At 38.3% G+C, this 57,671-nt stretch carries 55 protein-coding genes and 1 pseudogene (1 of these 56 running past the window's edge); 18 read left to right on the top strand and 38 right to left on the bottom strand.

Going from position 1 to position 57,671, the window contains the following annotated elements:
* The 8 genes from purF to AC5YD2_RS07260 all read right to left on the bottom strand — a co-directional run.
* Positions 1 to 702 carry the beginning of an amidophosphoribosyltransferase gene (gene purF / locus AC5YD2_RS07295; protein ID WP_496125697.1) on the bottom strand. 837 nt of this gene lie to the left of the window's left edge, so only the first 702 of its 1,539 coding nucleotides appear in the window; it begins with the start codon at positions 700 to 702; its stop codon lies beyond the left edge, outside the window.
* Between the two features lie 24 nt (positions 703 to 726).
* Complete coding sequence (locus tag AC5YD2_RS07290) at positions 727 to 1,311, bottom strand: CvpA family protein (protein ID WP_496125696.1); 585 nt, start codon at positions 1,309 to 1,311, stop codon at positions 727 to 729.
* A gap of 5 nt (positions 1,312 to 1,316) precedes the next feature.
* A complete protein-coding gene (locus AC5YD2_RS07285) occupies positions 1,317 to 2,321 on the bottom strand; it encodes a quinone-dependent dihydroorotate dehydrogenase (protein ID WP_496125724.1) in 1,005 nt (334 codons plus the stop codon).
* 89 nt (positions 2,322 to 2,410) lie between these two features.
* The gene (locus AC5YD2_RS07280) at positions 2,411 to 2,890 is read right to left on the bottom strand and encodes a type II secretion system protein M (RefSeq protein ID WP_496125695.1); all 480 of its coding nucleotides are present in this window, start codon (positions 2,888 to 2,890) and stop codon (positions 2,411 to 2,413) included.
* Positions 2,890 to 4,032: a type II secretion system protein GspL gene (gene gspL, locus AC5YD2_RS07275; RefSeq protein WP_496125694.1), complete on the bottom strand. Its 1,143-nt coding sequence runs from the start codon at positions 4,030 to 4,032 to the stop codon at positions 2,890 to 2,892. The genes AC5YD2_RS07280 and gspL overlap by 1 nt, the downstream gene beginning before the upstream one ends.
* A gap of 34 nt (positions 4,033 to 4,066) precedes the next feature.
* Positions 4,067 to 4,522, bottom strand: coding sequence for a SixA phosphatase family protein (locus tag AC5YD2_RS07270; protein ID WP_496125693.1), 456 nt, complete (start codon positions 4,520 to 4,522; stop codon positions 4,067 to 4,069).
* 219 nt (positions 4,523 to 4,741) lie between these two features.
* Positions 4,742 to 5,815, bottom strand: a complete 1,074-nt coding sequence (locus AC5YD2_RS07265; RefSeq protein ID WP_496125692.1) for an NAD(P)H-dependent glycerol-3-phosphate dehydrogenase — start codon at positions 5,813 to 5,815, stop codon at positions 4,742 to 4,744.
* 69 nt (positions 5,816 to 5,884) lie between these two features.
* A complete protein-coding gene (locus tag AC5YD2_RS07260; protein ID WP_496125691.1) occupies positions 5,885 to 6,460 on the bottom strand; it encodes a nitroreductase family protein in 576 nt (191 codons plus the stop codon).
* A gap of 206 nt (positions 6,461 to 6,666) precedes the next feature.
* On the opposite strand from AC5YD2_RS07260, the gene AC5YD2_RS07255 reads away from it, so the two are divergent.
* Positions 6,667 to 7,047: a hypothetical protein gene (locus AC5YD2_RS07255; protein WP_496125690.1), complete on the top strand. Its 381-nt coding sequence runs from the start codon at positions 6,667 to 6,669 to the stop codon at positions 7,045 to 7,047.
* Between the two features lie 95 nt (positions 7,048 to 7,142).
* Here the strand turns inward: AC5YD2_RS07255 and rhlB are convergent, their stop codons facing one another.
* Together rhlB and AC5YD2_RS07245 are read right to left on the bottom strand one after the other, a co-directional pair.
* Positions 7,143 to 8,294 (bottom strand): ATP-dependent RNA helicase RhlB, encoded by a 1,152-nt coding sequence (rhlB, locus tag AC5YD2_RS07250; protein WP_496125689.1) that lies wholly within the window; start codon positions 8,292 to 8,294, stop codon positions 7,143 to 7,145.
* Positions 8,295 to 8,398: 104 nt separating this feature from the next.
* On the bottom strand, positions 8,399 to 8,611 hold the full coding sequence (locus tag AC5YD2_RS07245) for a cold-shock protein (RefSeq protein ID WP_004822370.1): 213 nt from the start codon (positions 8,609 to 8,611) through the stop codon (positions 8,399 to 8,401).
* Positions 8,612 to 8,997: 386 nt separating this feature from the next.
* On the opposite strand from AC5YD2_RS07245, the gene AC5YD2_RS07240 reads away from it, so the two are divergent.
* From AC5YD2_RS07240 to AC5YD2_RS07210, 7 genes are all read left to right on the top strand, one after another.
* Positions 8,998 to 9,222 carry a sulfurtransferase TusA family protein gene (locus AC5YD2_RS07240; protein ID WP_496125688.1) on the top strand — a complete coding sequence of 75 codons (225 nt, stop codon included), beginning with the start codon at positions 8,998 to 9,000 and terminating at the stop codon, positions 9,220 to 9,222.
* A 141-nt stretch (positions 9,223 to 9,363) separates the two neighbouring features.
* Positions 9,364 to 10,233 carry an RNA polymerase sigma factor RpoH gene (gene rpoH / locus AC5YD2_RS07235; protein ID WP_496125687.1) on the top strand — a complete coding sequence of 290 codons (870 nt, stop codon included), beginning with the start codon at positions 9,364 to 9,366 and terminating at the stop codon, positions 10,231 to 10,233.
* A gap of 156 nt (positions 10,234 to 10,389) precedes the next feature.
* Positions 10,390 to 10,755 carry a DUF423 domain-containing protein gene (locus tag AC5YD2_RS07230; protein WP_496125686.1) on the top strand — a complete coding sequence of 122 codons (366 nt, stop codon included), beginning with the start codon at positions 10,390 to 10,392 and terminating at the stop codon, positions 10,753 to 10,755.
* A gap of 63 nt (positions 10,756 to 10,818) precedes the next feature.
* Positions 10,819 to 11,016: a sulfur carrier protein ThiS gene (gene thiS / locus AC5YD2_RS07225; RefSeq protein WP_496125685.1), complete on the top strand. Its 198-nt coding sequence runs from the start codon at positions 10,819 to 10,821 to the stop codon at positions 11,014 to 11,016.
* 12 nt (positions 11,017 to 11,028) lie between these two features.
* Positions 11,029 to 11,814 (top strand): thiazole synthase, encoded by a 786-nt coding sequence (locus tag AC5YD2_RS07220; RefSeq protein ID WP_496125684.1) that lies wholly within the window; start codon positions 11,029 to 11,031, stop codon positions 11,812 to 11,814.
* Positions 11,815 to 11,885: 71 nt separating this feature from the next.
* Entirely contained in the window at positions 11,886 to 12,548 is a 663-nt protein-coding gene (locus AC5YD2_RS07215) for a hypothetical protein (protein WP_496125683.1), read from the top strand.
* The gene (locus AC5YD2_RS07210; RefSeq protein WP_496125682.1) at positions 12,545 to 13,237 is read left to right on the top strand and encodes a hypothetical protein; all 693 of its coding nucleotides are present in this window, start codon (positions 12,545 to 12,547) and stop codon (positions 13,235 to 13,237) included. Before AC5YD2_RS07215 ends, AC5YD2_RS07210 begins: the two co-directional genes overlap by 4 nt.
* A gap of 112 nt (positions 13,238 to 13,349) precedes the next feature.
* Here AC5YD2_RS07210 and AC5YD2_RS07205 read toward each other — a convergent pair whose 3' ends face one another.
* Positions 13,350 to 13,961 (bottom strand): glutathione binding-like protein, encoded by a 612-nt coding sequence (locus tag AC5YD2_RS07205; RefSeq protein WP_496125681.1) that lies wholly within the window; start codon positions 13,959 to 13,961, stop codon positions 13,350 to 13,352.
* A 221-nt stretch (positions 13,962 to 14,182) separates the two neighbouring features.
* On the opposite strand from AC5YD2_RS07205, the gene AC5YD2_RS07200 reads away from it, so the two are divergent.
* Positions 14,183 to 15,625 (top strand): SulP family inorganic anion transporter, encoded by a 1,443-nt coding sequence (locus tag AC5YD2_RS07200; protein ID WP_496125680.1) that lies wholly within the window; start codon positions 14,183 to 14,185, stop codon positions 15,623 to 15,625.
* Between the two features lie 83 nt (positions 15,626 to 15,708).
* On the opposite strand, the gene AC5YD2_RS07195 is transcribed toward AC5YD2_RS07200, so the two are convergent.
* Complete coding sequence (locus AC5YD2_RS07195) at positions 15,709 to 18,210, bottom strand: ExeM/NucH family extracellular endonuclease (RefSeq protein ID WP_496125679.1); 2,502 nt, start codon at positions 18,208 to 18,210, stop codon at positions 15,709 to 15,711.
* Between the two features lie 255 nt (positions 18,211 to 18,465).
* On the opposite strand from AC5YD2_RS07195, the gene trmB reads away from it, so the two are divergent.
* Positions 18,466 to 19,182, top strand: coding sequence for a tRNA (guanosine(46)-N7)-methyltransferase TrmB (gene trmB, locus AC5YD2_RS07190; RefSeq protein ID WP_496125678.1), 717 nt, complete (start codon positions 18,466 to 18,468; stop codon positions 19,180 to 19,182).
* Between the two features lie 52 nt (positions 19,183 to 19,234).
* Here the strand turns inward: trmB and AC5YD2_RS07185 are convergent, their stop codons facing one another.
* The 9 genes from AC5YD2_RS07185 to AC5YD2_RS07145 all read right to left on the bottom strand — a co-directional run bounded on the left by AC5YD2_RS07185 (position 19,235) and on the right by AC5YD2_RS07145 (position 28,771).
* Complete coding sequence (locus AC5YD2_RS07185) at positions 19,235 to 20,011, bottom strand: Rossmann-like and DUF2520 domain-containing protein (RefSeq protein ID WP_496125677.1); 777 nt, start codon at positions 20,009 to 20,011, stop codon at positions 19,235 to 19,237.
* Between the two features lie 149 nt (positions 20,012 to 20,160).
* Positions 20,161 to 21,177 carry a DUF1311 domain-containing protein gene (locus tag AC5YD2_RS07180; RefSeq protein ID WP_496125723.1) on the bottom strand — a complete coding sequence of 339 codons (1,017 nt, stop codon included), beginning with the start codon at positions 21,175 to 21,177 and terminating at the stop codon, positions 20,161 to 20,163.
* A gap of 122 nt (positions 21,178 to 21,299) precedes the next feature.
* Positions 21,300 to 22,826, bottom strand: a complete 1,527-nt coding sequence (locus AC5YD2_RS07175) for an OmpA family protein (protein ID WP_496125676.1) — start codon at positions 22,824 to 22,826, stop codon at positions 21,300 to 21,302.
* Between the two features lie 295 nt (positions 22,827 to 23,121).
* Positions 23,122 to 24,024, bottom strand: a complete 903-nt coding sequence (locus tag AC5YD2_RS07170; RefSeq protein WP_496125675.1) for a lysozyme inhibitor LprI family protein — start codon at positions 24,022 to 24,024, stop codon at positions 23,122 to 23,124.
* A 15-nt stretch (positions 24,025 to 24,039) separates the two neighbouring features.
* On the bottom strand, positions 24,040 to 24,732 hold the full coding sequence (locus tag AC5YD2_RS07165) for a hypothetical protein (protein WP_496125674.1): 693 nt from the start codon (positions 24,730 to 24,732) through the stop codon (positions 24,040 to 24,042).
* Positions 24,733 to 24,880: 148 nt separating this feature from the next.
* Positions 24,881 to 26,116: a dihydroorotase gene (locus AC5YD2_RS07160; RefSeq protein ID WP_496125673.1), complete on the bottom strand. Its 1,236-nt coding sequence runs from the start codon at positions 26,114 to 26,116 to the stop codon at positions 24,881 to 24,883.
* Positions 26,117 to 26,126: 10 nt separating this feature from the next.
* Complete coding sequence (locus tag AC5YD2_RS07155; RefSeq protein WP_496125672.1) at positions 26,127 to 27,158, bottom strand: aspartate carbamoyltransferase catalytic subunit; 1,032 nt, start codon at positions 27,156 to 27,158, stop codon at positions 26,127 to 26,129.
* A 199-nt stretch (positions 27,159 to 27,357) separates the two neighbouring features.
* A complete protein-coding gene (locus AC5YD2_RS07150) occupies positions 27,358 to 27,789 on the bottom strand; it encodes a hypothetical protein (RefSeq protein ID WP_496125671.1) in 432 nt (143 codons plus the stop codon).
* A 721-nt stretch (positions 27,790 to 28,510) separates the two neighbouring features.
* Positions 28,511 to 28,771, bottom strand: coding sequence for a LysE family translocator (locus AC5YD2_RS07145; protein WP_496125670.1), 261 nt, complete (start codon positions 28,769 to 28,771; stop codon positions 28,511 to 28,513).
* 469 nt (positions 28,772 to 29,240) lie between these two features.
* Between AC5YD2_RS07145 and rlmKL the strand changes: the two genes are divergently transcribed.
* Positions 29,241 to 31,445 carry a bifunctional 23S rRNA (guanine(2069)-N(7))-methyltransferase RlmK/23S rRNA (guanine(2445)-N(2))-methyltransferase RlmL gene (gene rlmKL / locus AC5YD2_RS07140; protein ID WP_496125669.1) on the top strand — a complete coding sequence of 735 codons (2,205 nt, stop codon included), beginning with the start codon at positions 29,241 to 29,243 and terminating at the stop codon, positions 31,443 to 31,445.
* 115 nt (positions 31,446 to 31,560) lie between these two features.
* On the opposite strand, the gene AC5YD2_RS07135 is transcribed toward rlmKL, so the two are convergent.
* The 6 genes from AC5YD2_RS07135 to epsC form a co-directional block, all read right to left on the bottom strand.
* A complete protein-coding gene (locus tag AC5YD2_RS07135; RefSeq protein ID WP_496125668.1) occupies positions 31,561 to 32,013 on the bottom strand; it encodes a hypothetical protein in 453 nt (150 codons plus the stop codon).
* A gap of 127 nt (positions 32,014 to 32,140) precedes the next feature.
* Complete coding sequence (locus tag AC5YD2_RS07130) at positions 32,141 to 33,283, bottom strand: GNAT family N-acetyltransferase (RefSeq protein WP_496125667.1); 1,143 nt, start codon at positions 33,281 to 33,283, stop codon at positions 32,141 to 32,143.
* Positions 33,267 to 34,820 (bottom strand): GH3 family acyl-acid amido synthetase, encoded by a 1,554-nt coding sequence (locus AC5YD2_RS07125; protein WP_496125666.1) that lies wholly within the window; start codon positions 34,818 to 34,820, stop codon positions 33,267 to 33,269. The genes AC5YD2_RS07130 and AC5YD2_RS07125 overlap by 17 nt, the downstream gene beginning before the upstream one ends.
* A gap of 2 nt (positions 34,821 to 34,822) precedes the next feature.
* Positions 34,823 to 35,647, bottom strand: coding sequence for a hypothetical protein (locus AC5YD2_RS07120; protein WP_496125665.1), 825 nt, complete (start codon positions 35,645 to 35,647; stop codon positions 34,823 to 34,825).
* 253 nt (positions 35,648 to 35,900) lie between these two features.
* Entirely contained in the window at positions 35,901 to 38,480 is a 2,580-nt protein-coding gene (clpB, locus tag AC5YD2_RS07115; protein WP_496125664.1) for an ATP-dependent chaperone ClpB, read from the bottom strand.
* A gap of 376 nt (positions 38,481 to 38,856) precedes the next feature.
* Positions 38,857 to 39,765, bottom strand: coding sequence for a serine O-acetyltransferase EpsC (gene epsC / locus AC5YD2_RS07110; protein ID WP_496125663.1), 909 nt, complete (start codon positions 39,763 to 39,765; stop codon positions 38,857 to 38,859).
* Positions 39,766 to 40,335: 570 nt separating this feature from the next.
* Here epsC and AC5YD2_RS07105 point away from each other — a divergent pair.
* A complete protein-coding gene (locus AC5YD2_RS07105) occupies positions 40,336 to 40,818 on the top strand; it encodes a rhodanese-like domain-containing protein (RefSeq protein ID WP_496125662.1) in 483 nt (160 codons plus the stop codon).
* 279 nt (positions 40,819 to 41,097) lie between these two features.
* Here AC5YD2_RS07105 and AC5YD2_RS07100 read toward each other — a convergent pair whose 3' ends face one another.
* On the bottom strand, positions 41,098 to 41,520 hold the full coding sequence (locus AC5YD2_RS07100; protein ID WP_496125661.1) for an OsmC family protein: 423 nt from the start codon (positions 41,518 to 41,520) through the stop codon (positions 41,098 to 41,100).
* A gap of 147 nt (positions 41,521 to 41,667) precedes the next feature.
* Between AC5YD2_RS07100 and crp the strand changes: the two genes are divergently transcribed.
* Both crp and AC5YD2_RS07090 read left to right on the top strand, forming a co-directional pair.
* Entirely contained in the window at positions 41,668 to 42,381 is a 714-nt protein-coding gene (gene crp / locus AC5YD2_RS07095) for a cAMP-activated global transcriptional regulator CRP (protein WP_496125660.1), read from the top strand.
* Between the two features lie 210 nt (positions 42,382 to 42,591).
* Entirely contained in the window at positions 42,592 to 43,641 is a 1,050-nt protein-coding gene (locus tag AC5YD2_RS07090) for an NADP(H)-dependent aldo-keto reductase (RefSeq protein WP_496125659.1), read from the top strand.
* An 87-nt stretch (positions 43,642 to 43,728) separates the two neighbouring features.
* On the opposite strand, the gene AC5YD2_RS07085 is transcribed toward AC5YD2_RS07090, so the two are convergent.
* From AC5YD2_RS07085 to AC5YD2_RS07055, 7 genes are all read right to left on the bottom strand, one after another.
* Positions 43,729 to 44,505, bottom strand: coding sequence for a M48 family metallopeptidase (locus tag AC5YD2_RS07085; RefSeq protein ID WP_496125658.1), 777 nt, complete (start codon positions 44,503 to 44,505; stop codon positions 43,729 to 43,731).
* 105 nt (positions 44,506 to 44,610) lie between these two features.
* A complete protein-coding gene (locus AC5YD2_RS07080) occupies positions 44,611 to 44,916 on the bottom strand; it encodes a hypothetical protein (protein WP_496125657.1) in 306 nt (101 codons plus the stop codon).
* 102 nt (positions 44,917 to 45,018) lie between these two features.
* Positions 45,019 to 45,795, bottom strand: a complete 777-nt coding sequence (locus tag AC5YD2_RS07075; RefSeq protein WP_496125656.1) for a M48 family metallopeptidase — start codon at positions 45,793 to 45,795, stop codon at positions 45,019 to 45,021.
* A gap of 126 nt (positions 45,796 to 45,921) precedes the next feature.
* Positions 45,922 to 47,241, bottom strand: a complete 1,320-nt coding sequence (locus AC5YD2_RS07070) for an adenylosuccinate synthase (RefSeq protein WP_496125655.1) — start codon at positions 47,239 to 47,241, stop codon at positions 45,922 to 45,924.
* A gap of 78 nt (positions 47,242 to 47,319) precedes the next feature.
* Positions 47,320 to 48,486 carry an ATP phosphoribosyltransferase regulatory subunit gene (locus tag AC5YD2_RS07065; protein ID WP_496125654.1) on the bottom strand — a complete coding sequence of 389 codons (1,167 nt, stop codon included), beginning with the start codon at positions 48,484 to 48,486 and terminating at the stop codon, positions 47,320 to 47,322.
* Positions 48,487 to 48,905: 419 nt separating this feature from the next.
* The gene (locus AC5YD2_RS07060; RefSeq protein ID WP_496125653.1) at positions 48,906 to 49,208 is read right to left on the bottom strand and encodes a hypothetical protein; all 303 of its coding nucleotides are present in this window, start codon (positions 49,206 to 49,208) and stop codon (positions 48,906 to 48,908) included.
* A gap of 153 nt (positions 49,209 to 49,361) precedes the next feature.
* Complete coding sequence (locus AC5YD2_RS07055; RefSeq protein WP_496125652.1) at positions 49,362 to 50,387, bottom strand: type I glyceraldehyde-3-phosphate dehydrogenase; 1,026 nt, start codon at positions 50,385 to 50,387, stop codon at positions 49,362 to 49,364.
* Positions 50,388 to 50,836: 449 nt separating this feature from the next.
* Between AC5YD2_RS07055 and alaS the strand changes: the two genes are divergently transcribed.
* The 3 genes from alaS (at position 50,837) to csrA (ending at position 55,423) form a co-directional block, all read left to right on the top strand.
* Complete coding sequence (gene alaS, locus AC5YD2_RS07050) at positions 50,837 to 53,530, top strand: alanine--tRNA ligase (RefSeq protein WP_496125651.1); 2,694 nt, start codon at positions 50,837 to 50,839, stop codon at positions 53,528 to 53,530.
* Between the two features lie 65 nt (positions 53,531 to 53,595).
* Positions 53,596 to 54,876 carry an aspartate kinase gene (locus tag AC5YD2_RS07045; protein ID WP_496125650.1) on the top strand — a complete coding sequence of 427 codons (1,281 nt, stop codon included), beginning with the start codon at positions 53,596 to 53,598 and terminating at the stop codon, positions 54,874 to 54,876.
* Between the two features lie 259 nt (positions 54,877 to 55,135).
* Complete coding sequence (csrA, locus tag AC5YD2_RS07040; RefSeq protein ID WP_496125649.1) at positions 55,136 to 55,423, top strand: carbon storage regulator CsrA; 288 nt, start codon at positions 55,136 to 55,138, stop codon at positions 55,421 to 55,423.
* Between the two features lie 76 nt (positions 55,424 to 55,499).
* On the opposite strand, the gene rnhB is transcribed toward csrA, so the two are convergent.
* A complete protein-coding gene (gene rnhB, locus AC5YD2_RS07035; protein ID WP_496125648.1) occupies positions 55,500 to 56,072 on the bottom strand; it encodes a ribonuclease HII in 573 nt (190 codons plus the stop codon).
* A gap of 60 nt (positions 56,073 to 56,132) precedes the next feature.
* Entirely contained in the window at positions 56,133 to 56,513 is a 381-nt protein-coding gene (locus tag AC5YD2_RS07030) for a hypothetical protein (RefSeq protein ID WP_496125647.1), read from the bottom strand.
* 228 nt (positions 56,514 to 56,741) lie between these two features.
* On the opposite strand from AC5YD2_RS07030, the gene AC5YD2_RS07025 reads away from it, so the two are divergent.
* A complete protein-coding gene (locus tag AC5YD2_RS07025; RefSeq protein ID WP_496125646.1) occupies positions 56,742 to 57,299 on the top strand; it encodes a cytochrome b in 558 nt (185 codons plus the stop codon).
* Positions 57,300 to 57,439: 140 nt separating this feature from the next.
* Here AC5YD2_RS07025 and AC5YD2_RS07020 read toward each other — a convergent pair.
* Positions 57,440 to 57,610: pseudogene (locus tag AC5YD2_RS07020) on the bottom strand (integrase core domain-containing protein); the annotation flags it as partial.
* Positions 57,611 to 57,671 lie beyond the last annotated feature (61 nt).

The following is a 57,671-nucleotide window of genomic DNA, read 5'->3' as shown; positions in this document are numbered from 1 at the left end:
TTCAGCATCAATAAAAATGGCTTCTCCAGGAAGCACATCCCGTTCAACTTTAAAACCTAACGCAGTCAAAGCAACGGATTCAGAAGCAAGAATGTATTCCAGCCCCAATTCAGTTTCACGTGAGCCTAGAATTAATGGACGGATACCATTTGGATCACGGAAGCCGACTAAACCATGTCCAGTGATCATTGCAACGACTGCATAACCACCTTTACAGCGATCATGCACCTTAGCAACAACGTTGAAAACATCGTCAGCATTCGGATTGAGTTTAGCGAGCTTTTGAAATTCGTGTGCAAAAACGTTTAACAACACTTCTGAGTCAGAATCCGTGTTCATATGACGTAAGTCAGTTTTAAACAAGTCATCATGAATTTCTTCAGCATTGGTTAAGTTACCGTTATGCGCCAAAGTAATCCCATACGGAGAGTTTACATAAAACGGTTGCGCTTCAGCACTGCTTGAAGAACCTGCAGTTGGGTAACGTACATGACCAATACCATAATTTCCCAACAACGCGCGCATATGGCGAGTATGGAAAACATCACGAACCATCCCATTGTCTTTTCTTAAAAATAGACGACCATTATGGTAAGTCACTATCCCAGCAGCATCTTGTCCACGATGTTGTAACATCGTTAATGCATCAAACAACATTTGGTTAACCGGGGATTTACCCGCTATACCAACTACTCCACACATAGCAACCTCGCAGACAAGCTAGGATTAATAAAAAGGATTTTTCGTTGAATCTGAAGATGCATCTTTCTGATCAGAATCTTTGGACATTTTGTCACTATCCTGATCATTAGTTTCATCTGAATTAATCTGATTTAAGGCCTTATTGGCAGTATCTTTTGTAAATTGAGTTGCCATAGGTGCATAAGGCAATAATGCTTGGATAAATTTAGACTGTTTCCAATGAGGAGAGCTTTCTACAAAAGAGCCTATTCCTTGCATGGAAATGAGGACGATCAATAAACCTTTCAATGTTCCAAAAGCACCACCTGCTAGACGGTTGAGTGGGCCTAATTTCAGTGTTTTAAGCATTCGATTGAGAATCGCAGTCACAATCCATGTCAAAACAACGATGAGTAAAACAATGAAAGCAAAAGCTGCAATTTTTTGAACAACAGGATCTTGACTGAGCACTGTCATGGAAGGCGCGATTAAATTGGCATATTTAGCACCGATAATCAGTGCAAAAATCCATCCAACCAAGTTCGCAAAGGCATTAACGAATCCTTGACGCAAACCGTTAAGCCCTCCAATGAGCAGAATAATCAGTATGAATATATCTAAGTTGTTCATAAAAATCAGATCATAGCATTAACACAATCTTTGATTAAAGCCGGTCCTGTATAAATCAAACCACTGTAGATTTGTACGAGACTTGCGCCTGCTTGTTGTTTCGCTATAGCCTGTTCACCTGAAAGAATACCACCAACGCCAATCAATGGAATTTGATCTTTTAAGATCTTTGAAAAGGCTTGCAAGCAAGCAGTACTCTTTTCAAACACGGGTGCACCTGATAAACCACCAGCCTCATCGCCAGAAGGAAGGTTTTCTACCCCTTCACGAGAAAGCGTAGTATTGGTCACAATCAAACCATCAATTTTAAATTGGATTAACTGTGAAGCAATAAATTGAATATCTTCTGCTGTCAGATCAGGCGCGACTTTCAACACTAAAGGCACATAATGCTGATATTCTTCTGCAAGTTCCAATTGACGCTTTTTTAGTGTTTCAAGTAATTCAGTCAGCGCATGACCGCTTTGCAAACTACGCAAATTTTTAGTATTAGGCGAAGAAATATTTACCGTGATATATGATGCGTAATTATACACTTTTTCTAAACAAATCAGATAATCAGAAACAGCATCTTCTACAGCAGTATCCGCATTTTTACCAATATTAATGCCTAAAACACCTTTAAAATTGGATGCTTTTACATTTTCAATCAGTTGATCAACACCCTCATTATTAAAACCCATACGGTTAATAATGGCTTTAGCTTCTGGAATACGAAATAGACGAGGTTGCGGATTGCCCGCTTGTGGACGAGGGGTGATTGTACCGATTTCGATAAATCCAAAACCCAAACTTGCTAGTGCATCAATATAAGCACCATTTTTATCTAAGCCCGCAGCTAAACCCACTGGATTTGGAAATTGAATTCCCATACATGTTACAGGCTTAGCTTCAATCACCTGACGCATTACACCTAACTTATAGGTTTTTTTAAGTAATGATAATGTCAGATCATGTGCACGCTCTGGCGCCAACGAAAATAGAAATGGACGAGCAAGCGAATATAACATATTCAAAAAGTCTACTGCTTTTTAAGTTGGCATATTATAGGCACAGTCTGTATAAAAGGCTATGGCTGTCAGTTGTTTATTTTCACCAGTCACTTCACAGTCGCTGTTAATTTAATCTGCTCACCCACTTTATTTAATTCAAGTTTTTCAATGCTCAAACCTATCTGTGCCAGTTGAGTCAGAAAGTTTGCTAAAATTGAATAGTTTGCATGTTCAGCCACAATTTGCGTTGCATCCCCCATTTGTTGTGATGCTACAGAAATACCTTGCTGTTGTGAAACTCTTTGAATCTTATCTGTTATAGATAAATTTAAATCATCGGCTGGCTTCATGGTTGCAACATTGGTTTGCATCCAGACCAAATCATCCTTCAGTTGAGTTAAACGACTTTGTTGTAAGTCAGCAGCTTGATGCATTTTCCATAGCGATGTACCTATGATCGCAACGACAACAATAATCGTCGCACCAATCACCATAATTCGTTCACGCAAAGAAATACGTTCTAAGTTCTCGCTGATTCTATCTAACCATAGATCAAACCAGTCATGTGCTTTATTGAATGCTTTCATTATTGTATTTTCACCGCCCCAATCACACCATTTGCCTGCGTTTGAACATTTCCAAGTTCGGCTTTAAAGCCTTGTTGATTTAACTGACCGACCAAACTTTGAAGTGCATCAGAGCTGCGTGCGACTAGATTCATATTCAGGACATTGGCATCATAATTGACGTTATTCGCCACGATTTGATTTTGCATCAAAATGGGTCCTACTCGACTAATCAACTGCAATGCCTGTGTATTTGCTGTTTGACTTAAACGTAAATTACTCTCAAATAAGCTTTTGATGTTCTGCTCAGTGACACGGCTATTGGCACCAAACCATGTTTTATACTGTTCAATAGACAACACGGCCGTTTGATCTGCTAATTTTTTCAACTTTACCCAACGCGCAAGATCATAACTCAATTGTACAACCAACAATGCAAGCACTAGCATCGCACAGGCTTTCCAATAGCCCGAAGCACGACTTGCTTCACGTTTAGCTTTTGGCAAAACATTAAATGGATGGTTTTTAGCTTTTAAAATAGGCTTGAATTGATAATTAAAACTTTCTCGTTGTTCCGCAGTCGTCATTATAAGCAAAGCATGTTCTTGCTCATCCGTTAGTGCATCATATTTGAATATCTCTGGTTGAGCGCACATATCCAAATATAAAGACAGATCATCTAGCGATGATCCTTGCAACGCACTTTCACGCACCAGTAATTGTTGTTGCACATTGGCAATGATTGTTTCATTGTCTTGCGGAATCGGCAATACCAGAAAGTCTGGTAATAACGCTGTTACTTTGACAGGAATGAGTGTCAGCGAATGCTGCATGGTTAAAACTGCATTTTTCGCAATCGCAAGAATAGAAAGTTGATCGGGTGCTTCAAAACTCGAAATCACGTTCATTTGATCAATCGGGAATATCACATATTCTTCAATTAAATATTTAATTCCATCATGACCCAACTGTTTATATTGAGCTTTAGGGATTTTTTGCTGAATAATTTGCACATCACGACTGGGAAAGAAAACCACGGCTTCCTCCCCTTGATATGGTTTGATCTCTTGAATCAATTGCTCAAGACTAGATGCCTGCATCCAGTTATCACCACGTGACCATTGCCAAACCCCATTGGCCTCAGGCATCCATAGATACAACATTTATAATTTTCTACCGTTTAATTTTTAAATTGATTTATATGTTAGGAATAAAGGATTTTCGCTGTGTTGACAAGCCATTTGCGATAACACTTTGCTCATAAATACGTGCTTCTGCAAGCGCATAAGGATTAAATGATTCATGCGTTAGTTGTTCAGCAATATGAGCCACAACATTCATATGGCAAACCACCACAATATTTTCGAAAGGCAATTGGCTCAGCCAATCAATCGCTTCTTTGGCATGATCATCGGGCTTGATTTTGTCACAAATCAAAACTGTAACTTCTGGAAAAATAGTTTGCAGATGTGAAAGCGTTTCTTGTGCGCGTAGTAAAGGACTCACCACAAAAATATCTGGCGTCACCTGATCTTTTAAGAAAATTGCTGTTTGCTTCGCCTGCTCATGTCCGCGTCTCGTCAAAGGTCGTTTAATATCATTACCATCTGTAGCTGGCGATGCCTCTCCATGACGAACCAATGTTAATTGCATATATTTTCCCTAAAATTAAAATCCTATTTTAACGAAGCATGATGACATTTTTTTGATCATTTTGATCATTTGTGTTTAAACATCTAAAGCTCTAAACCTAAAAATGATCAGTCGATGTATTGCCATATTAAAGGTGTTGAAGCATCCATATAAATTGCTACGATTTTCTAAAAATATCATTCTGCTTCGTTTAAAGTCTTTTATTCAGCATTCAAACTATCATACTTTGTTATGCGGTAGCACAAACTCGACGTCACTACGATGACCATTTTTCATCAGTGATACTGCAATATGCATCGCTGGGGCACCTTCATATATCACTTCATAAAGTGCTGTGGTAATTGGCATATAGACATCGAGTTCTTTAGCACGGCTGTTGACCTGAACAATCGTATTAATACCTTCAGCAGTTTGACCCAACTCTTGAGTTGCTTGCTCCAAAGATTTTCCTGAACCAAGCGCGAAACCGACTTGATAGTTACGACTTAACGGACTACTACAGGTTGCGAATAAATCACCAACGCCGGATAAACCCAAGAATGTCAGTGGATTCGCACCTAACTTAACAGCAAAGCGACTCATTTCTGCCAAGGCACGCGTTAAGATCATGCTCTTGGTGTTTTCACCCACTTTATAAGCAGCAGCCATACCCATTGCTACTGCATAGATATTTTTTAGTGCGCCACCTAGCTCGACCCCATTCACATCATCACTACCAAAGACACGGAATAAAGCACTATGTAAAGCTTGTTGGACTGCATAGCGCACCAGCTCTGAATCACTGGCAATCACTGTACCTGCTGGCATTCCTGCCATGATTTCTTTGGCAAGATTCGGTCCTGACAAGACACCGTAAGGCACTTCAGGTAGCTCTTCACGAATAATATCACTCATAAAACTAAAGGTTTTAGCTTCTACCCCTTTGGTGAGTGAGACAACAGCTTGCGCACTTATAAATGGCTTAATTTGACGTAATACATCACGAAAAGAGTGACTTGGAATGGCAACTAAAATAATGTCTCGATCACGTACAGCCTTTTCTAAGTTAGACTCGGCAACCAATCCTTTCTCAAGTGTAAAATCGGGTAAATAACGTTGATTAATATGCGTGGCATTAATCTCAGCCGCAATTGCTGCATCACGAATCCAAATTTTGGTATCACAACCATTTCGTACAGCAGTATTCGCCATCGCTGTACCAAAGCTACCCCCACCTAATACAGTAACGCGCAACGCTGTTTTACTGTCCACTGCGACAGGTTCAACCAAATCCGTGAATTTTAATTCCGACATTATTTTTATCCCAAATTTTTAATTTAACTGTTCAATTTCAAAGCTAAGTCGATACCATCTAAATACTGGTTAAGGCTTCCAATAAGATACATTAGACTCAGACGGCATCTCTAAACGCGCAGGAATTGATTTAAAAGCAGTTCCTATATAAATAATCCCTGAAATCAGATCATCTGATTGCAAACCTAATTTTTGCTTAAACCAATTCGATTCAACCACTGCCCCACTACGCCACATAGTTGAAAACCCTTGAGCTTGAAGCGAAAGTAGAAAATTCTGTACAGCAGCGCCTGAACTTAAGGTTTGCTCAAAGTCAGGAACTTTAGGATGATCTTGAAAACGTGTCACCGCCAAAACAAGCAGTGGCGCTCTCATTGGATGATGTCGAACACGCTCGACTTGTTGCTCATCAATTTCACCCAAGTTGCGCATGGCTTCAACCAAAATCTCACCAAATGCTCCTCTTTGCTCAGCTGCCACCACTATAAAATGTGTGGGTTTCAATCGATGATGATCTGGTGCAGTTAATGCCGCCTGAAATGCAATCTCAAGTTGTGCGGCATTTGGTGCAGGTTCAACCAAGTGCCCAATTGACTGACGCTGATGAATATTCTGATGTACTGCATCTAGAAAAGAATCTGACATTGACTACAAATCTATGTATTACGTATTGAAGCTTAGCTTATCACAAACCTCAAAATTTACTCTATAGCTGCATTTGTCTATAGCAGAATCAAAATTCACAAAAAACCTGATTAAAATTCAAAATATATACAAACTATTCAAAATCAATCCTTAACTCACCGCTAATATAAACGTTGAAATTTATCTAAGCTTTAGGAAGAAAAATAATGAAAGCATTTTTAACAACATCAACAGTTCTCACTGCCGGACTATTGCTCACTGCCTGCGCATCAAACCCCACTGAAACATTGGCCATTCAAAAGGCAAATAATCAATATGAGGTTTCAGGTTTAGGTAAAAGCCAAATCATTGCAAAAAACAATGCCATTACGGCTGCCAATAAAACTTGTGGTAAAAATCATGCCCCTATGCTTGTGGATGAAAAAACAGAATATAACGGCGCCTTAAAAGGTGTATTTGATGAAAAAACAGGACAAATGGTCTCTGCAGCAGCGAGTGTTTTAGGCTCAGTGATTGGAAAAAATACAACCATTGAAAAAGACACCGACTACCAAACGGTATTAACCTTTACCTGTAAAGCCAATTAACGATTTAAGATCAATACTGATTCAATAAAAAAGCCCCGTTGAGGGGCTTTTTTATTGAATGACATTTAAATGTTCATCAATGACGTCTTTTAGGATTAGCAATAACCATCTAAACGTGTGAGTGGAATTTTTTGTCCAATCGCTTTTTCAATTTCAGGAAGATAAAATGCATCATCTTCCGACAAGAAGCTGATACTTACACCACTGCTTCCTGCACGTCCTGTGCGTCCAATGCGGTGCACATAGTCATCAGATTGCTCAGGTAAGGTAAAGTTAATCACATGTGATACGTTATCTACATGAATACCACGTCCCGCAACATCTGTCGCAATCATGATATTGTGTTGACCATTTTTAAACTGATCAAGCATCTTGATACGCTTATCTTGAGCAATCTCGCCTGACAACATCACGACTTTATAGCCATCACGTTTCAAGTGGTCATATAACTTACGAACCTGATCACGACGATTGGCAAAGATCATCACTTTTTCAATCGGTTCATCCCGTAGAATTTCTTCCAAAAGTTTATACTTATCTGACTTTCCAACCACATAAACACGTTGTTCAACATCCGCATTGGTTTTCTTATCCGGCTCAATTTCGACTGTGACAGGCTCAAACAACCATTGCTGTGCCAAATTAAGCACGTCATAGCTAAAAGTTGCAGAAAATAATAAGGTTTGACGTTGTTCTTTACGTGGAGAATAACGCACGATACGTTTAACTGATGGAATAAAGCCCATATCCAGTAGACGATCCGCTTCATCAATCACTAAAAATTCAATTTGGTCTAACCAGATTTCTTTTTGTTCAGTAAAATCAATTAAACGACCAGGTGTCGCGACAATAATATCGACAAAGCCTTGGTCCAACTGCTTCTTTTGTTTATCAAAATCAACACCACCCACCAAAGTGACTACATTTAAGCCAGAAAACTTAGTCAGATCTTTTGCATCATTTTCAATTTGAATCGCAAGTTCGCGGGTTGGTGCCAAGATCAAAGCCCGTGGCTCACCACGAAAACGTTGATGTTGAATTGGATTTTTAAGTAAATCATTAATAATACTGACAAGAAATGCAGCAGTTTTACCTGTACCCGTTTGTGCGCGACCAATTGCATCATGACCTGCTAAAGTATATTGCAATACTTTGGCTTGAATTGGGGTCATTTCTTTAAACCCTAAAGCATCAATGGCTTGCTTAAGTTGTGGCTCTAAGTTTAGGGTTTCGAAACCAGATGACATATATACGTGCTCGGCGGTCAGATTTAAAAATATTATATTCATTATAAACAAAAAACGCCCCAATTCCTAAAATTGGAGCGTTAACCTAATTTAAAAAACTAGGATTAGTCTAAAGGCTGAACTTCTTCAGCTTGAAAACCTTTTTGACCTTGTACAACACTAAATTCCACGCGTTGGCCGTCACGAAGTGAACGGTGACCGTCGCCTTGGATAGCACGGAAATGAACGAAAACATCATCACCGCCAGCGCGTTGAATGAAGCCAAAACCTTTAGTGTCGTTAAACCACTTAACTACGCCTTGTTCGCGAGCTGTCATAAGTTAATCCTCAGTTGGTAAGAAAAGGGACCACCCGGTGTTGCAAACAGCAGAGCAAACAAATTTTAAAACATTTTTGTATTTCAAAGCTTGTAATCATTCTATAAAACTATTAACAAAATCCCGGTTACATCCATTCATAAATAAGGCTTAGAGACGAAAAATCCCTATTCGATTCCTTAATTACGCAACGAGCTTATCATGTGTTTATTACAATTAATAGAGGTTTTTGCTCAAAATATTATACAAAAATTTGTTTATTTATCACCCAAATAGATTAACCGTAGAATCACTACCCTAATTTTTATTGAAATTTCACAAAATATCATTCGTAATGCTGCACACTTTGTTAAAATAGCAGAGTAAATATTATATTATTGAATGAAATGAATGCTTTAATTGAAATCGATGCTTTGGGTAAACCCTGCCCGCTTCCCTTATTACTTTTAAAAAAGCAATTAAAGCTCCATACACCACCGCAAAGTTATTTATTGAAATCATCTGACCCGAATAGTCAGTTAGATATTCGCCGTTATTGCGAAATACATAACTATAGATGCGATTTTTTGCAAATTTCTGAACAAGAATTTCATTACGTAATTGAATCTTAATTGTTTTCAATTAAACTGATTGTGTGGCAATGTTGAATATTAATTTACATTTCACTACCCAATTCCCTTTAACACCACATGCAAATCGAATTAAGATATTGTTATTGGTTTTATAACTATTATCCGATTTAAGGAGAACACATGACTGACAGCAGCAATCAATTGATGCCCCTGTCATTGTCTGCGCCTGGGGTAAATCTTGGTGCTTATATGAGCACTGTGAATCAAATCCCAATTTTGACAGCTGAACAAGAAAAAGAGTTAGCTGATCGCTATTTTTATGATCAAGATTTAGATGCAGCCAAAATGTTGGTGATGTCGCATCTGCGCTTCGTTGTGCATATTGCTCGTAGTTACGCAGGTTACGGTTTACCACAAGGCGATTTAATTCAAGAAGGCAATTTAGGCTTAATGAAAGCTGTCAAACGCTTCGACCCCAATATGGGTGTACGTTTGGTGTCATTTGCCGTGCATTGGATTAAAGCCGAAATTCACGAATATGTCATTCGTAACTGGCGTATTGTAAAAATTGCTACCACCAAAGCACAACGTAAACTGTTCTTTAATTTACGTAGTTTAAAGAAATCGAGCAAAAAACTCACTTTAGACGAAGCAAAATCAATCGCTTTAGACTTAAATGTGACACCTGAGCAAGTGTTAGAGATGGAAGGTCGTTTGACTGCCTATGATGCTGCATTTGATGCCCAAGGTGATGATGACGATGAAAATACAACTTACGTATCGCCTGCACTCTATCTAGAAGATAACCGCTATGATCCTGCACGATTAGTTGAAGAAGAAGACTACGAAAAGCAAAGTACGTCTGCTTTACATACTGCTATGGATCAACTAGATGATCGCTCACGCAACATCTTACAGCGTCGTTGGTTAGACGATGATAAATCGACGTTGCATGAACTTGCCGCTGAATACAATGTATCAGCCGAGCGTATCCGTCAGCTAGAAAAAAATGCGATGGATAAGATTAAAGTTGCAATGTCATCTAACTAAATTTATTTAGCACATCAGCTTTAGATGATGGAAATTCAGAATATTTAAAAAAGGGCTTTTGTGCCCTTTTTTATCGATAAAATGTTGTGATTTCCGTAATTGGTATTGGTTAATTTATGCTAATGTTAGTCGCAAAGTTATAGAGCTTAAATCGCTATGTGGATTAGTATCTCTGCCATAAATCTTGCGCTCGCTGTCATGTTGGGTGCCTTTGGTGCACATGGCTTAAAAGCACGTGCTTCTGATGCACAGCTCGCTTGGTGGTCTACTGCAACAGATTACTTTTTCTATCATGCTCTTGGATTGTTGCTACTGGGAATTCTAGCAAAAGTGATTCCTCAGCTTCCGATTAAGGCGAGTTTTATACTGATTCAAATCGGTATCCTATTTTTCTGTGGTTCACTATACATCATGGCATTAGGACTCCCACGTAGCTTAGGCATGATTACACCTATAGGTGGTGCTTTGATGATTGCAGGCTGGTTAGTTTTGGCATGGAATGCCTTCAAGTACGCAAGATAACGATTGAGTTTTAGCATTATTTTTTCAGTTCTTAAGATCACAATTTAAAAAAGGATTTAAGCTGTGAATATTTATATAAATGGCGAAGTTCAGCAGACCCACTGTCAAAACTTACTACAATTGATACAGCATCTATCACTTGATGGAAAACGATTTGCAGTTGAAGTTAATGAAATGATTATTTCTAAAAGCAAATTGGAGCAGACTCCGATTGCTGAATCAGATCGTATTGAAATTATTCACGCTGTCGGTGGCGGCTAAAACGGAGTAGTTATGCAGGATCATCCTCTCATTATCGGTTCTCGGTCTTTTCAATCACGCCTGTTGGTCGGTACAGGTAAGTATAAAGATCTTCAAGAGACTGATTTAGCAATTCAAGCCAGTGGTGCTGAGATCGTCACACTTGCAATCCGACGTGTCAATATTGGGCAAGACCCAAGTCAACCGAATTTATTATCAGTTATTCCCCCTGAAAAATACACTTTACTGCCAAATACGGCGGGTTGCTTTGATGCCGATACAGCAGTGCGTACCTGTATGTTAGCGCGTGAATTGCTTGATGGGCACAACTTAGTAAAACTTGAAGTTTTAGGCGATGAAAAGACGCTGTATCCAAATATTATGGATACCGTTAAAGCTGCTCGAACCTTAGTGGAAGATGGCTTTGAAGTCATGGTTTACACCTCAGATGATCCAATCGTGGCACAAGAACTGGAAAGTATCGGCTGTGTCGCAATTATGCCTTTAGGCAGTTTAATTGGTTCTGGCCTTGGAATTTTGAACCCACATACCATTTCGATTATTAAAGAAAATGCCAAAGTCCCTATTTTAGTCGATGCTGGTGTTGGAACTGCCAGTGATGCAGCAATTGCAATGGAACTCGGTTGTGATGGCGTATTGATGAACACAGCAATTGCCGCTGCACAAAACCCAGTATTAATGGCATCAGCCATGAAAAAAGCAGTAGAAGCTGGACGTGAAGCGTATCTTGCAGGTCGTATGCCAAGAAAACGTATGGCAAATGCCAGTTCACCTGAAACGGGATATTTCTTTAAATAAAATTATATGCCATATGTAAAAGGACTCGCGGGAGTCCTTTTACATATAAGAAATCAAAAAATAGAAAATCGATGAAAAAATTAAAATTATTTACGTTTTGTCTCGTTGCATCGACTAGCTATGCTGAAAATCTACCAGCGTCCGTTAGCCAACTCATCCCTAAAAATTGGGAAGTCATTTCTGTTGCAAAGGGTGATTTAAATCAAGATCAACATGAAGATGTGGTGATATTACTGCAACCTAAAAATCGTAAAATTTCAAATCCTAAACTTTTCATTTATTTCAAAGAAAACCAAACATATAAACTCAAATTATCTAAACCTTTTGGTTCATGGGTTTATGGCGATGAAGAAAAATGTATAGGAAATACCTTTGATGAATCTAGTCTAGAAATTAACAATCAAGTACTAAGTATTCATTTCAACGATGAGCCAGTTTGCCACAATACCTATAGTATAAATTACACTTATAAATTTAAATATGATCAGCATCTTTTCAAGTTGATTGGTTTGGACTCATTTTCAGGGGATAAACTCAGTGGGAATATCAAAGAAACTAGCGTAAATTATTTATCTAATAAAACCAAAATTCATCACTATAATTTTTTCCCTGATAAAAAACTCAAACCTACAATTGCATGGAAAAAATTAGAAAACAAAAAATCATATAATTTAGAAAATATGCTTTTTAATAGTGATGACTACCACCTAAAATTTGAAGAACAATATAAATGATTCAAAAATCAATCAAAATAGCAATGACATTGGTTTGTCTTTATACATTGCCATCACTTTCCAGTGCAAAGCCATCAGCTGCAGTGACTAAGCGTGTACCGAATGGGTGGAAAATTTTATCTTTAAGTGAAGGCGATTTGAATCAAGATCATCGTGCTGATGTCGCAATGATCATCGAAAAAATAAAAACTGATAAAATTATTAAAGATGATAATGGCAAAATCTTGCACAATAACCCACGTAAACTATTGATATTTATAAATCATCAGTCTGATTATCAGTTGACCACAGAAAATAAAACTATTCCAGTTGCGCAAACAGAAAACTCCTGTTTGGAAGATCCACTCGCTGAGTCTAATGGGATTGAAATTAACAAAGGCTTACTCACGATAGAATTTAGTTATTTTATGGCATGTGGAGGATGGGAATGGCCAAGGCATACTTATACCTTCAGATACCAAAAGCAAAAAATGCAACTGATAGGTTTTGATTACAATAGCTTTCATCGATCCTCTGGAGAAAAGAGTGCAAGTGGTTATAATTTTTCTACACTAAGGGTTAAGCGTAGCAATGGCGGCAATCAATTCGAGGATGGTCAAGCTAAAAACACATGGAACAGTTTTAAATTCAACAAACCATTATTGCTAGAGGACATTAATTTTGATGATTTCTATACGCAATTTGAATAAAAAAAAATCCAGCAGATTAAGTACAAATCACCCAAAAAATTGTTCAGCTTTCATCAATAAAAAACAGCTTCCTGATGAAGCTGTTTAATTTTAAAGAGCAACAATACTTAAATTAGGCAATCAAACCTTCGTCACGCATCGCAATTTGGACAGACTGACGCGCAGCAACTTTGTCACGAATGGCATTGATATTATTGTACGGCGTTAAATCATGTTTAATGCCCTTTGACCAGTTGGTGAGTACAAAGAGATATGCATCTGCTGGCCCAAAATTATCATCGACTAAATAATCATTATCTGACTCACCAATTGATTTATCGATAAACGTCAAAAGACGATCAATCTCTGCATAAGCTTTCTGTTTTGCCTCGTCAGAAAGTGGCGCACCAAAAAATACGGCATAGGCATCATGCAACTCAGAGTTCAAGTAGCCCAACCATTCAAGCACTTTAGCACGTCCCAACCCTGAAGGCGGGATCAAATCTTGCTTAGGATCATGCTGAGCTAAGAACGGTAAAATTGCGACGTTCTCAGTCAAAATTAGACCCGGATTGATTTCTAAAGCAGGCACATAACCTTTCGGGTTAATTTGATAGTAATCGTCCCCTTTTTCAGTTTGATGGTTTTTTATATCTACTTTTACTAAGTCAAAATCAACATTAATTTCATTTAAAATGATGTGAGCAGCAAGTGAACAAGCACCTGGCGAATAATACAACTTCATATATTTTCCTTGTCTTTTAACTTAGTTTTTTACTTCTATTAGTTTTAAATCGCTTCTGGTTTTTTTTCAAGCTGAAGTGCTTTTAAATTTGCAAGCAAGCGTAAAAAATCAATCTAAAACTTGAATATTCATTAAAACCTATACTCATCCAACTCATTTTTATGCTTTTCATTTACAAATAACTTACCATACCCCAAATTTTAAGCTCTTGGACAATTTGCGTGATCAGCCTGAAAAAAGATGAATGGTTTTCTAATATTCGCACTGATGTACTTGCTGGTCTGGTCGTTGGATTAGCATTGATCCCTGAGTCTATTGCCTTTTCTGCGATTGCAGGCGTTGATCCTCAAGTTGGTCTATATGCATCATTTTGTATTGCCGTCACCATCGCTTTTTTTGGTGGCCGTACAGCCATGATCTCGGCTGCAACGGGTGCGATGGCTTTACTCATGATCACTTTAGTTAAAGAACATGGTTTGCAATACCTTTTAGCTGCCACTGTGCTGACAGGTATTATCCAAATGATTGCAGGTTATTTCAAAGTGGCTAAGTTAATGCGCTTTGTTTCTCAATCCGTGGTCTATGGATTTTTAAATGCCTTAGCTATTTTAATTTTTGTCGCTCAACTCCCTGAGATTTCTAGAATGGATTTATCAGGCTATCTATTTTTAGCTTTAGGTCTTGCGGTCATTTACTTATTTCCTTATCTCCCCAAAATGGGTAAAGCGATTCCATCTCCTTTGGTCTGCATTATTGTATTGAGTTTACTGGCGCTTTTGTTTGGTTCAGATATGAGAACAGTAAGTGATCTTGGACAGTTCCCAGATACTTTACCGATTTTCTTGATTCCCAATATTCCATTTAATTTAGACACATTGCTGATTATTCTGCCCTATGCCATGACGCTGGCAACGGTCGGTCTGCTTGAAACCATGATGACGACGACGGTGATCAATGAAGTCACTCAAACTGAGGGCGATCGTCATCAAGAATGTCGTGGTCAAGGTGTTGCCAATATCGTCAGTGGATTCATGGGTGGTATGGCAGGCTGTGCCATGATCGGGCAATCAATTATCAATGTTTCATCGGGTGCGCGCACACGACTTTCAACATTAGTGGCTGGGGTTTTCTTACTCTGCCTTGTGGTGTTTTTTAAACATTGGTTGGCTTATATCCCCATGGCGGCTTTAGTTGCAATTATGGTGATGGTGGCTTTAACGACTTTCAATTGGGATTCAATCAAAAATTTCAGCAAACATCCAAAGCAAAGTAACATCGTGATGCTCAGCGTGGTTGCGATTGTACTTGCAACCCATAATTTGGCACTGGGTGTCTTGGTTGGTGTAATGCTTTCAGCGCTTTTTTTGGTGAATAAACTGGAAAGTGAGGTGAAAGTTCAATCTGAGCTAGAGGGAAATAAACGTATCTATGTGGTGAAGGGTCAAATCTTCTTTAGTAGTTCGGAAAAGTTTTATCAGTTTTTTGATTTCGATGAATCCATTCCAGCTATTGAGATTGATTTAACCCATGCGCATATTTGGGATATTACTTCTGTGAACATGCTCGCCAATATTGTGGCAAAGTTTGAATCAAAAAATATTCAAGTTGAAGTGATTGGACTGAACCAAGCCAGCTCAACACTCATTGATCGAGTTTGTGATTAAATCTGTGTTTAAGTTTGAAAATAAAAAGCCTGAATTACTTCAGGCTTTTATTCTAAACATCTATAGTAGACATCAAGAATAGCTTATGCTTTTAACCATTTTCTACGGGTAATCAATAATCCCAATAAACCTACGAGACTCATCAGCGTGGTCGAGCCTCCCCCTGATTTATTCGAACTACTCTCTGGCAAAGCAGTACTTTGATCATTCAACTCTAAATCGACAATAACTGGATCATGATCTGAAGATCGGTATGCATCACTACTATAAAAGCTTTCAATCTGTTCAGGTGTTTTAAATTCTTCATTATAATCAAGCGCAGTCGGTTCATCTGCATTGATATGCCAAGCAAAGCTTCTTTTCACCAATGGATACAACGTTGCATCCGCAATCGCATGGTCTAGATTGCCTGCACCACCATGACCTTCGGTATTACTCGCTACACCGAATACATAACTATATGCAGATTGACCTTGACCTATCTTTTCATCATTTAACAATATTTTATAGTTAGCTTGTTCAAAAGCTAAGATTGGATCTTCTTTTGCATAGCTATTCAAATCACCCACCAATAAGTAATTTGGCTGTTTAACCTGCGTTGGATTTTTGGCAATCCATTGAATCAGCTTTTGTACAGCCGTCAGACGTGTCGCATTCCAACAGCCTTGTCCATCTCCCTGATCTGCATCTAGTGAAGTGAGTGAATCTGGACAACTACCTTTAGACTTTAAATGATTAGGAACCACGGTAAATGTTTTACCACCGGCAATCGGTTGGAATGTTTGGGCTAAAGTTACACGATTTTTTTCGGTTAAATCATCATAAATCACTGCATTATTTACAGGTTTAACGCGCTTACTGTTATAAATAATCGCAACAGCAATCGCATCACTTCCTAAGCGATCAACTTTTGGAGGTACCACATATTTCCAGTCTACCCCTAAGGCACGAGTCAGGTAGGCAATTGCACTTTTTTCATCATAACCATTATTTGCAATCTCCATCAAACCATAAACATCAGCATCTATTGCTTTCATGGCATTGATAATTTTTGCGTGTTGTCGGTTAAATTCAGATACTGAATTTGCACCACGTTCAGATTTCAAACCGTTCAATGAAGCATTGTCATAATTAAGCACATTAAATGCAGCAACACGCGTTTGCTTAGAATCTTTAGCAATTATAGGTTTTCTAGGGTTTTCATTCACGATAATTTCGGGGTGCTTATTATGAGCCATTGGTTGAATCCGCCAAGCGCCATATCGATATTCTAAAATCCCTTCTACATTTTTGATCTGATACCCTGCACGTAGGGTATTGGTTGCATTAAAACCCAATGGAAGCCAAGGTGTTCGATTTTGCTGGTTATAACCATCATCCAGCTCAATTTTTGAAAGTTGGTTCTGTTGTGCTAATGATTTTGCTTCAGCAGATTTTGCAGGAAATAAATTGGTTGGAATATATAAGCGCCCAAGACTTAAAGACAACTGTCCATAGCGACCATAGTTATAATTTTCACTGACGGTTAACTGCTGGGGTAATCTCACCCACATGCCTTGATAGCGTTTAGCTGAATGCCCAGTGCTACCATTGATGCTCTGAAATGGTAATTGCAACGGTGTCGCGCTGACAGCACTTAATGCATTACGATCACAAGTGCTGATTTGACTGCTCAATTTGTCAATCTGAAGTTGATTTTCATATGTACTGAGTTGACCTTGCAAAATCACTTCATCACCAACATCTCCCCCCCGAATTACACTGGCCTTCGGTGCATAAACAAAGATTGCATTGCTCACATTTGCCTTTGCTTGGCTATCTTTAGTTTGCAAATAAAACCCTGAAAATCCATTGTCATAACGATAATCTGCGGTGATCACGCCTTTCACGGTATAGGACTTATTTGTCTTAGCAGATTGTAAATCAGCAATCGCTGTAGTCGGTGCGCTACATTGAATTGACCCTAGTGATGGTTGAGGTTGAGCAGTTGACGTCAAATACTGCTCAAATGCATTGCGGTTTGACCATTTGATCCAGCTGTTATTCAGATCAAAAATGGATTCAGGATCTATACTTCCAACATCATTTTTTAAATTTTTGCGTTGAAAACTATTCCCTTTAGAAATATCTGCCCAACCGGTCGGAGGTTGCTCGCCAACACGACCAAAACGATCAATCGCTTTACCTTTATGATAAAGCACCAAGGCATCATCTCCATTAAATGCTAAATTCGCGACTTGATGAACTGCATCGCCTAATGCTGTTTTGAGATTATTATGCCCCACCAAATATTTTGCTTGAGTGGGTAACTGTCCTGATAGCTTGATCGTAAGATTAGGTGAAGTGCTTTTATTGGCAAACTGACGAATTTCATACTCTGCCAAATTTACCGTATTCGAATCTGGATTATAGATTTCTAAACCTTTTTTATTGTCATTACCATCAATATATTGGCTGAATAAAAGCGCTGCTTGTGAAGTCGTGAAGATCGTGCTTCCACCTATCAATGCGATGCAAAGACTGACGCTTTTGAGCTTTAAATACTTCGATGTTGAGTTAGATTTTTGAAGTTTATTTAATTTCATTTTTTAATTCTGAATATTCATTATTGAGCTTAAATTATCCATCCCACATGACAATTTCATGATCAAAATATGACTGATCGCATTAAATTACACATTAAAACAATTCTGATTTCTTCAATGCCAACAAATTAAAATTACCTTAAAACCATTTATTGGCATTCAAAACATAAAAATAAGATGAATTCGCTGAAAAAATTTGACTTGATATCCTGAGCACTTAAAATACCGCATTCATTTTTCTCTTTTGCCTAGGTTATGTCGAACGATCAATTAGACCCACAAGTTGTAGAATTGGACAACTTGAATGAGCATCGCGAAATTGTGACATTTATGCGTCGTTCTTCACCGCTAAATACGTCTCAACGTACTGCACTTGAACAATATGCTCACCTAATTCTGGAATACCCTGTTGGCGATTTACGTCAGCATTTTGAGCATCCTGAACGACCGCTCACAGTGGAAATTGGTTTCGGCATGGGTCGTTCACTGGTATTGATGGCGAAAGCAAACCCTGAACGTAACTTCGTAGGAATCGAAGTACACGTACCGGGTATCGCGCAGTGCGTCTATGAAGCAGGCATGGCAGGTTTAAGCAACTTACGTTTACTTGATGCAGATGCGATTCAAGTGCTACGTGAAATGCCTGATAACAGCATCAATGCGATTCAGCTGTATTTCCCTGATCCATGGCAGAAGAAGCGTCATTTTAAACGTCGTTTTGTTTCACATGATCGCATGCCATTGGTTGAGCAAAAACTTGAAATGGGCGGCACATTCCATTCGGCGACAGATTGGGAACCCTATGCAGAGTGGATGTTAGATGTTTTAGATAATCGTCCAAATCTTGAAAACTTGGCCGGTAAAGGCAATAGCTACCCACGCCCTGACTGGCGTCCTCAGACTAAATTTGAACGTCGTGGTCTAGAAGAAGGTCACAAGATCAACGATTTTTATTTCAAGAAAATTAATTAATCACAACTGATTCATTGTCATATAAAAAAAGGGCTTCGATTGAAGCTCTTTTTTATGATGGTTGTCTTTTCAAAATCTGCTCACTCATCAACTGATAGATGTGCTGTAAATCCTCACGCCCTGTATCCACTAACATTTGTTGATGCTTATTCAAAATATTGTGATCACCCCGCATTGCAGGTCCCGTCTGTACAGCCCTTGGATCATGTTGCGTTGCTTTATTGGCTGTTTCTAAAATTAAAGGATAAAGCAAATTAAAATCCACCTGCTGAGCATCGACCACTTGCTTCGCCATGTCATAGCAATAATTACTAAAATTACAAGCAAACACCGCAGCCAAATGCAAACTGAGTCGTTGCTCAGAACTATACTGATAAACACGCTGACTGATTTGACTTGCCAAGGTATTTAATAATTCTGAGTCTGGTTTTAAGCTTGCCTCAACAAATAAAGGCGTTTCAGACCAATTTATTTCTTTCTCAAAACTAAAGGTTTGCAAGGGATAAAAAACACCTGATCGCGCATGATATTGAGTCATCAGCTTTAGATGCGTACTGCCCGAAGTATGCACAATCAAAGTCTCTGGAAAATGTCCATTTAAAGCATGAATTACTTCCGCAATGGATTGGTCACTTACCGCAATAATGATCAGATCCACTGGCTCACCCAGTGTTTCGAAATTTGAACAAGCTTGAGCATTGACCTGTTGTGCCAGTGATTTTGCTTTGTCTAAATTTCGGCTAAAAATATTCACGATTTGATGTTTTCTCGACAATACCTTTGCCAAATGCATTGCAACTCGCCCTGCACCGATCAAACTAATCCGCATATGACCTTATCCCTTGGCTGAACTAAATCATGTAATGAAACTGATCTTAAACTGATTCCAAAACTATATTCAAAACTATATTCAAAACTTAAAGAAAAAGGACGGTAAACCGTCCTTTCACTGTACACATAATTTTAAATCATCATAGATCAATTAAAAACATTATTTAAATAAACAATACGTTCATTGGTTCTTTGATTGAAACATTGGTCATATTGCATCTGTTGATTGGTTTCTCGCATCGCTTCATCCCAATATTGATGATGCTTTTGATATGTTTCCAAATCGCTCTCTTTCATGTCATAGACAGGTTTTTGTGCCAGAACTTTACAATCCACATCACGCTTTTCAAACCAATCTGCTTGATCTTGTTTTAATTGTGTTTTTTGCTCATCACTAAAACGATCCCAAGTCATATTTAAGCGTTCAACTACTTTTTGTTTGTCCTGTTCAATTTCTTTCTTTCGAATATCCATCGCTTTTTGTGCAAGTGCCATTTGTTCAGTACGTTGTTGATCATAACGCTCCGAAGACTGTGCTAATTCTGCATTCTCTTTAATATAAGCTTCATACTGCACAGCCAGTTGAGTAACACGAACCACTGCATTGATGACTTCATTTTGAGCATTAATACTGAGATTTATGCCTTCTTTATCGGTCTTAAGAACATCGTATTGAATATTACCTTTTAATGAATCACTTTGAAGTACGAGAGGAAATTCACCTGCTTCCAATTCATCTTTAAGTAGCTCGTAATCACACTCATCACAAGATTTACGTTGCTCAAGAAAAGCATTTTCAGCACGTACTTGTAGCCCTTTCGGAAATTTTACATTGAGTTGAGCTTCACACTCTAACGCAGAAGTATTGGATTTATCTTGTGTGATGGTTCTGATACTCTTAAGCTCAAACTTTAAGCCATCATTGATTGTTTTGAGTAAGCTCTGATCTGCTTCATAATGATGAGTACTTCTCAAGCGTTTTTCGATTTCCTTAAGATATTCTTGTTTTAGATGTTCTTGTAAACCTTGAATATGACTTTGTTCTGTACAACTAAATTCTGTACTTTGTGATTGAGCACTCTCTTGCTGCTTAGGTTTGAATTTATCACAGCCAACCAAAGCCATTGAGCCAATCAAAAGGCTAAGCATCATTTTTTTATTGATCATTATTGTATTCATTTTGAGACCTAATTCTCATTATTTTGCGCACATTAAATCAAATAATCAGTTCAATTACGATAAAAACCTCACGAATGAGGTTTTTATTTTTATATTGAAAATCTTTCTTAGTTTTTAACTTCTACACTTTCACCCGTGACTTCACGTTGTACACCCGTTTCAGTATTGGTTACTTCAAATTCGATACGGCGATTTTTAAACTTACCTTCATCCGTCGCATTATCAGCAATCGGATTTTCTTGGCCGTATCCAATCGCATTTAATTTGCTCGGATCAACGCCTTTTGACACCAAATAATCAACGACAGATTGCGCACGTGCTTTAGACAATGCTTTATTCTGATTGGCATCACCTGTTGCGTCTGTAAAACCTTTAACGGTAAGTTCTACATTTGGAACACGATTGATTAAGCCAGCTGCTTGATCTAATACGGATTTATTGGCGTCAGGAATGTCATTAGAGCCCGTTGCAAAGTTAATAATTTGCAAATTCAATGCCGTTGCGATATCTAAGGGTTTAATTTGATCTGGGTTTAGACTTGCTAAAGCTTTTTCTGCATCACTGATACTGGTGTTGACCGCTTGACTGACATCAATCCCTTGCTGTGTTTTAACTGTTAAATTTGGTGTAATGGCTTTAATTTGATCTGCCAAACTTTGGATTGAACTTGGATCTGAGCCTTGGAGTGCAATCTCATTCCCTGTCCAAGTCAGCGTTGTATTTGGAGCACCTTTGAGTAGTTTAATCACACTCGACAATGCATTTTGATCAATCAATTCGGCATGATACTGCTGGCTCGAATCAATACCACAACCCATCGGATGATTAAACAGTTGCTTCACTTCTTTTTGAATATTTTCCACAAAAGTAGGATTACCAATTCTGGCTTGGCAAGTCACTAACTCACCTGCTGCATTTGTGTTTAATTGGAAAAATGCTGGCTGTGCATTTGAATTGATCATGGTAGTTTGATCATTATCTGCTGCTGTTTGATCTTTATTATTGCAATAGCGTAAAAATAGACTAACCAGTAAACCTAAAATAATCAGAGCGATTAATGGTAATAGCCAACTTGATTTTTCTTTCTCTGGCGGGTGAGCAGATGTTGGCGTTGAATTAGACACATAATTGGGTGCCTCATGCGATGCAACATGCGGTGTGGCTGTTGTGTGAGGTGTAGAATGCGCCAAAGAACCAATCCCAAACCCTCCAAGTAGAGATGTTGCCCAGAGTGGTAAAGAAGATTTAATCGAATCTAAGTTTTGATCTAGATAGTGCAAAATCGCATTTTGATCTGAACTTCCTGCTAAATCAGACACTGCTCCCAATGTTGGCGCAATGGTTTGATTCAATAATGACTCTGTTTCAGCAGGTGATGAGCTCTGATTAAATGCTTCTACAAAATGATTTTTAGTGAGTTGATCATGTCCAAAAATATCCGAAAGACGAGGATTCAAACTATTTTGAAGCGTATTAATCAATTCAGGTTTAGCTTTAAATATGGATAATAATATTGGAATAAATGTTGCGACAGCCGTGCTTTTTTCTTGATATAAACTAGGATCCTGTTGGTTATTATCTTGATTTAACACAATAGGGACAATTCGATCTTTGAGTAATTGAATTAAATCCATTTCTCGCTCCTTATTCATCTTATTTTAAAGTTATACTTCAGAATACTAATCTTTATTGTGCATAATATTTATTATAATTATGTATGTCATTTGATCATCACTTCATTTAAAGCTAAATAAACATCTTAAATAAATGATATTTTGATCGTTTTGCATTTATATAAAGCTTTATAAATCATAGGTATCACTGTTTAAATCTTGACTAATGCAAGCGCTCTAATCATTATTTTAGTAAGTACAAAAAAGCCAGCCGAAGCTGACTCCTGTCTTTTTTAAATGTGTTAATAAATCCAACTCAATATTCTAGATGGTATATTTTTTGTCTGAGTGCTGTGGTTCTCTGATCCGTCATATTTGCTTCGCAATTGAGACGATAAACTTCGGGATTATCCGTATCACTACTATCTAACTTACATTCAAGATCACGTTTCTTTAACCAAATTTTTTGCTCATCAAGCAAATGATCTCTAACTTCTTTGGTCGTTGAATTCCAAACTAAATTTAAGTTTTCATTAGCAGTATCTAACTTGGTTTGTGCTTCACTTATTAATATTGAATGATATTCTTTAGCAGCAGCCTCTTCTTCTGCTTGACGTTGGATCGCTTCTTGTTTTGCTAGTTCAGCAGCATTTAAACGAGCCGATTTTAATAAAGAATCAATAACTACATCTCTAACAAAATATGCAGCACTTTCACCATTTTCTAATTGCACAAATACTTTTTTAGCATCATCGGTAGGCTGAACCATATAATCAATTGATGTTTTTAATGTATTTGATTCCAATGATAAATCAGATAAGACCGCAGATTGGGCAACATTAACTTCGTCATAAACGTCACGTGCATCATCCGCATCTTTAATCATATTAGTCGGAAGATTTATCACAAAAGTCGTTACACAATATTCTTTCTTGCTGTTAGGATCTGAATTATTCGTCCTAATATCATTAACATTAAAGCTTACTGTTGCTAAAGCTGCACGCAATTTGCCCATATCAATAGTGATATTTTCCGAAGCAATCAAGCTCTTAATCCGTTCAGCAGATGCATCACTTAATTTCTTGCTAAAGCTTTCAACGATTAATTCTTTTGCTGTTTCATTATCACACTTAACGCCTGAACCAGTTAGCGTTGCAACTTTGTCACATCCCGACAAAATCATCATACTTAATGCAGTCAGTAGTAATTTAGATTTCATTATTTATACTCCTGATTAGTATTCAGAATATGCTTCATCGGCGGCAGTAGTAGCTTCATAAGCTGCATCTACAGCTTCTTGAGCTGCATATTCAGGCTCTGCATAAACAGGTGTATTTACAGCTGCCTTCTTTTGCTCTTCTTGTAAACGAATTTGGTTTTTTTCAATTTGCGGTTTTAAAAATGCATAGGTCAAAGTATCAGCAACCAAAATATTAATATTTTGAGTATTTTTCAAAACCGCAAATACCTTTTTACCGCTATCTGAAGGTTGTAAAACATACTCTAAAACGAGATCAATTTTATTATTTGTAAAATTTATTCCAAGTTCATTCGCCTGTGATTCAACATTTTGGACGTCTATTTTTGATCGAGCTTCATCTGATTTTTTAACCAAATCCGATGGTATACTTATATTCAAATCAATTGAACACTGCGTTTTGGTGCTATTGGGATCGATAAAATCTGTACGACTATCCATGGTCAAAAATTGAATGTTTTGCGCGGTAAGTTTTAATTTTGCAGGGTCAAGATCTTTGATATTTCCTGCTGAAATCAATTGCTTTAACTCATTTTCCAAGCTTTTGTTTAAATCATCTTTTAATATGGTGTGAATCAATTGATTTGCGGATTCGTCATCGCATTTAAGATGTTTTGAAAAGATCGTTCCACAACCGGAAAGACTCAGGCAAAGCATACTTAAGATCAAAATTTTATGTTTAGATTTGATTATCATTTTGTTGTGCACCCCTCAAAGTTACAGAAGTATAAATAAACACAACACAATATTACAATAATAAAGCCAGAATTAATCCAGCTTTATTATTTGATTTTATTAAATATTTTATTAAGTATAACTAAGAAATAAAAACTTGTTCAGTTTTTCCAACCAGTGTCTGCCCCAATAGTGGTGTGTTCTTCCCTTGAGACAAGATCGTGTCCTTTGTAACAACCCATTCAACTTTTGGATCAATCAGCACCCAACCAGATTCGGCTTTCCAACGCTCTAACATGTTGGCTACTCTTGCCGCCGCAACTGTTACTTTTTCAACCCATTCCAAAGGCTCAAACAAACCTTCGTTAATCAGTTGAATACCAAATGGCACATACGTATCAAATGCGGTCATCCCGGGTAAAGTTTCTGCAAATGGTGCTAATTTTGCTGAGCTACTTAAAGGTTCATGATGGGTACAAATCGTATCGATCACACCCTCTTTTAGACCTTGACGTAACAGTTGTTTATCACTTTCGGAACGCAACGGTGGACGAACATGAGCCAATGAATTAAAACCATCGATGAGTTGTTCAGTTAAATGCAATTGATGCATTGCTACGTCACAGGTCACATTCAAGCCTTTATCTTTGGCAATTTTGATCAGCTCAACCGATGCGCCACATGACAACAACCCAAAGTGCGCACGCACACCTGTTGCTTCAATCATCAATAGATATTTAGCAATCGCAATGGTCTCAGCCAATGCTGGAATCATCGGCAGGCCTTGACGAGATGCAATAAAGCCTTGATGCACACAACCATCTTTTGCAATCTGCGGTTCTTCCGCGTAAAACACAACAGTCATACCCAAACCAGCAGCATATTCCATGGTACGCAATACCACATCATCATCAGCAAAAGCTGCTGAAGCATTGGATACCGCAGTACAGCCACCTTTTTTGAGTGCAGCCATATTGGCAGGTTGATTCCCCTTTAAGCCCTGCGTTTGTGCACCAATGACTTCAAGGTAGATACCACCATCCAACATCGCTTTTTCGACCAAGCCATGAATCAGCGCACCATTGTCTTGCACAATCGGCTGTGAATCAGGTGGTGTGAACACATGCAAAATTCCATTTTCACGTGCAGCACGACCTTCAGATTTCAGCGTACCATGTTGTTGTTGACCTGGTTCACGTAAACGTGCACATAGGTCAACCATGGTCGGCATTAGCCATTTACCTTGCCCATCGATCGTTTCAGTTACATTTTGCGACTCAGCAACCAATTTGCCATTTTCAATATAAACAGTTTCAACTTGATCTGTTTTTTTGATCGGGTCTAAGACACGGACATTTTCAATTTTTACAATAGTCATGACTGATTCCTTAAACCGTAATCGCTTCGATTAAACCGTTTTCTGATAAACCCTGTTCCTGTAACTGACCTTGCATCGACAATGCAAGTACCGCCATACGTACCGCGATCCCATTAGTCACTTGATTCAAAATCACCGCTTGCGGGCCATCAGCAATACTCGAGTCAATTTCAACACCGCGGTTCATTGGACCCGGATGCATCACGATGCAGTCTGGTTTTGCCATGGCTAAACGTTCTTTATTTAGGCCGTACATTTTGTAGAATTCAGCTTGAGAAGCTAAAGCAGGTGAATCAATACGTTCATTTTGAATACGTAAGGTAATGATCACATCACAGTCTTTAATCCCTGCTTCCATGTCATTAAATAGACGAACACCTTCTCCATATTCTTCAAAACCAAACGGCAATAGAGTATTCGGTGCAATCACACGAATATCTTTACAGCCTAAAGTTTGTAGCGCTGCCACATCAGAACGAGCGACACGAGAGTGTTTAATATCGCCAATAATGGCAATGCTAATATCTTCAAAGTTCTTTTTGGTCTCACGGCGAATGGTCAGCATATCGAGCATCGCTTGTGTCGGATGTGCATGACGACCATCCCCTGCATTGATGATAGCAACGTTTGGGCAAACCGTTTGAGCAATAAAATGTGCCGCACCAGAAGATGAATGACGCACTACGAAAATATCCGCTGCCATCGCTTCAAGGTTCCACAGCGTATCTCTGAGCGTTTCACCTTTTGATGTGCTTGAACGTGCAATGTCAATATTTAAGACATTGGCAGATAGACGCTTTGCAGCAGCTTCAAAGGTGGTACGAGTACGTGTAGAATTTTCAAAGAAAAGATTCATCACAGTACGCCCTTCAAGCAACGGCGTGGTGATTAGTTGGTTTTGTTCATTAAAAAAAGAATTCGCTGTATCTAATATTTTTGTAAGCGTTTCTTTGGAGAGGCCTTCAATGGTGAGGAAATGTTTTAAATGTCCATCTTGGTTCAGCTGAATCTGACTCGGGGTATGTAACGACGCCAAGTGCATGAGAGATTCCTTATACGTTAAGTCAACGTATTATACAGACATTGCTGTGAATTGGCAGTCTTCAACCTCATTGATTGATGCTATATCAATCACAGTAAAATCACTATTGATTATACTTTTTATTCATTTTGAATCATTTAAATTGAACAAATTTTAGTAATTGATTTGCAAACTATTGGCTATGATCAGAGCCAATAGACTATCGCCAAAGAACCTTCGCATCACGATCTATCAGTACCCACTCGATTACGGTCTTTCTTTTACCATTTTTCCATGCTCGTGTTTGGATATTAATTTGAAATTTATCATCATCACGAACAATCCACTCCGTAGGCTTAGACTCAACACGATCATAATAATCAAGACTATGCCGTCCTAACTTACCCAGATTCATTCCTTCTACAGCGCTAATATCTAATTTTATGAATTGTTCATCACGCTTTAGAAAAACAAAAACCTGAGTGCCTTTTCTTTTCTTCTGAGTTAAAACAGCAGCTGTACGATCATGATTAAAGAATGCATATGAAGGAACATATGAAACTAAATCTGAATGTTCATTCGCAATAGCTAAGTTTAGCTTACAGATCAGTAGAGTAATTACAATTAATTTGCTTAGGCATTGCCGGATCATAATCTAGTAACCTCATAGGTAATCAAAATGATTGTTATTGTAAATATTTCGAGATTTTGGGTCATTTTTTATTAATTTAGGTTAAAGCAAACCTCACCATTTAGTCTCAACACAAAACTATTGATGTTTTTATTAAAGTTTAGGGAAGCTATTTAATCGTAACTCAACGGCAACGATGCAAACCGATTAATCAAGCTTATTAGCTAAACATAAAAATGTGACCAACTCATTTGCAGTGCAATAATGATTAACAACATTCCCATAATCAAATTAAATACTCGCATTCTTAAACCTTGGTTCAAAAATACAGCGAGCTTTTGACCTGCATAACCCCAAATCAATAAGGATAAATAACAAACCACAAAATAAATGAGAATAAACAAAACTAAATAACCCGAATCCTGCTTAAAGAAATGAGATTATTCATCTTGAGACTTACCCATCATTTTGAGCATAAAAAAGTCTATTCTTTGGTCTGATAACACTAAAAACTAATCATAAAATTACATTGAGCTTATGATTTTAAAGAAAAATCCTTATCCGCGATTCGGGTTAAATAAAATGCATTATGCGATGCAGAAAATAGAGCTGTCCCAGACACTGCTGCAATCCATGCTTTAGGGTTCAACCATTGCAACAACGCACCTTGCATAAATGTTGGGGCTTTGGGTAATGCAAGCTGATCCGTCTGAATTGATTCGCCTTGGGCTCTTGCAATATTCTATCCCATCCACACCAATAAAGCCGTACCAAGCACAGTAATGATATAGAGTAAGATTGGATAAATTGCAATGACTTGGTATAAACCAAAACAGACAGCTGCCAATAATGCAGTAAAGCCAATCGTCGCACCTGAAATAAATGCAAAAGTCTGCTTTAGGCCATAATTCATACTACTGCTGAGAATCGTAATATTTACAGGTCCAGGCGATATCGACATGGATAAAGAAAAAGTAAACATTGAAAAAATTAAACTGAACATCGTTATAGCCTTGAATATTGTTATATCTTTTAATCATTATTTTTCTTACATAATGACCTATTGTAGTTTTTTAAGGATATAACAATGTGAAAGCGATGTAACTCAGCATCATACATTACTAAGGCAAAACTCATCACACCTCCAATATAGGTCATTATTCTCTGTTAAAAATAAATACCATCAATCACACGACTTAATCGCGCATATAAAACATATAAAAGTGTGGCTGTATAAAATTTATCCTTTATTGTTGGATCGTCCTATTTCATCATATATTAATCTTATCCTATTGTTTTTATTAAATAAAAAAACCAATCTATTTCCAAAATATTCGTAACATTTAGCATCAAAAATTGAATGAAGAATAAATAATGATACTTAAAGGGTCGCTTTGTTCTAATTTCAAAAGCTTTGATCGTTAAAATACGTTAAAATACGCGATTGCTAAAATTGTCTTTGGAAAATGTTCATGAATTCGAAACCACGTCTTTCTACATATTGGGTCACCTGTGCAGATGGGCTAGAAACCTTACTTCAAGAAGAAATTGAGGGTTTAGGGGTTCAAAACATTGAACGACTTCCAGGACGTCTAGTCTTTAAAGGTACACTTGAAGATGCATACCGCGTATGTATGTGGTCGCGTTTAGCTTCACGTGTACTCACCCCAATTCATACACATGAAATTGAATTTAGCCATGATGCCCGCGATGTGGCAGAAGAGCTTTATGAAGGTGCAAACAGCTTCGATTGGTCGCTTATTTTTGCACCACAATCGACCTTTGCTGTCCGTCTTCATATCGAACGTGAAATCAAAGTTAACAGCCAGTTCGCAACGTTACGTGTGAAAGATGGTGTGGTCGACTCATTTATGGAAGCTGTGGGTAAGCGTCCAAGTATTGATATTAAACAACCAGAAATCACACTTTATGTGCTTGCAGGTAAGACAGAACATACGTTCTGCCTAGATTTATCAGGTGACTCTCTACATAAACGTGGTTACCGCTTATACATGACGGATGCACCGATCAAAGAAAACTTGGCGGCAGCGATTCTACGTCGTGCAAAACTTCACGAGCAAAACCCAGATATTTTCCTTGACCCAATGTGTGGTTCAGGGACATTTATTATTGAAGCACTCATGATGCTGACTGATCGTGCACCTGGCTTAGTTCGTCGTTTCGGCTTTAATGGTTGGAATGGTCATAACCATGAACTATGGATGTCGATTAAAGGTGAAGCCGCTGAACGTCATAAAATTGCTTTAGAAAAACCACTACCAAAATTCTATGCTTTCGATGCAGATTGGGAAGCGGTTAAAGCAACCAAACAAAATATTCGTGCAGCTGGTTTTGAATCATTGCTGGACCAAATCCAAATTGAAGAACGTACTTTAGCTGATTGGCCCGATTTCCAAACGGAAGGCAAAACGTCATTTATCGTGACCAACCCTCCTTACGGTGAGCGTCTAGGTGATCGTGGTTCAAGCCGTTCATTCTACTTGGGCTTATCTGCACTTTTACAAAAGCATTTCCCAAATCAAATGACTGCAATTATTGCAGCTCAAATTGAACAAGCGGATGTATTGGCGATTCAAGAACCACAAACATTGCGTTTGATGAATGGTAAATTGCCGATTTATATCCGTTCAGGTTTAATTAAACCAGCAACTGTTTCAAAGCCGTTCTTAGAAACGTGGCAGCCTCAGCAATTCGAAAAAATCGAGGGTGCTGAAGATTTTACCAACCGTTTGCAAAAGAACATGCAAAACTTAAAGAAATGGGCAGTCAAAGAAAATATTTATTGCTTACGTATTTATGATGCCGATCTACCTGACTTTAACGTTGCAGTAGATTTGTATGGTGATCGTTTACACGTTCAAGAATATGCACCGCCAAAAATCATTGATCCTGAAAAAGCGAAAAAACGTTTTAACTTAGCACTGGCTTCAATTCGTGCAGTAACCGGTTTGGGTCGTGATGCGATCTTCATCAAAACACGTGCTCGTCAAGAAGGTAAAACGCAGTACACCAAACAAAGTACGGCGTCTAAGCGTTTTATCGTGCAGGAAGGCAAAGCGAAAATCTTGGTGAACTTAACCGATTATCTTGATACTGGTTTGTTCTTAGATCACCGTCAAATGCGTCTGCGTATTGCTGCTGAAGCAAAAGGTAAACACTTCCTTAACCTTTATAGCTACACCTCTACTGCAAGCTTACATGCTGCTTTGAATGGTGCTGCGAGTACAACCAGTGTCGATCTTTCCAATACCTATTTAAATTGGTCTAAAGAAAACTTTGTATTGAACGGTCTAACAGTTGATCATGCAGATGAACAACACCAGTTCTTCGCAAGTGATTGTTTTGAGTGGTTGAAAGAAGGTCATGAACAATATGACTTAATCTTTATTGATCCACCAACCTTCTCAAATTCGAAGAAATTCCACGGAACTTTCGATATTCAACGTGACCACCTTTCACTATTGAAACGTGCGATGAACCGCTTAACGACAGGTGGTACGCTTTACTTCTCAAATAACTATCGTGGTTTTGAGTTAGATGATGAAATTAAAGCGTTCTATGACATTGAAGAACTGACCAATGAAACCATTGGACTCGACTTCAAACGAAATACGAGGATTCACCGTTCATGGAAAATTCAGCACTTACCTTCTTAATGTGCTTTAACAGTCGTTTAAATTTAATGTCATAAAAATAAAAAGAGTTTGAAGATTCTTCTTCAAACTCTTTTTTATACGGCGGATTCAAGCGACAAGTGCAACAGTATAAAAATTAATATTTATTCGATTTTACTGTGGCTGTCCCCGAACCTTTGACATTCCCATCACTATTGAATCTTAGACTACTCTCATAAACGATATTTTCCGTGTTTAATGAATCATATGGAATATAGACTTTTCGTTCATTGTTTATAAGTTGACTATTATCCGTTTTTTTCTTTATTTCATAGTCAGATGCGGCTGTAGATTCAAGATTTTCCTTACTCATTTGATCTGCCTGCTCTTTGGCTAAATGTTGATGTTTATTCAATTGTTGCTCTAATGGAATATGTGCATCATGCTGAACCAAACTCATCATTTCAGGACTGACTTTATGATCTCCTCCACTTTGCTCGGAAAGGACATGATCATCAATAATTTGAGCATATGAAATTAGGGGGATTGTAGAAATTAGAGTCATCAATAGAATTATTTTCTTCGAAAAGACACCATTATGCTGATCCATATTCAACATCCATTTTATTTTTATATTCTTTTTAATATAGTTTTTCTAATAAAAGTTGCAAGTGATTCTTTAATATTCCGATAAGCTACTTTCCCCCCTTTTTTTCTTCAACATCATTTATAGCGTATTAAAGACGCCCAACTTCAAAATAAGATATTTTAGAGCGGTCAAATTCACCCATCGGTGTATTTTTGAAACTATGTAAAGCATGAATCGCATGCATTTTATGAGAGCGTGTTTTTTGAGCAGCACTATAGCGGGGATCATCCTGACTCAGCGTTATACAAAATGATGATTTCCCTTGTTTCTGGGTTTCACTATTCAATTGATACAGTTGATATGCGAACACGTCCAAACGCTTAGGATGACTTAATACGCTATGCGCCATTAAATAATCGAAACAATCCTCTACTTTAGGTAATTTCATCTGATGAGTCATCGATGCATAGACATTATAAAAAGGTCTTAAATAGTGAAGCGTTGTAGAATATTCAACGACCTTGGTTTGTTTGAGCTGTTTTTGATTCCAAAGTCCCATAATACCAACCACTTGCTGATTTAAATCAAAAACCAATTTAAAGTCTTTTAATCGCAAACCTTGCCAAAGTGGATGGTCTCCCCGATTTAAATCATTAAAATTATACACAGGTAAAAAGTTAAAAAACTCTCGCATATCAGCGACAAACTGGTTTGCGATATGAATCAAATCTTCCGTAAGTTCATGCATTGAAAATTGTTTAAATTGACTTAAACTCGGTACCTTAGAAATATTAAAAGTCGTCATTTGATCCAAAATATAAGGTTCTGGAAAATGAGGACGACTTCGATGCAACATATGCTTTGCTTTGTGATTATCTTCTAACACAACACTTTGAAAAAAATCATCTACAGGAATTTGGCTATACAAATAATCCATGAGGACTTCAATCACTTTTCGACCTCGAAAAGCTGGATCAATGCGCAGATCAGACACATAACGAATTTTATTCGTCTGCGCATTGATATAGCAATTTTTAAAGCCAATATTCATCATGCCAATAATCACATCAGGTTGGTCTTTTTTAACCACAACTTTAATATCGGGCTGATGATATTGAACATATGCTGCTTTGAAATAATCATTTCCTCGCTCAAATGACAAAGTCATGCCATTACTCGGCATCGTTTCTGCAACCAGCTTTAACAACTGAGCGTTATCCTGGAAATTTGCATCACGGATCATGAGCTGATCATTTTTGTCCGACTGGAAATATTTATTTCCAATATCCATATTCATCCACCATTATTTTTATTCTCTTCAGCGGTTCAGGCTTGATATTTCCTTCAATCATTCCATTATGCATGGCTAAATTTTTATAATAATCCCAAGCATTTTCGACATGTATCACACCCGGTTCATCAAGCTGACCTAAATTCCTTGCCAACTCATAATGAAAATTCTTTTTTAATAATTGATCCAAAACGGATACATCTGCAATAGCTTCCGAACTCCCTTCACTTAACAACACATAATGTGGTTTTTTATGATTGGATTGCTCAATACCCAATAAACTCATCGGTAGATAATCTTTTTGCTTAAAATGAGCAATAATATTTAAAGCTGTCGATTGATCGATTTTTTCACCGACCAAATCCACGGTCATTTTGCGCCCTAGAAATTTAAAACAGGGGACATTTTGATAGAACTCAGTTACGACCAACTCATCATCAATAATATATCGTGTCAAACCTGAACTTGTGGTAATAATCGGACTCACCCGTTGTCCTATTTTCAACTGCCAAGCTGGGTAAACATTTTGATGGTCTAGATCTAAAAACTCATAAAAATGAGCTTGATACATGAGCGGATAATGACCATCGAGTGGTATTGTGACAACGCCTTCCGTTGCCCAAAGCCCTTTACCTTCAAAAGCTACACCTGATACTTTTTCTCTTAAAATTTTAGCCCAATGTTCTGCACTGGCAGTATCCCAGCTTGAAATCAACATCAGTTTTGACCAAAGTATTTTCCAAGATTGAGCATTTTCTAGGTTCAAATGACTTAACTTACAACTCTGATGCTTAGAATACGGTGCTTTTAAAAAGTTGAGGGATGCTCTTTGCCACTCACCTGTTTGCAACGTGGTGATAATTTCATCTTGGTAAAATTGAATAATATCCAAGAGCTGCAATGCAAAGGTTGGACTCCAAACTGAAATCATGCCTAAATTTTTATCTGCGACTAAATAAGTCGCAGTCGCAAACATCGCATCCTCTGGACTTTCAGCCATCGCTATTTCAGTCGGTACAGACTGGGTCACCTTAGTCAGTATTCGCTTACTCAAACTTAATAAAGCACGATCATCATTTAAGTTTTGATTATAGGTCAGTTTTCGCTGACTCTCTGGCAACCATGAAACTGACCAATAATGTGTGGTATTTTTTAACTCAGGATAATGCTGGTACAGACTCCGAAGCCATAATCCAATCGCTTGATCCAACTCATCCAAAAATCCTTGTGTATAAGGAATAAATTTGAGCGCCTCACTTGAGCCGCTGGTTGGCTGAAATCGAATCAATTTTTGGTTGTTCAATAAGTTACTAGAAGTTTCTCTCGATTGTTCAATTTGAGATTTCCAGTCCGCATATCGTGTGATTGGATATTGGGCAATAAAATCTTGGTAGCTCAGATGAGGTTGCTCAACGATCTGCTTTAATTTTTGTCTTTGAACATGCTCTAACCGCGATGAATCTTGGTAAAACTTTGTAGATGCTTGTTGACATGCGAATGACAGGATTTGATGTGAACTATATAAAATGAATCCCACGATCAAGCCACCTTTGAAGATTCAGTAGCAGCGATTTCATTTTGATTTATTTTTGCTTGATGATGATCCTGCCCCTTACTCGCAGGCTTAGTTAAAAAACGCTGTACATAGCGATACAAATCTGACCAATGAATCTCACCAATGCAGGGCAATTCTGTACCCACACTCCATGTTGGATTTTTTTCTTCAAAAAAGGCTATTTTTTTACTTTTTTTCCGCATCTCATCTGTAATGGGAGCAATCTCAGGATCGAGTGCTTGGTATGCATCACCAAAATTCAATAATTTTTTATTTTTATCGTAATATTCTGCAAAATATTGGTTACAGTACGCTTCAACGAATTGTTCAAGTCGTTGATGTTTATGATCACAATGCGGGTAGTAGGTAAAATAGTTGTTGGCTAATAACAAATAGGTTTTAAAACCTTTACTGATCAACATCCAGTAAATTGGTTTGGTTGGGTATTTCAACTTAAAGAAAATAATATACCGATACATCGCTCGTTGAAGGGCGCGATTGCCCCAATAAGCTTGTTCTATAATCGTGTCACCACTAAAAAAGGCATGTCGTACAATGCCATTGACTTCAAAATCACGCTCTACCACCGTAGAAAAACCCACGATCAAATCGTTCTTTGGTTCACGAATAATGAAGATACCCGTTTTTTCCATCAAATCTTTTTTAAAAATCTGAAACGTCGTATTGAGATAATATTTTTCAAAAATACCATACATGCTTTTCATATCAAGCAAAGTGATTTTTTCAACAGGCTTGTATTCGCTATAAGGTTCATTTTTGAACTTACGTAATAATTTTAATTCCAACATATTGATCAATCCATTGAGCACGCATACCTCGCGACTTTTATTATTTTTGATTCATTCCTGAGTTTCAGTCTTGAATCTTCGCCTTTCCCTGACCCGCAAATATTAATCAGATCAACTTAACAATGGCAAACCTATATCTCAAATCATTACAAAAAAGTAGCTTAAATAACAAAAAAACCCAACCGAGGTTGGGTTTTCTGATAAGTGAATGTTTAAATCTTGAGCTGATCTTCAATGAAGACAAGACAATGGATTAGCTCAATTTAACTTTCTCCAAGATGAGTTTGCCATCTTCGCTTTTAATCACAATTGTATCCCCAGGTACAAAGTCACCTGACAGTATTTTCTGAGCCAAGCTATTTTCAACTTGTTGTTGAATCGCACGTTTGAGTGGACGAGCCCCGTACACTGGATCAAATCCAGCATCAATCAATTGATCAAAAGCAGTGTCGTCTACAGCCAAACTCAACTCACGATCCGCCAAACGATCACGTAATCGATTCAATTGAATATCTGCAATTCCACGAATTTGAGCTTTCTTCAAACTATGGAAAATCACCAACTCATCAATACGGTTAATGAACTCTGGACGGAAATGTTCAGACACAGCGCTCATCACCACTGAGCGTACATCCGCTTCTGATGCATTTTCACCTAATTCTCGTACATCATTTGAGCCTAAGTTTGACGTCATCACAATAACCGTGTTTTTGAAATCAATCACACGACCTTGTGAATCCGTTAAACGCCCATCATCGAGCACTTGAAGTAGGATATTAAAGACATCTGGATGTGCTTTTTCTACTTCATCAAATAACACAACGCTATAAGGTTTACGACGCACAGCTTCTGTTAAAACACCGCCTTCCTCATAGCCGACATATCCTGGAGGCGCACCAACCAAACGGCTGACAGAATGCTTCTCCATAAATTCAGACATATCAATACGAATGATGGCATCATCACTATCAAACAAGAAGTTACCCAGCGCTTTGGTTAACTCTGTCTTACCGACACCAGTTGGTCCAAGGAATAAGAATGAACCACTTGGGCGGTTTGGATCAGATAAGCCTGCACGTGAACGACGCACCGCATTCGATACCGCAACCACTGCTTCATGTTGACCCACGACACGGTTATGTAAGAAGTCTTCCATGTGCAACAGTTTTTCACGTTCACCTTGCAACATTTTCGACACTGGAATACCTGTCGCAGCGCTCACCACTTCAGCAATTTCATTTTCAGTGACTTTGGTACGAATCAGTTTCGGCTCTTCATTGACTTCCAATACTTCTTCTTCATTCAAGCGCTTTTGCAACTCAGGAATGACGCCGTATTGCAAACGACTTGCTTCAGCCAAATCACCTTCACGTTGTGCTTTATCAAAAGCAGTACGCGCTTTATCTAACTCAACTTGCGCTTGATTTGTACCCTCAACAAGGGTTTTTTCAGCACGCCACACTTCTTCCAAATCGTTATATTCTTTCTGAACTTCAGCAATTTGTTTCTCCAGATGGCTGACTTCAGCTTTACTGACTGAATCTGCATCTTTTTTGACGGCTTCAAGTTGCATTTTCAATTGGATCAAACGACGATCTAAACGGTCTAATGGCTCAGGTTTTGAGTCAATTTCCATTTTGATACGTGATGCAGCCTCATCAATCAAGTCAATCGCTTTATCTGGCAACTGACGATCGGTAATGTAACGATGAGACATTTTGGCTGCCGCAATAATCGCCGAGTCTAAAATTTGCACGCCATGGTGCGTTGCATATTTCTCTTTCAGACCACGGAGAATCGCAATCGTGTCTTCTACACTCGGTTCATCGACCAACACTTTTTGGAAACGGCGTTCAAGTGCTGCATCTTTTTCAATGAATTGACGATATTCATCTAAAGTTGTCGCGCCCACACAGCGTAATTCACCACGTGCCAAGGCAGGTTTGAGCATATTCCCTGCATCCATCGCCCCATCACCTTTACCTGCGCCAACAAGGGTATGTAACTCATCGATGAATAAAATGATTTCGCCATCATATTTCGCAAGGTCTTTGAGTACGGCTTTTAGTCGTTCCTCAAACTCACCACGATATTTCGCCCCTGCGAGCAAGGAACCTAAGTCTAATGATAAAACACGTTTACCTTTCAGGCTTTCTGGTACTTCACCATTGACAATGCGTTGCGCTAAACCTTCCACAATCGCAGTTTTACCGACACCAGGTTCACCAATCAATACCGGGTTGTTTTTGGTACGACGTGACAAGACCTGAATAGTACGGCGAATCTCTTCATCACGACCAATGACAGGATCTAACTTACCCACCATTGCACGTTCGGTTAAATCAATGGTGTATTTATTTAGTGAATCACGTTGATCTTCATGATTATTTGCCATGACTTTATCGCCACCTCGAATATTTTCAATTGCTTTACGTAATTTGTCTGATGTCACACCAATATTGCTGAGTAAAGACTTTGTTGCACCTGTTTCAGCTAAAGCCAAAATCACCCAATCGGTTGATAGAAACTCATCACCGGCCTTTTGTGCATAGCTATCTGCCAAATTTAGTGCACGAACAGCCTCTGGGTTTAAATTAATATCACCTGTAGGATTAGAGAGCGTTGCAGCATCATTTAACGCTTGTTGAAGCTTGGTCTGTAAATCTCTGAGATTTGCACCAGCCTGTTGGAGCAAACTGACATTGGCAGGTTCTTCAAGTAATGCAGATAAAATATGTATACCTTCAATCGCGGTATGATCTTTACCCATTGCCAATGACTGTGCATCAGATAACGCTTGCTGTAGGCGGTTTGTAAATTTTTCAAAACGCATTCTTATTTTCCTCACAACAAATTTTGTACTTGGAACATAAATGGGTGCGATAAAATCAATTTCAAGTATTTGTATTCAATTTATTCATTTTTAATTATTTATTTTTCAAAAGCTTACCAAAATACTCAGGTTAAATCCTAGTATTAATATTTGTGCCAATCTGATCATTTTCAAGCGTATTAACATAAAACATTTCAATCAATAGCGTCGTTTCCAATTGTTTTCTATAAGAATAAAACGACGCCGAAAAAGCCATTAAGAAGAATTATGTTTGGTTTTATGCGTACCTTTCTTCATGGGATTATAAGCATGTTGTCGTGTTCAATATGCGATGGTTTATATTCTTAAGGGTATTCACATCCAAATCTTTGGGATACTAATCGACCTGAGTTTTCGTCACAGAACTCTGTGATACTGCACTAAAAGGCGCGACACTCTGCGTAATCCAAACATTCCCACCAATAATTGCCCCTTTACCAATCCTGATTCGACCCAATATGGTTGCTCCTGCATAGATCACCACATTATCTTCAACAATTGGATGGCGCGCATATTCTTTTTGTAAGTTTCCTTCTTCATCTATCTCAAAACGTTTTGCACCAAGCGTTACGGCCTGATAAATTCGAACATTTTGACCAATCACACAAGTCTCACCAATAACAACCCCTGTGCCATGATCTATGAAACACCCTTGACCGATTTGTGCTCCTGGGTGGATATCAATTCCTGTTTTTGAATGAGAAATCTCAGCAATGATTCTCGCCAAAAGAGACAATTCTCTTTTATAAAATTCATGTGCAATTCGGTGATAAGTCATCGCGACAATACCCGGATAGCACAGCAGCACCTCATCCACACTTCGAGCAGCAGGATCACCTTGATATGCAGCAATCACATCTGTATCTAGAATTCTACGAATAGATGACAATTGCTCTGCAAATTCATGAACTATTTTTTCAGCTCGAATCGTGATCTCGGCTTGATCGGCATACTCTTTTTTAGATTTTAAATCATAAGATAAGTTAAGTTTTACTTGCTCCAATAAAGCATACAACGTTTTCTCTAAAGTATAAGCGATATAGAAGTTTTCACTTTTCTGGCGCAGATCATGTGGTCCTAAACGCATCGGAAAAAGAATGCCACACAAATCATTCATTATTTTTTTGATTTCGGTACGTGATGGTAACTCACGTCCACCATCGTCTTTTAGACTATTTTGCTGAACTCTCCATTCGTGTCTTACATTTTGAAGGTCATCAACAATTTTATGAATATTCCAACCCATTCACATCACCCTGTTTTTATCGTTATAAATAATTAAAATGTGTTTTATCTCTTATAATTTAAGCATTTTATATGGGCATCATTGTTTAGCATATGTATTAATCAGCACAACTATCTTTAACAAACTCAAACTTATTTTCATTTATGCCTCTAAAATTAATTTCTTAAATTAACCATCTCACTATTCAGATCATCAGTTCTCAAGTTAGACTCATATACGATCTAAATAATGACCCAAGCGCACCTTAAATTTTATGTGATTCAACTTAATCAGGATAAAAGAATTTTCTATATGGATATTCATTTTCAAATATTCCTCTATTTTCAAAATAAGAATATACAAGTGAATTTTTATTCGTTTTTAGAATAAATAAAATGGATATATTATTAATAATGAATCAGCATATTTTTTACACAAATGCTTCAATAAATACTTCAAATCAAATGTTCGCTCTGTGAATCATTAGAGTAATCAAACTTCTAATTGGGTTATCCCTATGAATATTGATTTAAATGGTGTGAAGGTAAAAATTACGCTCTCAAGTAAATATATAACTTTGAAGGTTTGACCATGAACATTGCAGTGAATCAAGCTCAAGTGACGACTGACCAATTAAACGAGATTTTAAGCCAAGCAAAAAAATTGGCTGAAGACCATTACTTAGAGTTTGCTGGCACAGTCACGCCTCACAATGCATGGCTGCTGTTTCAATCTAAGCAAGCAGTCATTGTTGATGTCAGAACTCTAGAAGAACGGAAATTCGTTGGTCATATTGAAAATACCATTCATATTCCATGGGCGACAGGCATTTCTTTAAATCGAAATCCACACTTTGCTGAAGAACTCGAAAACCAAGTCGGTAAGGCCAAAGTCATTCTTCTGTTATGCCGGAGTGGTAAGCGTTCAGCCGCTGCTGCAAATGTCGCTTTCAACGCGGGTTTTGAATCTGTATACAACATTGATCAAGGCTTTGAAGGTGATTTAGACCAATACAATCAACGAGGAAGATTTAATGGATGGCGTTTCCATCAACTGCCTTGGGCTCAAGAATAAAGAATCAACTCAATTTTGAAAACGTTTTGTGATTATTTCCTTTGTGAGGCTTTTATGCTTCACCATCAAACCCAATAGAATACTCATATCTTATTTGGTTTAAGTGTTCGGTTTAAAACATTAAAAGGAATGCAAAACTGCTATTTGTATGTATGTTTAGACTTTATGTTTTTTAAAAAATCAGATTAATAAGACTATACAAATATTTGTACGCCTTAAATTTTTTATTATCAAAAAGGCAACTTATGTTGCCTTTTAACTACACTATTCAACTAATTTTTATTGAGCTTCAATAATTTCAAAGTCATGGCTAATGATCACACCACCGTCTGAAAGCATTTTACTTGCTGAACAATATTTCTCGGCAGACAATTCAACTGCTTTTGCCACTTGTTTTTCTTTTACTGCTTTACCTGTGACAACAAAGTGCAAATGAATCTTGGTAAAAACAGCCGGAATTGTGTCAGCACGATCAGCTTTTAGTTCACATACAACACCCGTCACATCTTGGCGTGATTTCTTTAAAATAGTCACAATATCAAAGGAAGCACAACCACCAAGTCCCATTAATATCAACTCCATGGGACGTGGACCACGGTTTTCTCCACCGTATGCTTCCGCACCATCCATGACAATTTGGTGACCACTCTCAGATTTTGCTTCAAAAGCAACATTCTCTAACCAATGTACGCTAGTATGCATTGCAACTACCTAAAAAAAGCTATAAATTTACCTAGTACTGTACACTAGCATAATTTGGGTTGAGAAGGAATTTCACCTTATTGCTTAATGTGGAAAGTTCAGCTCAGATCTAGATCTAGTAATTATCAAATTCGGAATTTAAAAAGCATGACTTCTAATTTTTCACAACTTAGTACAGATGCTTTGTCACCAGGTCAGCTTCCTGAATCTGTCAAAGCTTTACTCAAGCGTGCGCATATCAATCGCTTTCCTAAGCGTACTGCAATTATTGATGCGGGCACTGAGTCAAAATCTCTGTATCTAATTTTAAAAGGGTCAGTTTCAATTATTTTACGTGAAGATGATGACCGTGAAATTGTTGTTGCATATTTGAACCCAGGGGACTTTTTCGGGGAAATGGGTTTATTTGAAACAAACCCACAACGTACTGCGGAAGTTCGCACTCGTGATGTTTGCGAGATTGCAGAAATTTCTTATGCTAATTTCCATGAAGTAAGTAAACAATATCCAGACCTAAGCTATGCCGTATTTGCACAGCTTGTACGTCGCTTAAAGAATACTACGCGTAAAGTAACTGACCTTGCATTTATCGATGTTTCAGGTCGTATTGCACGCTGCCTAATCGACCTTTCAAGTCAACCAGAAGCAATGATCCTCCACAATGGTCGTCAGATCCGTATTACGCGTCAAGAAATTGGACGTATTGTGGGCTGTTCACGTGAAATGGTAGGGCGCGTTCTTAAAACGCTTGAAGAACAAGGCATGATCGAGACTGATGGTAAAGCCATTTTAATCTTTGATGCTTCTTTAGAGGCTGTAAATACCACTGAAGAAAACCTCGATGATGCTGATGTTGAATAATTGTTAAAATCTTTGTATCAAAGCAAATCTTCGGATTTGCTTTTTTATTTCCTAAAATAAACATTATTTTGCTTTTAATCTATGTTCATATTATTTTCATTAATGAGATTAGGGTAATTTGAGAATCTAGCTGAAATAGCCGTACCGATCATTACTCATATAATTTTGGCTCTTGTTTATACATACCTTAGATATTTAGGATAATTAACCATGCAATTTAAGCCACTTGGACATACTGGAATTTTAGTCCCTGAAATTTGTTTAGGTACGATGACCTTCGGTGAGCAAAATACCCAAGCTGAAGCATTTCAACAGTTAGATTATGCACTGGATCGTGGTTTAAACTTTTGGGATACAGCCGAAATGTACCCTGTCCCACCCAAACCTGAAACTCAAGGTGCGACAGAACAAATTATTGGCAATTGGATTGCTGAACGTGGTGGAAGAGACAAACTTATTCTTGCATCAAAAATTGCAGGCTCTTCTCAAGGCGGTAGTCACATCCGTGATGGAAATACACGATTCAACAAGTCAGATATTGAAACTGCTCTTGATGGCAACTTAAAACGCTTGCAAACTGATTATATTGATCTCTACCAATTACACTGGCCACAAAGACCAACCAATTTTTTTGGTAAACTTGGCTACGGCAATCAAGAATCAACCCTTACAAGCGATATCACGCCACTTGAAGAAACACTTTTAGCTTTAAAGGATGAAATTGATAAAGGTCGAATCCGTTATATTGGTTTATCGAATGAGACCCCATGGGGAACCATGAAGTTTCTACAGTTAGCTGAAAAGCTAGGTATGGAAAAGTTGGTGAGCGTTCAAAATCCCTATAATTTATTAAACCGAACTTATGAAATCGGTATGTCTGAAATTGCGCATTATGAAGGTGTGGGCTTACTTGCATACTCCCCACTGGCATTTGGCTATCTAACTGGTAAATTTAGAAATGGCGCTCGCCCAGCCAATGCCCGTATTACGCTTTATTCACGTTTTAGTCGTTATAGCAATCCAGAAAGCTTGTGGGCAACAGAACAGTACGCTCAACTCGCAGAACAGCATGGTTTGACCTTGACTCAACTTGCACTGGCATTTATTAAACAACAGTTCTTTGTAACATCAACCATTATTGGCGCAACCAATCTAAATCAATTGAAAGAAAACATCGATGCTTTTGATATCACACTTTCAGATGAAGTTTTAAAAGGTATAGAAGATATCCATAAACAACAGCCGAATCCAGCGCCATAAATATATTTCATCCTCTTACATTGGGAGAGGATGAAAGGATGAACAATAAAAAAGGATGCCTTTGCATCCTTTTTTAATGATAGAAAATTAACGCTGTCTATATACGGCTTGAGCAGCAGGTAAGTTTTTACGCATAGCTTCAATACGTTGTGAATTGGATGGATGCGTTGATAAGAATGCCGACTTACCGCCTCCTGATTCAGCATTCATTTTTTGCCAAAGTGTAATAGCGGCTTGTGGATCATAGCCACCTTTCGCCATCAGCATCAAACCACCTTGGTCAGCTCTACTTTCTAGGCTACGTGAGTACGGTAAACCAATACCAATTTGGCTACCCAATTGAGCTGCTGCAGTACCTAACTGTCCTACGTTATTGCCTGCTGCACTTAGACCAATATTTAAGGCTAAACTCGTTAATGCTTGTGCACCGATCTTTTGCTTTGCATGTTCTTCAAGCGCATGCACCATTTCGTGACCCATAATGGCTGCAATTTCAGCATCGGTTAGATTCAATTTATTCACAATACCTGTGTAAAACACCACTTTACCACCTGGTGCAACATAAGCATTTACCGTATCAGCTTTAAGTACTGCCAACTGCCAATCAAAACGTGTACCCGTTTGATTCATTTGATCAGCAAATGGTTTTAAACGGTTAAACACGGTGTTAATACGTTTATAAGTCGAAGATGAGGTATCTAATGTTCCTTTTGAACGTGCTTCAGCAACAGTTTTGTTAAAACCATCTGTTGCTACAACATTTAACGATGCCGTATCAGCCCCTGCCATATCAGCAACAGTGGCACAACCACTAAACGTCATTACACTCGCTGCACAAAATGTGAGTAATACCTTATTTTTCATTATTTTACTCCAAATCAAATTAGTCAAAATCTATTTTATCGGATTATATTGCATTGATTTATAACTTTAAATCTGTAAATCATTTTTTTCATATGAATTATGTAATTAGCTAAATTGAATAATTAACCAATACACCAAACATAAAACATTCAGTCCCAAATAAAAATGCGCCACAGGTTGAATCTTTTGTTCGATTTCTACACTCTTACGTTTAATAATCAAATATGTATTTTGAATCAATACTATAGGCACTAAAATACACGCGATAATAACCGATAGACCGATTAAGGCTTGAAATACAATTTCTGGATTTGTTGGCTGAGCATTGATAATCATCATCGCAATTGTCGGCGCCCCACCCATAGCAAATAATAGTGAATAAAATATGGTATTCGCGATATTTTTTTGCATTCAATGCTCTTTATATTTAGTCTTCATTTTTATTTTAACAAGCACTACACATTTGCACAGTGCTTATTCATGCAACTTTAGTATTTATAACGATTATTTAGGCTATTTCTTATAAAGAGCCATCGCTTCCGGCATTAGTTTTTGTAAGTTTACAATACGATCTTCATTGGATGGATGCGTTGACATAAACTTAGCTAAAGCATTATTGCCACTGCTGTTATTTTTATTCATTTTTTGCCATAGAGTCACAGCTGCATTGGGATCATAGCCAGCTTTAGCCATCAACATGATTCCACCTTTATCTGCACGGCTTTCTAAATTACGAGAAAATGGCAGTCCAACACCAAACTTACTCCCCATATCTAAAAGTAAACCACCATAGCCCCCTACAGATTGACCTACGTATTGAGATCCAATATTCACAGCCAAATCTGTTAAAACTTGAGCACCCATTTTATTCTTTGCATGTTCTTCCAACGCGTGCACCATTTCATGCCCCATGATGGCAGCGACTTCACTGTCTGTAAGCTTAAGCGTGTCCGCAATTCCTGTATAAAAGACCACCTTCCCACCAGGCGCAACATAAGCATTCACTTCTTTAGACTTGATCACCGCAACTTGCCATTCAAACTTATGTCCCGTCTGATTCAGCTCATCCGCATAAGGCTTCATTTTGTGAAATACACGATTTACTTTTTTATAGGTCGCTGAAGTCGTGTCTAAAACCTTTTTGCTCTTTGCTTCATTCAACATTTGATTATAACTTTGCGTTGCATTCAAATTTAATGTCGCTGAATCTGCTCCGACGAAGTCTGCTACTGTTGTGCAACCAGTTAGACTGATTACAACAACACCCCCAATTAAATTTTTATATTTCATGACCTTCTCTCGTTGATTAAGGTCAGAATATATTAATTTGCAAAACTTTTAAGACAATAACATTATGTGACATTTCAATAAAAAACCCTGTGAAATCACAGGGTTTTTTTGAATCAATCAAAAATATTAAGCATCAAATGGATGACGTAATACGATTGTTTCATCACGATCTGGACCCGTTGATACGATATCAATTGGACATTCGATCAATTGTTCAATGCGCTTCACATAGTTAATTGCCGCTTGTGGCAATTGATCCATTGATTTCGCACCAAAAGTTGACTCAGACCAACCTGGCATTGTTTCGTAGATTGGTTTTAAAGTTTCAAATGCAAGCGCATCAGAAGAACCTACACAACCTGAATCAGCAGCTTCATAACCTACACAGATTTTCACTTCTTCTAAACCATCAAGAACATCAAGTTTAGTTAAGCAAATACCTGAAAGTGAGTTCACTTCTACAGAACGGCGTAGAATTTCAGCATCAAACCAACCACAACGGCGTTGACGGCCAGTCGACGCACCAAACTCATTACCGATTGTACCCAAGTGTTTACCAATCGCATCACCAACATCATTGGCAGCATCGTAAACAAGCTCAGTTGGGAATGGACCTGCACCGACACGTGTCGTGTACGCTTTAGTAATACCCAATACATAGTCAAGGTGCAATGGACCCAAACCTGAACCTGAGCTTACGCCACCAGCAGTCGTGTTTGAAGAAGTTACATACGGATATGTACCATGGTCAACGTCAAGGAGTGAGCCTTGCGCACCTTCAAACATGATTTTTTCGCCAGCTTTGCGATATTTATGCAATTCACCAGTCACATCAATAACCAGTGGTGCAACCACTTCACGCCATTGGTCACATAGTGCAAGTACATCTTCTAATTTAACTGCTTCTACGCCGTAGAATTGAGTCAATTGGAAGTTATGGTATTCAAGAAGTTCAGTTAACTGAGCTTTCAAATGTTCGCCACCACGTACCAAGTCAGCAACACGAATTGCGCGACGAGCAACTTTATCTTCATATGCTGGACCGATACCACGACCCGTTGTACCAATTTTCGCATTACCACGTTTGATTTCACGTGCTTGGTCAAGTGCGATGTGGTTCGGAAGAATCAGTGGACAGTTTGGCGAGATACGTAAACGCTCTTTAACAGGAACGCCTTCTTTTTCAAGAATATCCATCTCTTTGATGAGTGCTTCTGGTGAAAGAACCACACCGTTACCGATCAAGCACAATACGTTTTCACGTAAAATACCAGATGGAATGAGGTGTAATACAGTTTTCTTACCACCAACCACGAGTGTATGACCCGCGTTGTGTCCGCCTTGGTAACGAACGACCGCAGCCGCTTGATCTGTGAGCAGGTCGACGATTTTACCTTTACCTTCGTCGCCCCATTGGGTACCAAGTACCACAACATTCTTGCCCATAATAGCCTCATTGCATCATGCTGTTAAAATTAGAAAACTTTGCGGCAATAGTGTTAAAAACCCATTACCGAAAAGAGATTAAATTTGTTTCACTGTCCATTCACCTGATGCATTCACCAACTGGTGAGTCGCATTTGGAACAGAGTTAATCGTGTCATTGCCAAGAAGTTGAATCACACTGAAACCAAGTTCGCGTGTCTGTTCAATTGCTTGTAGTAAATCCCGTTGTGTACCCTTTGGTGCCACAACCACAGTCACTGCTTCAAAGCGACCTGAGCTTAATGCATACAAGTCACATGAGAAGCCGGTTGCTGGACGTGCACGCCCAAAGTGTTCACCAATACCGTCATAACGACCACCTTGAGCTAAAGGTGCTGCACGATTTGGCGCATAAACGGCGTACATTAAACCTGTATGGTAGTGATATGAACGCAATTCTACGATATCAATACCAATGTGCAGGTTTGGCCAACGTGCTTGAATTTCAATTTTTGTCGTTTTAACGGCATCAAGCGCTAATTTAAAAGCGTCATCCGCTAAAACATCTGCACTTAAATGATTTTGCAAAGCCTCTAAATCACTTGCAAAACGACCTAATGCATAAAAGTCTGAACCAAAATTTAAGTCTTGAGTGAAGACTGCAAGTTCTGGCAATGCTTTACGTTGGTACAGATCAGAAAGGTGACTCTCGATCGCCTTATTTAAACCTGCCAATTTAACCAAGCTACGGAACAAGCCCACATGACCTAAGTCTAGGTGGATACCCTCATCGTATTGGGTTGTTTTTAACAAGTTAAGCATGACATCGATCATTTCGACATCAGCATCGATACTGTCTGAACCAAATAGCTCTGCACCTAACTGAAGGGGTGCACGGGTGGTATTAAACCCTTGAGGTTTAGTATGTAAAACTGTTCCTGCATAGCAGTAACGAGCCACACCTTCTACTGGATGTACATGCGCATCTATACGAGCCACTTGTGGTGTCATATCGGCACGCACACCAAGTAAACGACCTGATAATTGATCGATGACTTTAAAAGTGGCTAAGTCTAAATCTTGATTCGATTCTGAAAGAGAAGATAGAGATTCGATGTATTCAATAAATGGCGTATACACCAATTGATAACCTCGAGATGCAAGGAAATCCAAGGCTTCACGACGCATAGTTTCGATAACTTGCGCTTGCTCTGGTAATACATCAGCTACACCATCAGGTAATAACCATGTCTCTGAAATGGGCATGTTGTAAACCTAAATCCTGTCAGTGCGGAACGAATCCGCATAAAAAAATCGGGAACACACCCGATTTCTCCTAGTCTACCACGATAGTTTTAGCTGTGCATTAGACTTTTTTATAAAAAATTATCAAATTTTAGAGCAACTACAAAAAAGTTAATTTGTCTCATCATCTATGAGCTGAACAGAACTTTAACTTATACTTTAATGAGTCACTGTATCCGTCGATTTTATCTTTTGTTCAAAATATCAGAGCAAGTTATTCACTTTTGGATTCTTTTAAAGACCTTGCTCTATAAATGAAGCCCTTCAATCAAGCTCACAATCTGCTAGCAAGGGAGTCAATAAATTATTCGAAAAAATACTGTCAATACCAATAAATCAAACAACATCTAGATTCGATCTCTGGCAAGTAACATTAAGCCTTAAGATTTTGGATTTACAACTTGAGCCAGTATTGAGACCAATTCAACATTTTGAGTTTCAACTTGTTTTAATTTCTGTGCATTGATATCAAGTACTTCTTGCTGAACATTCATTTTCTTCGCCAAGTCTTGCATAATTTCTAAAGTTTTCTGCAAATTAAGCTCTAGAGATTGTACTTTATTTTCTAGTTGCTGAATTACCAATTCATCCACATTTTGATGTTGCTGTTTTTTCATTAACATCCAAAACATCACCGTGACCGCAACAACCAATACAATCATTACCAACCAAATCATAATCATCAAAATCCCCCACAATCCATATTTGAATAAGCATTGTAATTTGAGTTAAAAAACACATTAATCTCTAAATGTAAACATAACGATCAATGCTTAAAATCTAAAATGCCTGACAATTTACTTTCAGAACTTGATAACCTGTATTAAACATAGCATTTACGCTTGAAAAGACTCACACAGATCCAGTAAGCGATTGGCATATCCCCACTCATTATCATACCAAGCAAATACTTTAGCTTGATGACCGACTACCATGGTCTGACTTAAATCGACAATTAAAGAATATGGAGAGTGGTTAAAATCACTGGATACCAAAGGCTCATTGGTCACATCCATGATACATGCATAATCTGATCGTGCAGCGTTGCTGAGCACCTCATTCAAGCTATGCGATGTAATCAGTGATTGTGAAGTAAACGTGAGGTCAATTGCAGCCACATTAATGGTTGGAACGCGTATCGAATAGCCATCGATACGCCCTTCCATTTTCGGCATCACATTTTTAAGTGCGCCAAGTGCCGATGAAGTCGTTGGAATAATATTTTGACCTGATGCTCTGGCACGACGTAAATCACGATGTGCATGATCAAGTACAGACTGATCCGCAGTCACTGCATGGATTTCAGTCATCAGTGCTGTATCTATTCCGAAAGCATCATCGATGATTTTAACTAAAGGTACGAGCGCCTGCGTGGTACATGAAACACTCGATATAATTTGATCTGTTGCTTTCACATCAAGGTGATTAACGCCATAAACAATCGCAGCATCAACAGTATCAAAAGGCGCAGCACCGATGATCACCCGTTTAGCACCTGCTTGTAGATGCTTACCCGCTGCAACACGTGAGCGAAACAATCCCGTACATTCTAGCACCACATCGATTGCTAAATGCCGCCAAGGTAAACGTTCTGGATCAGCTTGGCTATGCACTTGGACTTTCAGTTCAGATTGACCACACTTGATATTTAAATAAGGTTGAACACCCTCATAGCTCAGTTCAACTTCGCCATGAAAACGACCATGTGTCGTATCATATTTAAATAAATGAATCAGGGTATCTACATCTGCGACATCATTAATTGCGACGATCTCAAAATTAAAATGTTTTGGATTTTCAAACCATGCACGCAATACATTACGCCCGATTCGACCAAATCCATTTATCGCCACTTGTTGCATCAGAAACCCTTATTCAATCAATTCAAAAGTACCACTGCTCTATATTAATAGATTTAAAGCAAATACAGATATAAATTCTCGCTTTATCTTTAGTCAGTAAAAATGATGAATCATTCCCTCATTAAGGCGTTATAGCATGCAGTCAATGAACCTTAAAAGGTATTAAAAATCAGGGATAAAGCACAGTCAATCCTATTGAGATGTTTTTAATTGATGCTTTTTAAAATATAACAATGGCTTAGATAAATTTTAAAACCTAGATCAATTCTTTACTTTAAATCAAGCTGAATGCAAATTGTCATCAAAAGACTTTAAAATCGTTGGTGCATCATACATTTTCCGTTATAATTTGGCGTTTTTTAAAAATAAGCCTGTGTTCCAGCAAAGAAGCTTAATTCTTGTCAGACTGTAACGCGTTTGCAAATCAGAAATTATGGAGTGACTTGGTTGTGAGTACTCGTTTTATGACATCAGCTGAAATTCGTGAAGCATTTTTGCGTTACTTTGAATCGCAAGGGCATACACGTGTCGCGTCGAGTTCACTCGTACCTGCCAACGACCCAACTTTACTGTTCACCAATGCGGGCATGAACCAGTTTAAAGATTGTTTCCTAGGTCTAGAAAAACGTGATTATGTACGCGCAGTATCATCGCAAAAATGCGTTCGTGCAGGCGGTAAACATAACGATTTAGATAATGTCGGTTATACAGCACGTCACCATACTTTCTTTGAAATGTTAGGTAACTTCTCGTTTGGTGATTATTTCAAACGTGATGCCATCAAATTCGCTTGGGATTTCTTAACCAATGAACAATGGTTAGGTCTTCCAAAAGACAAGCTCTATGCCACTGTTTATCACACTGATGATGAAGCTTTTGACATCTGGAACAAAGACATTGGTTTAGATGCAAGCCGAATCATTCGCATCGGTGACAACAAAGGCGGTCAATACGCATCAGATAACTTCTGGGCAATGGGTGACACAGGTCCTTGTGGTCCATGTTCTGAAATCTTCTTTGACCATGGCGATCACATTTGGGGTGGTTTACCAGGTAGCCCTGAAGAAGATGGTGACCGTTTCATCGAAATTTGGAACAACGTATTCATGCAGTTCAATCGTACTGCTGATGGCGTGCTCCACCCGCTTCCTGCGCCTTCTGTCGATACAGGTATGGGCTTGGAACGTATTTCTGCAGTTTTACAACATGTAAACTCAAACTATGAAATCGACTTATTCCAACACCTACTCAAAGGTGCTGCAGAAGTCATCGGTTTAGATACAGCCGAACTTGAAGCAAAAGCACAAGCTGAAGCTAAGCCAGTTAACTATCCTGCATCTTTAAAAGTTGTTGCTGACCATGCACGCTCATGTTCATTCTTGATTGCTGATGGCGTTAATCCTTCTAATGAAGGTCGTGGTTATGTACTACGTCGCATTATCCGTCGTGCTGTACGTCATGGTAATAAATTGGGTGCAACAGGTTCATTCTTCCACAAAATGTTAAAGCCTTTAATCGAAGTGATGGGCGATGCATATCCTGAACTTGCTGCTCAACAAGCACGTATCGAAGCACAACTTTTAAAAGAAGAAGAGCAATTCGCTAAAACTTTAGAGCAAGGTTTGAAATTGCTTGAAGGCGAACTTGCAAACTTAAAAGGTTCTGTGATTCCAGGTGAAGTTGTCTTTAAACTATATGACACGTATGGTTTCCCAACGGACTTAACCGCTGACATCGCACGTGAACGTGATTTAACGATTGATGAAGCTGGTTTTGAAGTTGAAATGGCGGCTCAACGTCAACGTGCACGCGATGCGGGTAAATTTGCAATCGACTACAACAGCGTTGTTAAAGTTGAAGGCGAAACTCAATTTAATGGTTATGATGCAACTGCTGGTCAAGGTCAAATTGTCGCTATCTATAAAGATGGCGAGCAAGTAGACGAAGTCGTTGAAGGCGATGAAGCTTTAATCGTATTGAATCAAACCCCTTTCTATGCTGAAAGCGGTGGTCAAATCGGTGATACAGGACTCTTCAAAAACGATACGGGTATTTTCGAAGTTCAAGATACTAAGAAATCTGGTGGAGCGTTTGTACACCAAGGTATCGTGACCATGGGGAGCCTAAAAGCAACTCAATCTGTTGAAACAACTGTAAAAGCAGACATTCGCGCGGCAACCGCACGTAACCACTCTGCGACTCACCTTCTACATGCTGCACTTCGCCAAATTTTAGGTGGTCACGTTCAGCAAAAAGGTTCATTGGTTGCATCAGATGTATTACGTTTCGACTTTGCCAATGATCAACCTGTAACATTTGAACAGCTACAAGAAATTGAACGCTTAGTCAATGCAGAAGTGATTGCCAACACTGCTGTTTCAACTGAACTTCTTGATATCGAATCTGCGAAAGCAAAAGGTGCGATGATGTTGTTCGGCGAGAAATACGGTGACGAAGTTCGTGTGCTTTCTATGGGTTCAGTGATTGAAGATAAAAACTTCTCAATCGAACTGTGTGGTGGTATTCACGTCAAGCGTACAGGCGACATTGGTCTTTTTAAAATCACTTCTGAAGGTGGTGTAGCTGCTGGTGTTCGTCGTATCGAAGCAATAACAGGCACAAAAGCGATTGAAGTTGCTCAAAAAGCGGATCGTGATATTTACACCATCAATGGCTTACTTAAAGCTCAAAAAGATCAAACTTTAGAAAAAGTTGAAGCGATTGTAGATACAGCTTCAAGTTTGCAAAAGCAAATTGATCAACTGAATCAAAAATTAGCACATTTCCAAGCATCTGAACTTTTAAGCCAAGTTCAACAGATTGCTGGTCGTACAACGCTAATCACGACTGTTCAAAACATGGATGCGAAATCATTACGCAACCTACACGACGGTGTGAAATCAAAATTAGAAAATGCAGTCATTGTTCTTGCAGGTGTCGAGGGTGACAAGATTAGCTTGATCGCATCTGTAGCAAAAGACTTTACTGCTTCTATTAAAGCAGGTGACATCATCAAACACTTGAGCTCTGAGCTGGGTGGTAAAGGTGGTGGTAAACCTGACTTGGCACAAGGTGGCGCGCCACTTAACGAGAAGTTTGCAACAGTGATGGCAGAATTAACTGCTTGGCTTGAAGCTAAATAATACTTCACCTTTTGTGTAACTGACCCTGATAGGTAGTTCAGGGTCATGGTTTATATGGAACAACTATGGCATTAATCGTTCAAAAATATGGCGGTACCTCTATGGGTACTCCCGAGCGCATTTTAAATGTTGCTCGTCGTGTAAAGCGTTGGCATGATCATGGACACAAGGTGGTCGTGGTTGTATCTGCTATGAGTGGCGAAACCAATCGTCTACTTGCTTTAGCGAAAGCCATTACCGAAACCCCTGATCCTCGTGAATTAGACCAAATGGTGTCTACCGGTGAACAGGTTACGATTTCTATGTTAGCGATGGCGTTAAACTCTATTGGAGTAGAAGCAAAATCATTAACAGGTCGCCAAGTTGGCATGAAAACCGACAGCTCATTTAATAAAGCACGTATCGAGTCGATTGATACTCAAGTATTAAATGACAACCTAGACGCAGGTCGTGTTTTGGTTGTTGCTGGTTTCCAAGGTTTTGATGAGTTTGGCAATACAACCACGCTTGGTCGTGGTGGTTCAGATACTTCTGGTGTTGCGATTGCTGCAGCACTTAAGGCAGATGAATGCCAAATTTACACAGATGTTGATGGCGTATATACCACTGACCCACGTGTAGCACCTAAAGCGAAAAAAGTTGATCGTATTTCATTTGAAGAAATGCTTGAAATGGCATCACTTGGTTCTAAAGTTTTACAAATTCGTTCAGTTGAATTTGCAGGCAAATACCAAGTGCCTTTACGCGTATTATCAAGTTTTGATAATGACGATGATGGCGCATTCGACGAAGATTTTAAACAAAATGTCGGGACACTAATCACCACTGAAGCGGAAGACAACATGGAACAACCAATTATCTCAGGTATCGCGTTTAACCGTGACGAAGCAAAATTAACTATTCTTGGCGTTCCAGATGAGCCAGGTATTGCGTCTAAAATTTTGTGCCCGATCGGTGATGCAAACGTTGAAGTGGATATGATCATCCAAAACGTTGAAGAAGATGGTACGACTGATTTTACATTTACAGTGAACCGTGGTGAACTTTCAAAAGCAAAATCAATTCTTGAAACAACAGCTCAAGAAATTGGCGCTCGTGAAGTGTCTACTCGTGATGACATCGTAAAAGTGTCAATCGTTGGTGTGGGTATGCGTTCACATGCAGGTGTTGCAAGTAAAATGTTTACAGCATTGGCGAAAGAAGGCATCAATATTTTAATGATTTCAACATCTGAAATTAAAATTTCAGTGATTATTGATGAAAAATATTTAGAACTTGCTGTTCGTTCACTTCACACTGCTTTCGGTCTTGATCGTGAATCTGGTGAATCGAGTGTTCGCGCATAATAGTTTACTAATAACATTTGTTCACTTATAACAATTCTTGTTATTAAGTGAAATAAATAATCAGAGCCACTATAGTTTTTCCTATAGTGGCTCTGTTATATTAAGCCTGCCGGATCATCGGAATATTTTAATAGTGTGCTAGAAAACGCTTATTTCGTCACATTTTTCTGTTAAAATTTTCACATAATCCTGAGTTGTTGCTTTTCATTTTTTTTGAATATAACTATCGCAGGTTTAGCGTTTAAGCAAGGAGATAAACATGCTGATTCTTACCCGTCGTGTCGGGGAAACTTTAATGATTGGGGATCAAGTCAGTGTTACTGTACTTGGTGTCAAAGGTAACCAAGTACGCATTGGTGTTAATGCTCCGAAAGAAGTATCTGTACACCGTGAAGAAATCTATCAACGTATTCAACATGAACGTGCAATGCACGAGCATTTGCAACACATTGATCAAGATTATCAACAACCTACATTTGAACAGCCTTCATTTGAACAACCTTCATTTGAAGATGATAATTTTAAACAAAACGATTTTAATCGCTAAGACTAAAACGTTTTAAATTCATAAAGCGGCTAAATAGCCGCTTTAAATTTATCTGTACAATTTGATTCTATTCAACCTAATCAATCAACCCTAAAGCCTTCTTTACAGGTCCATAACTTCTACGGTGCTCATCAATCACCCCATGCACCGCAATCGCCTCGAAATGTGCTTTAGTCGGATATCCTTTATGTTTTGCAAAACCATATTGTGGATACTTTATATCCAATTCAACCATTTCACGATCACGTGTCACTTTAGCCAATATACTGGCCGCAGATATCTCCTCATGTAAAGCATCCCCACCAATCACGGCTTCACATGCCATTATCAAACCTTGTGGAACCTTATTCCCATCGACTCGAACCAGTTCAGGTTGAATAGATAAAGCTTCGACCGCTCTACGCATTGCCAATAAAGAGGCTTGTAAAATATTAATCTCATCAATTTCTTGATGCGTTGCTTCAGCAATTGCCCATGCCAATGCCTTTTCTTGAATTTCTATGAAAAGTTTTTCACGTTTCTTTTCCGTTAATTTCTTAGAATCATTTAATCCTACAATCGGATTATTTGGATCCAATATCACCGCAGCAGCGACAACCGAACCCACCAGTGGTCCACGCCCTGCTTCATCCGCACCAGCTATTAACATTCTTCATCATTTCCTAAAAAAAGAGGCTGAACAAGTCAGCCTGTTTTCAATAGTTCAAACTTAGTTCACAGCTTCCGCAACGCAAGCATTGATTGTTTTCGTAACCACATTTGAAACAATAGTAGCACGCGCAGCAGGATCAATTGCCGCAGAAGCCAAATCCACAGCCGTTACACTTTGAGGCGCTTTTTCGCTAACACAACCACAGATTTCAGTTTGAATATTGGTTTTTTGTTCAGTTGTCATCAGCTTTGTTGCAGTTTGCCAAGCAGGTAGATTATTCAACTCAGTTGTACATTTGGCATTGATACCGATTTTCAAAGCAGCTACACCCAATTGTTGAGTCGTTGTACCTGCTGTTGAAGATGTACCTGTCGTTCCTGTAGCACAAGCAGACAAGACTAGAGCCAATGGTGCAAGTACTGCAATTAGTTTTTTCACTTAAACATCCTGATGTTTATAAAAATAATAGCGATATTCTGCCTAATTTGAATATATTTAGAAATATTTAAATTGTACATCACAGTCATCTGTCTAAATTGAGAACAAATGCGCTTGTTCTCAATTTTTTACGATTGTTCTATTCATTCAACACTATGTTCTAGATCTGAGCTATAACAATCTGATGCTTTCAACTATGATACACAAACCAAAAAATCGAATTGAATCATGAATAACTCAAAACAATACTACACTCGCACTGCTCAAATCATTCATTGGCTCATGGCGATCATCTTTATTCTCGCTTGGATTGTTGGTTTTTATAGCGGTAATTTTTTAAGCTACGATATTGATGGAAGCTTCAAAGGTGATGTGATTAGTTTTCACAAAAACATTGCAACAACGATCATTTTTCTCGTAGTTATACGGATCTTTTGGCGTTATACCCACCCTGCGCCAAAGCTGCCTGACACAATGTCACCGACCATGAAAACGCTTGCTCATTTAGGGCATCTTGGGCTTTATTTCATGTTATTAGCATTACCAATTACTGGCTGTCTGTATAGCTGGAGTGTTGGCTATCCCGCACCTGTGCTTTACTTGTTTGATTTGCCTGCGTTGATTGGTGAAAATCCTGCAGTCACTGCCATTGTTAAACCCTTACATATTTGGATTTCTTGGGCAGCAGGATTATTGTTAGTCGGTCATATTGCAGCCGCGCTGAAGCATCATTTCATCGATAAAGACAATGTATTAAACAGCATGACACGTCAGCCTAAAGACTGATGCACTTAAACGCCTAATTCACTAAATAGAAGCACATAAGGTGCTTCTATGATTTCAAAGCTTGCTGAGTACAACCAATAGAGGTGGTTCCACTTGTTTGAACAACTAAAAGCTTATTTATAATTGATATTCTGCTCTAGTTAAGCCACCTTGTTTTGTTGAGGCAGCTGATCATAGTAAAACTCATTTGGTGTCATTTTGTCTAGACTTGAATGAGGTCGTTTCAAATTATAAAACTCAAAATATGCGCTCAATTGCTTTTTCGCATCTATGACACTGCTGTAAGCTTTGAGATACACCTCTTCATATTTATAGCCAAATATGAAACATAAGCTACATCATCTTAAATACGATATCCAGAGCTTCCTGAAT

The organism is Acinetobacter sp. CY73 (genome assembly GCF_059515865.1).
The sequence above is the reverse complement of the archived record's forward strand: the minus strand, read 5'-3'. Positions and strand labels throughout refer to the sequence as shown.

What these genes read in the sequence shown, in the direction of transcription:
- AC5YD2_RS07290 (WP_496125696.1), bottom strand. Translation starts at nt 1,311, where the DNA reads ATGAACAACTTAGATATATTCATACTGATTATTCTGCTCATTGGAGGG.
- AC5YD2_RS07285 (WP_496125724.1), bottom strand. Translation starts at nt 2,321, where the DNA reads ATGTTATATTCGCTTGCTCGTCCATTTCTATTTTCGTTGGCGCCAGAG.
- AC5YD2_RS07280 (WP_496125695.1), bottom strand. Translation starts at nt 2,890, where the DNA reads ATGAAAGCATTCAATAAAGCACATGACTGGTTTGATCTATGGTTAGAT.
- gspL (WP_496125694.1), bottom strand. Translation starts at nt 4,032, where the DNA reads ATGTTGTATCTATGGATGCCTGAGGCCAATGGGGTTTGGCAATGGTCA.
- AC5YD2_RS07270 (WP_496125693.1), bottom strand. Translation starts at nt 4,522, where the DNA reads ATGCAATTAACATTGGTTCGTCATGGAGAGGCATCGCCAGCTACAGAT.
- AC5YD2_RS07265 (WP_496125692.1), bottom strand. Translation starts at nt 5,815, where the DNA reads ATGTCGGAATTAAAATTCACGGATTTGGTTGAACCTGTCGCAGTGGAC.
- AC5YD2_RS07260 (WP_496125691.1), bottom strand. Translation starts at nt 6,460, where the DNA reads ATGTCAGATTCTTTTCTAGATGCAGTACATCAGAATATTCATCAGCGT.
- AC5YD2_RS07255 (WP_496125690.1), top strand. Translation starts at nt 6,667, where the DNA reads ATGAAAGCATTTTTAACAACATCAACAGTTCTCACTGCCGGACTATTG.
- rhlB (WP_496125689.1), bottom strand. Translation starts at nt 8,294, where the DNA reads ATGTCATCTGGTTTCGAAACCCTAAACTTAGAGCCACAACTTAAGCAA.
- AC5YD2_RS07245 (WP_004822370.1), bottom strand. Translation starts at nt 8,611, where the DNA reads ATGACAGCTCGCGAACAAGGCGTAGTTAAGTGGTTTAACGACACTAAA.
- AC5YD2_RS07240 (WP_496125688.1), top strand. Translation starts at nt 8,998, where the DNA reads ATGAATGCTTTAATTGAAATCGATGCTTTGGGTAAACCCTGCCCGCTT.
- rpoH (WP_496125687.1), top strand. Translation starts at nt 9,364, where the DNA reads ATGACTGACAGCAGCAATCAATTGATGCCCCTGTCATTGTCTGCGCCT.
- AC5YD2_RS07230 (WP_496125686.1), top strand. Translation starts at nt 10,390, where the DNA reads ATGTGGATTAGTATCTCTGCCATAAATCTTGCGCTCGCTGTCATGTTG.
- AC5YD2_RS07220 (WP_496125684.1), top strand. Translation starts at nt 11,029, where the DNA reads ATGCAGGATCATCCTCTCATTATCGGTTCTCGGTCTTTTCAATCACGC.
- AC5YD2_RS07215 (WP_496125683.1), top strand. Translation starts at nt 11,886, where the DNA reads ATGAAAAAATTAAAATTATTTACGTTTTGTCTCGTTGCATCGACTAGC.
- AC5YD2_RS07210 (WP_496125682.1), top strand. Translation starts at nt 12,545, where the DNA reads ATGATTCAAAAATCAATCAAAATAGCAATGACATTGGTTTGTCTTTAT.
- AC5YD2_RS07205 (WP_496125681.1), bottom strand. Translation starts at nt 13,961, where the DNA reads ATGAAGTTGTATTATTCGCCAGGTGCTTGTTCACTTGCTGCTCACATC.
- AC5YD2_RS07195 (WP_496125679.1), bottom strand. Translation starts at nt 18,210, where the DNA reads ATGAAATTAAATAAACTTCAAAAATCTAACTCAACATCGAAGTATTTA.
- trmB (WP_496125678.1), top strand. Translation starts at nt 18,466, where the DNA reads ATGTCGAACGATCAATTAGACCCACAAGTTGTAGAATTGGACAACTTG.
- AC5YD2_RS07185 (WP_496125677.1), bottom strand. Translation starts at nt 20,011, where the DNA reads ATGCGGATTAGTTTGATCGGTGCAGGGCGAGTTGCAATGCATTTGGCA.
- AC5YD2_RS07175 (WP_496125676.1), bottom strand. Translation starts at nt 22,826, where the DNA reads ATGGATTTAATTCAATTACTCAAAGATCGAATTGTCCCTATTGTGTTA.
- AC5YD2_RS07170 (WP_496125675.1), bottom strand. Translation starts at nt 24,024, where the DNA reads ATGAAATCTAAATTACTACTGACTGCATTAAGTATGATGATTTTGTCG.
- AC5YD2_RS07160 (WP_496125673.1), bottom strand. Translation starts at nt 26,116, where the DNA reads ATGACTATTGTAAAAATTGAAAATGTCCGTGTCTTAGACCCGATCAAA.
- AC5YD2_RS07155 (WP_496125672.1), bottom strand. Translation starts at nt 27,158, where the DNA reads ATGCACTTGGCGTCGTTACATACCCCGAGTCAGATTCAGCTGAACCAA.
- AC5YD2_RS07150 (WP_496125671.1), bottom strand. Translation starts at nt 27,789, where the DNA reads ATGATCCGGCAATGCCTAAGCAAATTAATTGTAATTACTCTACTGATC.
- AC5YD2_RS07145 (WP_496125670.1), bottom strand. Translation starts at nt 28,771, where the DNA reads ATGTTCAGTTTAATTTTTTCAATGTTTACTTTTTCTTTATCCATGTCG.
- rlmKL (WP_496125669.1), top strand. Translation starts at nt 29,241, where the DNA reads ATGAATTCGAAACCACGTCTTTCTACATATTGGGTCACCTGTGCAGAT.
- AC5YD2_RS07135 (WP_496125668.1), bottom strand. Translation starts at nt 32,013, where the DNA reads ATGGATCAGCATAATGGTGTCTTTTCGAAGAAAATAATTCTATTGATG.
- AC5YD2_RS07130 (WP_496125667.1), bottom strand. Translation starts at nt 33,283, where the DNA reads ATGGATATTGGAAATAAATATTTCCAGTCGGACAAAAATGATCAGCTC.
- AC5YD2_RS07120 (WP_496125665.1), bottom strand. Translation starts at nt 35,647, where the DNA reads ATGTTGGAATTAAAATTATTACGTAAGTTCAAAAATGAACCTTATAGC.
- clpB (WP_496125664.1), bottom strand. Translation starts at nt 38,480, where the DNA reads ATGCGTTTTGAAAAATTTACAAACCGCCTACAGCAAGCGTTATCTGAT.
- epsC (WP_496125663.1), bottom strand. Translation starts at nt 39,765, where the DNA reads ATGGGTTGGAATATTCATAAAATTGTTGATGACCTTCAAAATGTAAGA.
- AC5YD2_RS07105 (WP_496125662.1), top strand. Translation starts at nt 40,336, where the DNA reads ATGAACATTGCAGTGAATCAAGCTCAAGTGACGACTGACCAATTAAAC.
- AC5YD2_RS07100 (WP_496125661.1), bottom strand. Translation starts at nt 41,520, where the DNA reads ATGCATACTAGCGTACATTGGTTAGAGAATGTTGCTTTTGAAGCAAAA.
- crp (WP_496125660.1), top strand. Translation starts at nt 41,668, where the DNA reads ATGACTTCTAATTTTTCACAACTTAGTACAGATGCTTTGTCACCAGGT.
- AC5YD2_RS07090 (WP_496125659.1), top strand. Translation starts at nt 42,592, where the DNA reads ATGCAATTTAAGCCACTTGGACATACTGGAATTTTAGTCCCTGAAATT.
- AC5YD2_RS07085 (WP_496125658.1), bottom strand. Translation starts at nt 44,505, where the DNA reads ATGAAAAATAAGGTATTACTCACATTTTGTGCAGCGAGTGTAATGACG.
- AC5YD2_RS07080 (WP_496125657.1), bottom strand. Translation starts at nt 44,916, where the DNA reads ATGCAAAAAAATATCGCGAATACCATATTTTATTCACTATTATTTGCT.
- AC5YD2_RS07075 (WP_496125656.1), bottom strand. Translation starts at nt 45,795, where the DNA reads ATGAAATATAAAAATTTAATTGGGGGTGTTGTTGTAATCAGTCTAACT.
- AC5YD2_RS07070 (WP_496125655.1), bottom strand. Translation starts at nt 47,241, where the DNA reads ATGGGCAAGAATGTTGTGGTACTTGGTACCCAATGGGGCGACGAAGGT.
- AC5YD2_RS07065 (WP_496125654.1), bottom strand. Translation starts at nt 48,486, where the DNA reads ATGCCCATTTCAGAGACATGGTTATTACCTGATGGTGTAGCTGATGTA.
- AC5YD2_RS07060 (WP_496125653.1), bottom strand. Translation starts at nt 49,208, where the DNA reads ATGATTATGATTTGGTTGGTAATGATTGTATTGGTTGTTGCGGTCACG.
- AC5YD2_RS07055 (WP_496125652.1), bottom strand. Translation starts at nt 50,387, where the DNA reads ATGCAACAAGTGGCGATAAATGGATTTGGTCGAATCGGGCGTAATGTA.
- AC5YD2_RS07045 (WP_496125650.1), top strand. Translation starts at nt 53,596, where the DNA reads ATGGCATTAATCGTTCAAAAATATGGCGGTACCTCTATGGGTACTCCC.
- csrA (WP_496125649.1), top strand. Translation starts at nt 55,136, where the DNA reads ATGCTGATTCTTACCCGTCGTGTCGGGGAAACTTTAATGATTGGGGAT.
- rnhB (WP_496125648.1), bottom strand. Translation starts at nt 56,072, where the DNA reads ATGTTAATAGCTGGTGCGGATGAAGCAGGGCGTGGACCACTGGTGGGT.
- AC5YD2_RS07025 (WP_496125646.1), top strand. Translation starts at nt 56,742, where the DNA reads ATGAATAACTCAAAACAATACTACACTCGCACTGCTCAAATCATTCAT.